This window comes from Kribbella sp. NPDC004138 (assembly GCF_053603655.1).
In genome coordinates this window covers 111834-169504 of record NZ_JBSGFZ010000015.1, presented here as the reverse complement: position 1 = coordinate 169504, position 57671 = coordinate 111834, and the positions used below count along the sequence as shown (strand labels likewise).

The 57671-nt window shown below is 67.1% G+C and carries 50 protein-coding genes (2 of these 50 cut by a window edge); 24 read left to right on the top strand and 26 right to left on the bottom strand.

Annotation, left to right across the window (positions count from 1 at the left end; genetic code table 11):
• From ACWEOO_RS22300 to ACWEOO_RS22290, 3 genes are all read left to right on the top strand, one after another.
• Positions 1-588 carry the final stretch of an FtsX-like permease family protein gene (locus tag ACWEOO_RS22300; RefSeq protein ID WP_452144621.1) on the top strand. It extends 735 nt beyond the left edge of the window, so 588 of the gene's 1323 nt are visible here — the last part of the coding sequence; its start codon lies off the left edge, out of view; the stop codon is at positions 586-588.
• Positions 588-1208 carry a CDP-alcohol phosphatidyltransferase family protein gene (locus ACWEOO_RS22295; RefSeq protein ID WP_452144620.1) on the top strand — a complete coding sequence of 207 codons (621 nt, stop codon included), beginning with the start codon at positions 588-590 and terminating at the stop codon, positions 1206-1208. The genes ACWEOO_RS22300 and ACWEOO_RS22295 overlap by 1 nt, the downstream gene beginning before the upstream one ends.
• Positions 1209-1290: 82 nt before the next feature.
• Positions 1291-1779 (top strand): hypothetical protein, encoded by a 489-nt coding sequence (locus tag ACWEOO_RS22290; RefSeq protein WP_363717588.1) that lies wholly within the window; start codon positions 1291-1293, stop codon positions 1777-1779.
• On the opposite strand, the gene ACWEOO_RS22285 is transcribed toward ACWEOO_RS22290, so the two are convergent.
• Positions 1776-2651 carry a phosphoribosylaminoimidazolesuccinocarboxamide synthase gene (locus tag ACWEOO_RS22285; protein ID WP_452144619.1) on the bottom strand — a complete coding sequence of 292 codons (876 nt, stop codon included), beginning with the start codon at positions 2649-2651 and terminating at the stop codon, positions 1776-1778. The genes ACWEOO_RS22290 and ACWEOO_RS22285 overlap by 4 nt on opposite strands.
• 21 nt (positions 2652-2672) lie before the next feature.
• On the bottom strand, positions 2673-3731 hold the full coding sequence (locus ACWEOO_RS22280; protein WP_452144618.1) for an FAD-dependent monooxygenase: 1059 nt from the start codon (positions 3729-3731) through the stop codon (positions 2673-2675).
• Positions 3732-3784: 53 nt separating this feature from the next.
• Between ACWEOO_RS22280 and ACWEOO_RS22275 the strand changes: the two genes are divergently transcribed.
• On the top strand, positions 3785-4363 hold the full coding sequence (locus ACWEOO_RS22275; RefSeq protein ID WP_452144617.1) for a TetR/AcrR family transcriptional regulator: 579 nt from the start codon (positions 3785-3787) through the stop codon (positions 4361-4363).
• Here the strand turns inward: ACWEOO_RS22275 and ACWEOO_RS22270 are convergent.
• The 10 genes from ACWEOO_RS22270 to ACWEOO_RS22225 form a co-directional block, all read right to left on the bottom strand.
• Positions 4347-4769 carry a hypothetical protein gene (locus tag ACWEOO_RS22270; protein ID WP_359931283.1) on the bottom strand — a complete coding sequence of 141 codons (423 nt, stop codon included), beginning with the start codon at positions 4767-4769 and terminating at the stop codon, positions 4347-4349. The two genes, ACWEOO_RS22275 and ACWEOO_RS22270, sit on opposite strands and share 17 nt — an antisense overlap.
• 197 nt (positions 4770-4966) lie before the next feature.
• The gene (locus ACWEOO_RS22265) at positions 4967-5449 is read right to left on the bottom strand and encodes a hypothetical protein (protein ID WP_452144616.1); all 483 of its coding nucleotides are present in this window, start codon (positions 5447-5449) and stop codon (positions 4967-4969) included.
• Between the two features lie 3 nt (positions 5450-5452).
• Positions 5453-7450, bottom strand: a complete 1998-nt coding sequence (locus ACWEOO_RS22260) for a glycosyltransferase family 39 protein (RefSeq protein WP_452144615.1) — start codon at positions 7448-7450, stop codon at positions 5453-5455.
• Position 7451: 1 nt separating this feature from the next.
• Positions 7452-8669, bottom strand: a complete 1218-nt coding sequence (locus tag ACWEOO_RS22255) for a glycosyltransferase (protein ID WP_452144614.1) — start codon at positions 8667-8669, stop codon at positions 7452-7454.
• Between the two features lie 63 nt (positions 8670-8732).
• Complete coding sequence (locus ACWEOO_RS22250; protein ID WP_359931272.1) at positions 8733-9125, bottom strand: hypothetical protein; 393 nt, start codon at positions 9123-9125, stop codon at positions 8733-8735.
• Position 9126: 1 nt separating this feature from the next.
• Positions 9127-9483, bottom strand: coding sequence for a hypothetical protein (locus tag ACWEOO_RS22245; RefSeq protein WP_355695178.1), 357 nt, complete (start codon positions 9481-9483; stop codon positions 9127-9129).
• 3 nt (positions 9484-9486) lie between these two features.
• Entirely contained in the window at positions 9487-9870 is a 384-nt protein-coding gene (locus ACWEOO_RS22240; protein ID WP_452144613.1) for an LLM class flavin-dependent oxidoreductase, read from the bottom strand.
• Positions 9871-10028: 158 nt separating this feature from the next.
• Positions 10029-11465, bottom strand: coding sequence for an adenylosuccinate lyase (purB, locus tag ACWEOO_RS22235; protein ID WP_452144612.1), 1437 nt, complete (start codon positions 11463-11465; stop codon positions 10029-10031).
• Between the two features lie 15 nt (positions 11466-11480).
• Positions 11481-12092 carry a hypothetical protein gene (locus ACWEOO_RS22230; RefSeq protein ID WP_359931263.1) on the bottom strand — a complete coding sequence of 204 codons (612 nt, stop codon included), beginning with the start codon at positions 12090-12092 and terminating at the stop codon, positions 11481-11483.
• A complete protein-coding gene (locus tag ACWEOO_RS22225) occupies positions 12085-12573 on the bottom strand; it encodes a SigE family RNA polymerase sigma factor (RefSeq protein WP_452144611.1) in 489 nt (162 codons plus the stop codon). Before ACWEOO_RS22225 ends, ACWEOO_RS22230 begins: the two co-directional genes overlap by 8 nt.
• A gap of 263 nt (positions 12574-12836) precedes the next feature.
• On the opposite strand from ACWEOO_RS22225, the gene ACWEOO_RS22220 reads away from it, so the two are divergent.
• Complete coding sequence (locus ACWEOO_RS22220; protein WP_452144610.1) at positions 12837-13421, top strand: hypothetical protein; 585 nt, start codon at positions 12837-12839, stop codon at positions 13419-13421.
• Between the two features lie 61 nt (positions 13422-13482).
• On the opposite strand, the gene purD is transcribed toward ACWEOO_RS22220, so the two are convergent.
• Positions 13483-14760, bottom strand: coding sequence for a phosphoribosylamine--glycine ligase (gene purD, locus ACWEOO_RS22215; RefSeq protein WP_452144609.1), 1278 nt, complete (start codon positions 14758-14760; stop codon positions 13483-13485).
• Positions 14761-14944: 184 nt separating this feature from the next.
• Between purD and ACWEOO_RS22210 the strand changes: the two genes are divergently transcribed.
• From ACWEOO_RS22210 to ACWEOO_RS22190, 5 genes are all read left to right on the top strand, one after another.
• Positions 14945-15793, top strand: coding sequence for a carbohydrate ABC transporter permease (locus ACWEOO_RS22210; RefSeq protein ID WP_359931252.1), 849 nt, complete (start codon positions 14945-14947; stop codon positions 15791-15793).
• Complete coding sequence (locus ACWEOO_RS22205) at positions 15790-16632, top strand: carbohydrate ABC transporter permease (RefSeq protein ID WP_359931249.1); 843 nt, start codon at positions 15790-15792, stop codon at positions 16630-16632. The genes ACWEOO_RS22210 and ACWEOO_RS22205 overlap by 4 nt, the downstream gene beginning before the upstream one ends.
• A 15-nt stretch (positions 16633-16647) precedes the next feature.
• The gene (locus ACWEOO_RS22200) at positions 16648-18057 is read left to right on the top strand and encodes an ABC transporter substrate-binding protein (protein WP_452144608.1); all 1410 of its coding nucleotides are present in this window, start codon (positions 16648-16650) and stop codon (positions 18055-18057) included.
• Between the two features lie 660 nt (positions 18058-18717).
• Complete coding sequence (locus ACWEOO_RS22195) at positions 18718-19407, top strand: RibD family protein (protein WP_452144607.1); 690 nt, start codon at positions 18718-18720, stop codon at positions 19405-19407.
• Positions 19400-19864 (top strand): deaminase, encoded by a 465-nt coding sequence (locus ACWEOO_RS22190; RefSeq protein ID WP_452144606.1) that lies wholly within the window; start codon positions 19400-19402, stop codon positions 19862-19864. The genes ACWEOO_RS22195 and ACWEOO_RS22190 overlap by 8 nt, the downstream gene beginning before the upstream one ends.
• Here ACWEOO_RS22190 and ACWEOO_RS22185 read toward each other — a convergent pair.
• Together ACWEOO_RS22185 and ACWEOO_RS22180 are read right to left on the bottom strand one after the other, a co-directional pair.
• Complete coding sequence (locus ACWEOO_RS22185) at positions 19861-20568, bottom strand: creatininase family protein (protein ID WP_452144605.1); 708 nt, start codon at positions 20566-20568, stop codon at positions 19861-19863. The genes ACWEOO_RS22190 and ACWEOO_RS22185 overlap by 4 nt on opposite strands.
• Before the next feature lie 40 nt (positions 20569-20608).
• Positions 20609-21964 (bottom strand): helix-turn-helix domain-containing protein, encoded by a 1356-nt coding sequence (locus ACWEOO_RS22180; RefSeq protein ID WP_452144604.1) that lies wholly within the window; start codon positions 21962-21964, stop codon positions 20609-20611.
• A gap of 267 nt (positions 21965-22231) precedes the next feature.
• Between ACWEOO_RS22180 and ACWEOO_RS22175 the strand changes: the two genes are divergently transcribed.
• The 7 genes from ACWEOO_RS22175 (at position 22232) to ACWEOO_RS22145 (ending at position 29531) form a co-directional block, all read left to right on the top strand.
• Positions 22232-22432: a hypothetical protein gene (locus ACWEOO_RS22175; protein ID WP_452144603.1), complete on the top strand. Its 201-nt coding sequence runs from the start codon at positions 22232-22234 to the stop codon at positions 22430-22432.
• A gap of 82 nt (positions 22433-22514) precedes the next feature.
• Positions 22515-22841 (top strand): hypothetical protein, encoded by a 327-nt coding sequence (locus ACWEOO_RS22170; RefSeq protein WP_452144602.1) that lies wholly within the window; start codon positions 22515-22517, stop codon positions 22839-22841.
• A 213-nt stretch (positions 22842-23054) separates the two neighbouring features.
• On the top strand, positions 23055-23198 hold the full coding sequence (gene fxlA / locus ACWEOO_RS22165) for an FxLD family lanthipeptide (protein ID WP_355695205.1): 144 nt from the start codon (positions 23055-23057) through the stop codon (positions 23196-23198).
• A 66-nt stretch (positions 23199-23264) separates the two neighbouring features.
• Positions 23265-26324 carry a lantibiotic dehydratase gene (locus ACWEOO_RS22160; protein WP_452144601.1) on the top strand — a complete coding sequence of 1020 codons (3060 nt, stop codon included), beginning with the start codon at positions 23265-23267 and terminating at the stop codon, positions 26322-26324.
• On the top strand, positions 26321-27496 hold the full coding sequence (locus ACWEOO_RS22155) for a lanthionine synthetase C family protein (protein WP_452144600.1): 1176 nt from the start codon (positions 26321-26323) through the stop codon (positions 27494-27496). Before ACWEOO_RS22160 ends, ACWEOO_RS22155 begins: the two co-directional genes overlap by 4 nt.
• Before the next feature lie 80 nt (positions 27497-27576).
• Complete coding sequence (gene fxlM / locus ACWEOO_RS22150; protein ID WP_452144599.1) at positions 27577-28788, top strand: methyltransferase, FxLD system; 1212 nt, start codon at positions 27577-27579, stop codon at positions 28786-28788.
• 329 nt (positions 28789-29117) lie between these two features.
• Positions 29118-29531, top strand: a complete 414-nt coding sequence (locus ACWEOO_RS22145; RefSeq protein WP_452144598.1) for an immunity protein YezG family protein — start codon at positions 29118-29120, stop codon at positions 29529-29531.
• A gap of 52 nt (positions 29532-29583) precedes the next feature.
• Here the strand turns inward: ACWEOO_RS22145 and ACWEOO_RS22140 are convergent, their stop codons facing one another.
• From ACWEOO_RS22140 to ACWEOO_RS22120, 5 genes are all read right to left on the bottom strand, one after another.
• Positions 29584-30834, bottom strand: a complete 1251-nt coding sequence (locus ACWEOO_RS22140; protein ID WP_452144597.1) for a hypothetical protein — start codon at positions 30832-30834, stop codon at positions 29584-29586.
• Positions 30835-30969: 135 nt separating this feature from the next.
• Positions 30970-34137: a type I restriction endonuclease subunit R gene (locus ACWEOO_RS22135; RefSeq protein ID WP_452144596.1), complete on the bottom strand. Its 3168-nt coding sequence runs from the start codon at positions 34135-34137 to the stop codon at positions 30970-30972.
• Positions 34137-35228, bottom strand: a complete 1092-nt coding sequence (locus ACWEOO_RS22130) for a restriction endonuclease subunit S (protein WP_452144595.1) — start codon at positions 35226-35228, stop codon at positions 34137-34139. Before ACWEOO_RS22130 ends, ACWEOO_RS22135 begins: the two co-directional genes overlap by 1 nt.
• Entirely contained in the window at positions 35221-36804 is a 1584-nt protein-coding gene (locus ACWEOO_RS22125) for a class I SAM-dependent DNA methyltransferase (RefSeq protein ID WP_452144594.1), read from the bottom strand. The genes ACWEOO_RS22130 and ACWEOO_RS22125 overlap by 8 nt, the downstream gene beginning before the upstream one ends.
• A gap of 40 nt (positions 36805-36844) precedes the next feature.
• A complete protein-coding gene (locus ACWEOO_RS22120; protein ID WP_452144593.1) occupies positions 36845-38722 on the bottom strand; it encodes a helix-turn-helix transcriptional regulator in 1878 nt (625 codons plus the stop codon).
• 176 nt (positions 38723-38898) lie between these two features.
• Here ACWEOO_RS22120 and ACWEOO_RS22115 point away from each other — a divergent pair, with 176 nt between their 5' ends.
• Complete coding sequence (locus tag ACWEOO_RS22115) at positions 38899-40317, top strand: hypothetical protein (protein WP_452144592.1); 1419 nt, start codon at positions 38899-38901, stop codon at positions 40315-40317.
• A 419-nt stretch (positions 40318-40736) separates the two neighbouring features.
• Entirely contained in the window at positions 40737-41102 is a 366-nt protein-coding gene (locus tag ACWEOO_RS22110) for a DUF4352 domain-containing protein (protein WP_452144591.1), read from the top strand.
• A 157-nt stretch (positions 41103-41259) separates the two neighbouring features.
• On the opposite strand, the gene ACWEOO_RS22105 is transcribed toward ACWEOO_RS22110, so the two are convergent.
• The 3 genes from ACWEOO_RS22105 to ACWEOO_RS22095 form a co-directional block, all read right to left on the bottom strand.
• On the bottom strand, positions 41260-42249 hold the full coding sequence (locus ACWEOO_RS22105; protein ID WP_452144590.1) for an SEC-C metal-binding domain-containing protein: 990 nt from the start codon (positions 42247-42249) through the stop codon (positions 41260-41262).
• Between the two features lie 69 nt (positions 42250-42318).
• Entirely contained in the window at positions 42319-43044 is a 726-nt protein-coding gene (locus ACWEOO_RS22100; protein ID WP_452144589.1) for a hypothetical protein, read from the bottom strand.
• A 209-nt stretch (positions 43045-43253) separates the two neighbouring features.
• Positions 43254-44114: an alpha/beta fold hydrolase gene (locus ACWEOO_RS22095; protein ID WP_452144588.1), complete on the bottom strand. Its 861-nt coding sequence runs from the start codon at positions 44112-44114 to the stop codon at positions 43254-43256.
• Positions 44115-44266: 152 nt separating this feature from the next.
• Here ACWEOO_RS22095 and ACWEOO_RS22090 point away from each other — a divergent pair, with 152 nt between their 5' ends.
• Positions 44267-44722: a hypothetical protein gene (locus tag ACWEOO_RS22090; protein WP_452144587.1), complete on the top strand. Its 456-nt coding sequence runs from the start codon at positions 44267-44269 to the stop codon at positions 44720-44722.
• Positions 44723-44804: 82 nt separating this feature from the next.
• Positions 44805-45176, top strand: a complete 372-nt coding sequence (locus tag ACWEOO_RS22085) for an FKBP-type peptidyl-prolyl cis-trans isomerase (RefSeq protein WP_355484881.1) — start codon at positions 44805-44807, stop codon at positions 45174-45176.
• 57 nt (positions 45177-45233) lie between these two features.
• Here the strand turns inward: ACWEOO_RS22085 and ACWEOO_RS22080 are convergent, their stop codons facing one another.
• A complete protein-coding gene (locus tag ACWEOO_RS22080) occupies positions 45234-48929 on the bottom strand; it encodes a S8 family serine peptidase (protein WP_452144586.1) in 3696 nt (1231 codons plus the stop codon).
• A 142-nt stretch (positions 48930-49071) separates the two neighbouring features.
• Between ACWEOO_RS22080 and ACWEOO_RS22075 the strand changes: the two genes are divergently transcribed.
• From ACWEOO_RS22075 to ACWEOO_RS22065, 3 genes are all read left to right on the top strand, one after another.
• Positions 49072-50055, top strand: a complete 984-nt coding sequence (locus tag ACWEOO_RS22075; RefSeq protein ID WP_452144585.1) for a hypothetical protein — start codon at positions 49072-49074, stop codon at positions 50053-50055.
• 54 nt (positions 50056-50109) lie between these two features.
• Positions 50110-50724, top strand: a complete 615-nt coding sequence (locus ACWEOO_RS22070; protein ID WP_452144584.1) for a hypothetical protein — start codon at positions 50110-50112, stop codon at positions 50722-50724.
• Positions 50725-50797: 73 nt separating this feature from the next.
• On the top strand, positions 50798-51937 hold the full coding sequence (locus tag ACWEOO_RS22065) for a glycosyltransferase (protein ID WP_452144583.1): 1140 nt from the start codon (positions 50798-50800) through the stop codon (positions 51935-51937).
• A 118-nt stretch (positions 51938-52055) separates the two neighbouring features.
• Here the strand turns inward: ACWEOO_RS22065 and ACWEOO_RS22060 are convergent, their stop codons facing one another.
• Both ACWEOO_RS22060 and ACWEOO_RS22055 read right to left on the bottom strand, forming a co-directional pair.
• Complete coding sequence (locus ACWEOO_RS22060) at positions 52056-57134, bottom strand: AAA domain-containing protein (protein WP_452144582.1); 5079 nt, start codon at positions 57132-57134, stop codon at positions 52056-52058.
• Positions 57131-57671 carry the final stretch of a M48 family metalloprotease gene (locus ACWEOO_RS22055; RefSeq protein ID WP_452144581.1) on the bottom strand. The gene runs 623 nt beyond the window's last position, so 541 of the gene's 1164 nt are visible here — the last part of the coding sequence; its start codon lies off the right edge, out of view; its stop codon occupies positions 57131-57133. The genes ACWEOO_RS22060 and ACWEOO_RS22055 overlap by 4 nt, the downstream gene beginning before the upstream one ends.

The window sequence follows — 57671 nt, the reverse complement described above, 5'->3', positions numbered from 1 at the left end:
CGACTGCAGCGGTCCGGCGATCCCGCCAACCTGCTCACCGGCGTCCGCCTGATGACCGACTCACGGCCCAGCTCCCGGATCTGCATGCTGCTGGGCAGTTGCGGTTTCCTCGTCGGCTCGATGGCGAACGGGATCGCGAGCGTCGTCGCCGACGAGACGACGACCTCAGCGACCTTCTACACCACCGGATTCGGCCTGACGATCGCCGGCCTCGTCCTGATCGTGCTGACCGCGATCGCCGCCCTGATCGTCGGCGTCGCCGACCAACTGGTCGACCAGCGTCGTCAGCTCGCCAGCCTGACCGCGCTGGGCGTGGACCTGCCGTTTCTCCGTCGTGTCATCCGTCGGCAGCTGACCGTGGTCGCCGCTCCCGCGCTTGCCGCCGGGCTGCTGTTCGGCACGGTGATCGGCATCAACCGCGTTTCCGGCGGTGCGGTCGGGCCGTTCGATCCGGGCACGCTGCTGCTCGCGGCGATCCTGACGGCCGCGGGCTGGCTGTTCGGTCACCTCGGCGCCGCCGCCGCGGGACTCCTGCTTCGCAACCAACTGCGGGACGCACTCGATCCCGAGAATCTGAGGGCAGCTTGATGACGTCAGTTCCGTTGGTGGTCCGGCCCGCGCTGCTGCTCGGCGTGCCGAACCGGATCACACTGGCCCGGACGGTGATCGCGATGGTGGTCGCGACCTACGCGTTCCGGACCGGCGAGCTGACCTGGCTCGTGGTCGGGTACTTCACCTACTGGTTCGGCGACAGTCTCGACGGCTGGGTGGCTCGCCGGCGCGACGAGGAGTCACTGTCCGGCGCGGTGTTCGACATCGTCTGTGACCGGGCCTGCTCGTTCCTGCTGGCGGCCGCGTTCATGGCGACGTACCCGGGCACGATCGGTCCGCTGGCGATCTACCTGATCCAGTTCGGCGTGCTGGACACGATGCTGACGTTCTCGTTCCTGCTCTGGCCGTGGATGCTCAGCCCGAACTACTTCTACAAGGTCGACCGGCCGATCTACGTCTGGAACTGGTCCAAGCCGGCCAAGGCGCTGAACACCGGCGCCGTGGTCGTCTCGCTGGTCGTCGCCGGGCAGACCGGGGCCCAGTGGCTGCCGTACGCCGTCGCGGTCGCGGCCTGCGTCGTGAAGGTCGTCTCCTCGTACCGGCTGGTCATGATCCTCGTCGGCCGGCAGGCCGCCGCTCCGGGCGAAGCCGCATGAGGCTCAGGTGTGACCCTGGTCGCTCCCCGAAGTGGTGCTAACCCCCGTGGCAACGGCCTTCATCGCGCATAGCCTCGAGGTCATGTGGGTTTGGCAACTGGTGCTCGCGGTGGGCTTCGGTATCGGGTCCGCCGTCGTACCGTTCCTGAACGCCGAGGCGTACGTGCTCGGCGTCGGTGTCACCCATGCCCTGAACCCGGTGGTCGCCGCGGTCGGCGTCGCGGTCGGGCAGACCATCGGCAAGGTCGCGATGTTCCTCGCCGTGCGGTACCGGCCGGGCTACGCGGCCCGCCAGACCAAGGAGCCCAAGGCGGTCGACCTGGACACCCGCTGGGGCCGCTTCGTCCAGCGCAACCGTGACCTCAGCAAGCGTCTCCTGGACGCGATGAGCGACAGCCGCTGGGGCATGCCAGTCACCCTGCTGAGCGCGTTCGTCGGCATCCCGCCGCTGTACGGCGTGGCGCTGATCGGCGGCGCCTCGCGGATGCGGACCGCCGTCTTCACCCTCGCGGTCCTGCTCGGCCGCGGCGGCCGCTTCGTCCTGCTCGCGCTCGGCGTAGGCCTGTTCTAGCCGTCGAACTTCCGGCCGGTCAGCTGCTCGTAGGCCGCGATGTACGACGCGCGGGTCCGCTCGACGACCTCGTCGGTCAGCGGCGGCGGCGCCTCGCCGGACGTCCGGTCCCAGCCCGACTCGAACTGCAGCCAGTCGCGCACGATCTGCTTGTCGTACGACGGCTGCTGCTTGCCCGGGGACCACTGGTCAGCCGGCCAGAAACGGCTCGAGTCCGGGGTCAGCACCTCGTCGGCCAGCACCAGCGTCCCGTCCGCGCGGGCGCCGAACTCGAACTTGGTGTCCGCCAGGATGATCCCGCGCTCCTCGGCCATCGCCCGCGCGGTCGTGTAGATCTCGAGCGTCGTGTCGCGCAGCACGGCCGCGGTGTCCGCGCCGACGGTCGCGACCACCGCGTCGTACGACACGTTCTCGTCGTGCTCGCCGAGCTCGGCCTTCGAGGCGGGCGTGAAGATCGGGGTTTCGAGGCGTGACCCCTCGACCAGACCGGCCGGCAGCGGGATCCCGCAGACCGCGCCGGACGCGTTGTAATCGAGCAGACCGGTGCCGCTCAGGTACCCCCGTGCCACGCACTCGACCGGGTAGATCGCGAGCTTCTCGCACACCACGGCCCGGCCCGCGACCTCGGCCGGGACATCGGTGGAGATGATGTGGTTCGGCACGTCGAGCTGCTCGAACCACCACAGGCTCATCGCGGTGAGCACCTTCCCCTTGTCGGGGATCACCGACTCCAGGATCCAGTCGAACGCGCTCATCCGGTCGCTCGCGACCATCAGCAGGTCACCGGACTCCAGCTCGTACAGGTCCCGGACCTTGCCGGAGTGGAGGTGCTTCGCACCGGGAATCTCGGGCGCCTGCGGAAGTGTGGTCACGGCGCCGATTCTTCCATCCGCCTACTTGCGGGCGCGCAGGGCCACCAGTTTGCCGCCGACCGCGAACAAGCCGTCGCGGATCGTGCACACGATCGGGTTCTCGGTCTGGGCGAGCCGGCCGAGGCTCCGCGATCGCTTCACCAGCTTGGTCGTCGCGGGCCGCCGTTCCGCGTCGTACGCCGCCAGCGCCGTCTGCAGGTTGGCGCTGGTGAGGTGACGACCCAGCGCACCGGCGTCTTCGATCGCCGAGCACGCGCCGCGGCCCAGGTTGGGCGTCATCGCGTGCGCGGCGTCCCCGAGCAGCACCACCCGGCCCTGCACGAACGGCACCAGCGGCAACGTCAGGTCGTAGATGTCGTTCTGCAGGATCTTCTCGCTGCCCGCGATCAGCCGCGGGATCGGGTCGTGCCAGCTCTCGAACACGCTCGGCTCGCTCGTCGTACCGGCCGGCTGGTTCGCGGTCCCGTACCAGTAGAACCGCCCGTCGATGAGCCGCGCGAACCCGAACAGTTGCCCACGGCCCCATGTTTCGCCACCGCCGTCGTCGAGGTCGACGTCCGCGATCCCGCGGTACGCCGTGAAACCCGAGTACCGCGGCCCTTTGTACTGCGGATACAGGGCGCCTCGCACCGCGCTGCGGATCCCGTCCGCCGCGACCAGGAGATCGGCGCGCAGGTCGCCGTTGACCGTGACGCCGCCAGCGTCCTGGGTGATCGTGCGGACGTCGTACCCGGTCCGGACCGTCACCGCCGGGCCGAACTCAGCCGTGATCAGGTCGTGCAACTGAGCCCGGTGGATCATCACCGGGAGCTCCATTCCGAGGTCCGGCGCGCCGACGACCCAGCGGCCGTCGGGTCTCCGCATCCCGGCGGGCCTGGACTGCACCGAGGCCTTCTCGACGCCCTTCACCCCGAGCTCCTCGAGCACCGCGACCGCCGACGGCCACACGGAGATGCCGGCCCCCACTTCGCCGAGCTCCGCAGCGCGCTCCAGAACCGTGACCTGCCAGCCGCACCGCTGCAGCGCGACAGCCGCCGTGACCCCGCCGATCCCCGCTCCCACCACGATCGCCGTACTCATGACCTTGACTCTACATCTGTAGAGTTCCGTTGGGAAGTGCGAGACTGTGCCGCGTGACGAAGGAGCGTTTGCGCGGCGCGGACCGGCAGGACGCAATCGCGGACGCCGCCATCCGGCTGGTCGCGACCCGCGGGTTGCGCGGTCTGACCCACCGCGCGGTCGACGCCGAGGCCGGCCTGCCCGCGGGCTCCACGTCGTACTACCTCCGCACGCGGAACGCCCTGCTCACCGCGTGTGTGAACCGGATGCTCACCCGCGACGTGACCGGGATGCCGCCAGCCGGGACGGATGCGATCGAACTGATGGTGGCCATGACGACCGGACTCGCCCGGGACCGGCCGGAGGACCTGGTCGCCCGGTACGAGCTGTCGCTGGAGGCGAGTCGTCAGCCGGAGCTGCGCGCCGCGATCAATGCAGGCGGGCAGCAGTTGCGGGCGATGCTCGCGCAACTGCTCGCCGGTCTCGGCGTCCCCGACCCGGACGCCGCGGCGTGGCCGGTCGCCGCGATGATGGACGGGTTGATGTACGACCGGGTCGCCGGGGCCGGGGGCACGCTCTCACCAGAAGCGTTCGAGGCCGCCGTACGACGCTCCGTCACGGCGCTGATCGCCGGGCTCAGAGACGGTCCGTGACCGCGACGAAGGTGAAATAGCAGACGCCGAGCAACATGCCGACGTGGCCGAGCACCGACAGGCCGGCGCCGGAACCCCAGGAATCACTCTGCGCATCCTCGGAGTGCTTGCCGCCGCTCGGCAACCAGCGGGCGAGAAGCAACAAACCGACCGCGGTCAGCAACCACCAGCCGGCCAGGATCACCAGCGCGATCCCCTGCCGACCGGTGACCAGGGCAACAACCCAGCCGAGCAGCGTGATCACACCGACCAGCGTGTGCATCCGCAGGAGGGTCGCGGAGTACCCATGCCGGCCCGCGCCGTGACCGGTGCCGTCGACAACAGTCCCCCCGAGCCGGACACGCGTGATCAGCACGACGACCGCCCCGAGCGCGGTCAGGAACCAGGTGACGTTCGACCATTCCACGTCCCGATCATTACCCCACCCCACACCCCCGCGAACCCTCCCGCGTGTCATCCCATCCCTTGACGCTCGTCAAGCCAGCCGCTTCCACGCCCACTTTGTGCACCCACCGACCGTTTTCGCGCGGCCGAAATGAGCGGTGGAGGCACAAGGACGCCCGGCGGGCCGAGTGTCCGCTCGAGGCCCGCCGGGCTGCTTGGTCAGCTGGTCCGGGTTTGGCCGGGGACCTGCTGTGTACCGGTGCCTTGGCCTTGCTGAGTTCCTTGGCCTTGCTGGGTGCCCTGGCCTTGACCTTGGCCCGGGACTGTGCCTTGGCCGAACCCGTTGCCCTGGCCCGTTCCCTGACCGTTGCCTTGGCCCGTGCCCTGGCCGTTGCCTTGGGGGAAACCGCCGCGGAAACCGCCGCCGGGGCCGCCGAGCTGGCCCTGCTGGTTGCTCGTGCCGTCCCACGAGTGCCCGACCGCCATGCCGCCGAGGAAGGCGAGCACCGCGAGGATCGAGCCGGCACCCGCCAGCATCAGGTTGCTCGGCCGTCCGCCCTTCGTCCCTTCGGGCTTCACCCCTTCGGACGGCGGGGAGTACTGCGCGGACGGCTGCTGCCCTGCAGGCTGCTGGAGCGCCGCGGCTGGGTTGTTCTGGGCGGCCTGTGCCGCCTGGAACTGGGCTTCTGTGGACTGACTCATTTCTCAGGCTCCTGTTCCGGTAGAGAGGTCGTAGACGGTGGTGTTGCCGACGGTTTGGGACTGGAAGTTCTCGCTGACCCAGGTGGCGATCTCGCTGGAGGTGCCGTCGCGGCCGCCCATCATTCCGCCGCCGCTGCCGATGAAGTAATGGATCTTGCCCTGGGCAACCAGTTCCTTGAACTCCGCGAGCGACGGCGCCGGGTCGGTGCCGTTGAATCCGCCGATCGCCATGATCGGCTCGCCGGACGCGATCTGCAGCGGCGCAGCGCCGTTCGCGGTCACCGACGCGGCGGCCCAGGTGTAGCCCTTCGCCCCCTGCTGCAGCAGCGTCACCAGCTCGCTCGAGACACTGCTGATCCCGCCGCCACCAAGGAATCCGCCGACACCACCAGCCCCACCCTGCTGCTGCGTAGTACCAGTACCAGTCCCAGGCTGCTGCGCAGTGCCGCCCGGCGGCGTACCCATTCGCCCGCCGCCGAACCCACCACGCCCGCCGCCCATCATCCCGCCGGAACCCGACGGCCCAGCGGACGGCAGTGCGCCGGCATGCGCCGCACTGATCGTCTCGACCGAGTAAGCCGTCGGCCCGGCCAGTGCGCTCACCGCGAGCAGCGTGGCAGCGAACAGCCCCGCCCGCCGAGCCGCCGTACGACGCAGCTTCAACTCCGGAAGCAGCATCAACAACCCGGCCGCCACCACACCGGCGGCAAGAACCACCCAGCGCAGCCACGGCTGCCACGAAGGCGTCTGGTTCAAGAGCGCGAAGCTCCACCCGGCCGTCAGCACGATCCCACCGGCCAACGTTGTCCGCGGCAACCATTCCGCCCGGCGCCGCCACAGCACCGCCATCGCCGCGCCGATCAACGCCCCGATCGCCGGCGCCAGCGCGATCATGTAATAGCTGTGGATGATGCCCTGCATGTAGCTGAACACCAGCCCGGTGACGACCAGCCAACCACCCCACAGCAGCGCGAACGCGCGCTTCCGGTCGGTCCGTGGCGCCTTGCCCGCGGCAACGACGAGCACGACGGTCGCGATCAGGGCCGCCGGCAGCAGCCAGGCGATCTGCGAGGCGAACTCACCGCCGAACAACCGCTGTACGCCGGCCGCGCCGCCCCAACCGGGGTTACCTGCACCGCCGCCGACCGAGCCGGTCTCGTTGCCGTTCAACCGGCCGAGTCCGTTGTAGCCGAGCGTCAACTCGAGAATGCTGTTGGTCGACGACCCACCGATGTACGGCCGAGCCGAGGCCGGCAGCAACTCGACGATCGCGACCCACCAGCCGGCGCTGACGATCAGCGACACCGTCGCCAGCACGAGATGCACCAGGCGCTTCCCGAGCGCCGGCTTGCCGGCCACCAGATAAGCGATCCCGAACGCCGGCAGGATCAGGAACGCCTGCAGCATCTTCGTCAGGAACCCGAAGCCGACCAGCGCACCGGCCAGCATCATCCACCGCGCCGCGTGCTTGGTCGAGTCGATCGCCCGCGTCACGGCCCACGCGCCGGCGCACAGCAGCAGGATCAGCAGCGCGTCCGGGTTGTTGAAGCGGAACATCAGGACCGCGACCGGTGTCAGCGCGAGAATCGCCCCGGCCAGCAGACCGGCGTTCGCGGAGAACCAGCGCCGTACGGAGACGTACACGAAGCCGACGCTCGCGACACCCATCAGCGCTTCGGGGACGAGCATGCTCCAGGTGTTGAACCCGAAGATCCGCCCCGACAGTCCCATCACCCACAGCGAAGCGGGGGTCTTGTCGACAGTGATGAAGCTCGAGGAGTCGAAGGACCCGAAGAACCAGGCCTTCCAGCTCGACGACCCGGCCTGTACTGCGGCGGCGTAGTACTCGTTGGCGTACCCGTTCTTGGACAGGCCCCACAGATAGGCGATCGCGGTCAGCGCGAGCAGACCGCCGTACAGCACCTTGTCGCGACTCAACGTGTACGGCGTACTGATCGCGCGAGGCGTGGTGGCCTCGACGGGATCGGACAAAGTGGTCATGTCAGTTGCTCCGGGTGTTCTCGAGAACCGGCGGTTCGAAGGTGGGCAAGGTAGGCGCGTCGTCGTCGAACACCCACGTCTGGAAGAGGCTGAACCGGACCACGGTGGCGGCCAGGTTCGCGATGGTGAGGACGGTGATCTCCACCGCCTGGTGCGGCGCGGAGACCGCGGTGTGCAACAGCCACAGCGACGCGGCGGTCAGGCTCCAGCCGATGCCGAAGGTGACCAGGCCGCGCAGCTGATGCCGCCAGCGGCCTTCCACCCCACGCACCCCGAACGTGATCCGCCGGTTGAGCGTGGTGTTGCCGACCGCGGTGATGAGCAGCGCCAGCAGGTTCGCGACCTGGGCCGGCATCCCCTGGCGCAGCACGAGATAGAGCAGCGCGTACGCCGCTGTGCTCAGCACCCCGACCGCACAGAACCGCAGCACCCGCGCGGCCATCGCCGTCCGCGGGTCGAGGATCCGGGGCCGCCCGTACTGCTGCCGGATCGGCTCCAGGTCGACGCGACTGCGCATCAGTCTGGCGATCCCCCGCAGATCCTCGCCGACCGTCTTCGCGATCGCGACCCGGGAGTCCAGGTCGTCCACCCAGTCCACCGGTACCTCGTGGATCCGCAGGCCTGCCTTCTCGGCCAGCACCAGCAGCTCGGTGTCGAAGAACCAGCTGGTGTCCTGCACGAGCGGCAGCAGTTCCTGTGCCACGTCGGCCCGGATCGCTTTGAAGCCGCACTGCGCGTCCGAGAAGTGTGCGCTCAACGTTGCCCGCAGCAACAGGTTGTACGAGCGTGAGATGAACTCCCGCTTCGGCCGCCGGACCACCCGGGAGCTCTTCGCGAGCCGGGTGCCGATGGCAACATCACTGTGCCCGGCGAGCAGCGGCGCGACCAGCGGCAGCAGGGCGTTCAGGTTGGTGGACAGGTCGACGTCCATGTAGGCGAGTACCTCGGCGGGACTCGCGGACCAGACCTGTTTCAGCGCCCGGCCACGCCCGGACTGCTCGAGCCGGACCACCCGGACCCCGGGCAGCTCGGCGGCGAGCAGCGCGCCGATCTCATAGGTCGCGTCGGTACTTCCGTTGTCCGCGATGCAGACCTCGGCCGGAAACGGGAAAGCGGTGTCGAGGAACTCCCGCAACCGTCTGATGTTCGGTCCGAGGTCGTTCTCCTCGTTCTTGACGGGTACGACGATCTCGACCCGAGGGTGACCTGGAATCTGCATGCCACCGATGCTGTCCGGCCAAGCTGAGCCAGCCCCTGTGTGTGGCTGGCAGTTTGCTGGGAGTTACCGGGTGCGACGGAGCCAGAGCAGGCCGAGTACGGGCAGGAGCAGCGGGACGAAGCCGTAGCCCTGGCCGAAGTGCGACCACACGGTCGCGTCCGGGAAGTCGTCCGGTACGGCGTAGCTGAACGCGCCGATCGCGATCACCCCGATCAGCTCGATCGCGATCGCGGCCGTGGCGACCTTGCGGGACACCGGTGTCGCCTTCGCCAGCGCGAACGTCGCGGCGCAGTAGATGACCGCGGCAACGGCCGACAGCAGGTATGCGATCGGCGCCTCGTCGAACTTGGTCGCGATCTGCACGCCGGCGCGCGCGGTCGCGGCCAGCGCGAACACGCCGTACACCGCGATCAGGATCCTCCCCGGCCCGTGCTTCGTGGCCGCCGGATCCGTCACCTCAGACCGCCCACAGGTCGTGCAGCCGCAGCTCGAGAATCGGGATCACCAGACAGGCGATCGCCAGCGCACCCGCGCCCCATCGGCTGCTCTCGGCCAGCGCCCAGAACGCACCGATCGGCAGGATCAGCAGCGACCCGATCAGGTACCCGACGAAGAACGGCCCGGACACGTCCCGGTCCGTGCCACTCAGCTGCACGATCCCGACGACCAACTGCGCGACCAGCAGGACCTCGACCACGCCGAGCACGCCCAGCACGGTCCAGTCGATCCGCTTGTTCCGCGCGGCCAGTACGAGGGCGTACACCATCGCAGCGAGCGACAACCCGACGAGAGCCCAGGTGAGCGGTGCGAACACGCGTTAGAGGATGTCACACCCCACTGGCGACTCCAGCCTCGGCAACACCTCGGCGGCTACCCGCTGGATCTGCTCGGACAGCCGGTCCGGTGGAAAGAGCCACAATCCAAGGGAATCCGCGCCCGCGTCCAGCAGTGCCCGCAAGCGGTCGGCGACCTGATCAGGTGTCCCCGCCGCGGCGAACTCGTTCACCCAGCGGTCCGGAACAACCAACGACTCTCCTGGCGCCAGCGCGTCGACCGCCGCGAGCACCTCGTCGGCGTACTGCGAGCGCGACACCAGCGCCGAGCGCGACTCCGCCACCAGGAAGAACCCGACCGCAGCGCGCACAGCCTCCCGCGCCACCGCAGGATCGTCGTCGACAGCCGCCAGAACGTACGCCGTCACCGGCACCGGTCCCGTCAGCTCGCGAGCCCACCGGAAAACTCCTCGGCCGGCGTCAAGCTGCCGAACACGACACCTACCCGCTGCATGCCACACCTCACTAACCGGACTATGGTCCACTCAACTTAGTGGACCACGGTCCGGTTATCAAGGGCGGTGCGTCAGAGGATGTCCCCCGGGGTGTAGGCAGCCGCCTCCGGGTAGCGCTTGGCGAGCTCGTCGATCTTGGCGACGACCGCGCCGACCTGGGCGACGGCCGCGCCGGTGAACGACAGCGGCTCGCCGACGATGCCGACGATCTGCTCCTCGGTGAGACCCAGGCGGCCGTCGGCGCCGAGGCGGTGGAACAGGTCGTTCGCGGCCAGGCCCTTGCGCAGGTCCAGCGCGGTGGCGACCGCGTGCTCCTTGATCACCTCGTGGGCGGTCTCCCGGCCGACGCCGTTCTTCACCGCGGCCATCAGCACCTTGGTCGTGGTCAGGAACGGCAGGTACCGCTCGAGCTCACGGCTGATGACGGCCGGGTACACCCCGAACTCGTCGAGCACGGTCAGGAACGTCTCGAACAGCCCGTCCAGCGCGAAGAACGCGTCCGGCAGCGCGACCCGCCGGACGACGGAGCAGAAGACGTCGCCCTCGTTCCACTGGTTGCCGGCCAGCTCGCCGGCCATCGACGCGTAGCCACGCAGGATCACTGCGAGCCCGTTCACCCGCTCGCAGGACCGGGTGTTCATCTTGTGCGGCATCGCCGAGGAGCCGACCTGTCCCTCCTTGAAGCCTTCGGTGACCAGCTCGTGCCCGGCCATCAGCCGGATCGTGGTCGCCAGGCTCGACGGCCCCGCGGCCAGCTGGACCAGCGCGGACACGACCTCGTAGTCGAGCGACCGCGGGTACACCTGGCCGACGCTCGTCAGGGTGTGGCTGAACCCGAGGTGCTGGGCGATGTCCTGCTCCAGCTCCTCCAGCTTGGCCGGGTCACCGCCGAACAGGTCCAGCATGTCCTGCGACGTACCCACCGGGCCCTTGACGCCGCGCAGCGGATACCGCTCGATCAGTTCCTCGAGCCGGGCGATCGCGACCAGCAACTCGTCGGCGGCCGAGGCGAACCGCTTGCCCAGCGTCGTCGCCTGCGCGGCCACGTTGTGCGAACGCCCGGTCATCACCAGCGCCGCGTGGTCGGCCGCCAGCTGACCCAGCCGTACGGCGGTCGCCACCGCGCGGTCCCGGACCAGCTCCAGGCCGGCGCGGATCTGGAGCTGCTCCACGTTCTCGGTCAGGTCACGACTCGTCATCCCCTTGTGGATGTGTTCGTGCCCGGCGAGCGCGCTGAACTCCTCGATCCGCGCCTTCACGTCGTGCCGCGTGACCCGCTCGCGGTCCGCGATCGACGCCAGGTCGACCTGGTCGATCACCCGCCCGTAGTCCTCGACGACCCCGTCCGGCACCGTCACCCCGAGCCGGCGCTGGGCCTTCAGGACGGCGACCCAGAGCTTCCGCTCGAGCACGATCTTGTGCTCCGGCGACCACAGCTCCGCCATCGACAGACTGGCGTAGCGCGCGGCGAGAACGTTCGGGATCCGGGGTTTGGTCACGAACCCCATTCTCCCAGATGAGCTCTAGCTGACGGTCACCAGACCGCAGAGCAGCGCACCGGACAGCGTGCAGACTCGGTACGAGCCGGCGGGCAGGTTCTTCGGCATGGCCAGCGTGTACGGGCCGGGGCCGTTGTACGACGGCATCGCGATGCCCATCTCGCCGCCCATCCGGATCGCGTACGGCGTGGTGGCGTCGCCCGGGATCTTCGCGACCAGCGTGTACAGCGCGACATCCGGCTTGGACGCCGACGACAGCGAGAACGTCGCGGCGCGGACCTGCTTGTCCGGGAACGTGGCGACGAACTGCCCGCCGGCCGCCGCGACCGTGGACTTCAGCCCGAGCGCGCCCGCCTTCGGGGACGGCTTGGTGGACGGGATCGTCTCGACCTTGGGCGGGGCGACGGCGTTCGTCGGCACCGGGCTCTCGGCCACGGGCACGTTGTTCGCCGCCGGACGGAGCGTGGGGACGATCGCGACGGCGCCGACCACGGCAGCCGCGCCGATCACGGTCAGACCGGCGGTCCGGCGGCGCTTGCGCGTCCGGGCCGTGGTCAGGACGGAGTCGAAGTCTCCGGTCGACTCGGCGGCGCGGCGGTCGGCCAGCGCCTGCAGGTCGTCCTGCAGATCAGGCATGGTCGTCACTCCTCAACAGCAATGAATCGGACAGGGTGTCCCGGGCGCGGGACAGGCGCGACTTGACCGTGCCTTCCGCGATCCCGAGGGCGTCGGCCACCTGAGCCACGCTCAGGTCACAGACGTAATGGAGGACGACGACCTGCCGGGTCGGCATCGGCAGGCCGGCGAGAGCCTGCTCGAGATCACCGGAATACCGGTCGGCGGGGTCCGGGACGTGCTCGGCCGGCAGCCGGTGGAACAGCTGCGTGAACCGGTTGCCGTCCCGGTGCCGATTGGCGGCCAGCCGCAGCGCGACCAGTCGCACCCAGGCTTCCGGAGCCTCGTACCGCGACACCTTCTCCCAGCGGGGCACGAGCCGGACGAACGCCTCCTGGACGATGTCCTCGGCCTCGGCACGTGACCCGGTCAGCAGCGAGATCACGCCCACCAGCCGCGGCTGATGAGCGCTGTAGAACTCCCGCAGCCCCTCCGTCTCCATACCCACCTACACCCCCGACCCACCGATCCGGTTCCCTGAATCCGCGACCCTATCCAAAATCACTCCGAGTACCTGATCCAGTGGACCACGGACGAGGCCGCTTGGCTCCTCGGCGGAGGCAGGGCCCGGTGGGATCGGGTCCATGGACCTGGCGATCAGGGCCGTTCGGTGCCTGTTCGGGGTGGGGTGCGCGGGCGAACACTCGGAGTGCAGATCAATCACACTCCGCGGCCCCGAGGACCGCGGCCCGAAAGGAACCCGCCATGCGCCGCAAGACTTTCGACGCGCTGCTCACCTCAGCCGGACTCGTCCTCGCCATCGTCCTGGGCGCTGCCGGCGGACTGTTGCTGTGGGCACACAACTTCGTCGACGACCAGGTCCACAGCCAGCTCGCCGCCCAGCAGATCTACTTCCCGAAGGCCGGCAGCGAGTCGCTCGAGGACCCGGCCGTCAAGCCGTACCTGTCCAAGTACGCCGGTCAGCAACTGGTGAACGGCGCGCAGGCCGAGGCCTACGCCAACCACTACATCAGGGTCCACATCAACGAGATGGCCGGCGGCAAGACCTACGCGCAGCTGTCCGAGGAGTCGCGGGCCAACCCGAACGACGAGAAGCTGGCCGGCCAGGTGCAGACCGCGTTCCGCGGCGAGACCCTGCGCGGCCTCCTGCTGAACGCCTACGCCTTCTGGAAGATGGGCCAGATCGCTCTGATCGCCGCGATCGCCGCCTTCGCCGCGGCCGGGATCCTGCTGATCCTGTCGATCCTCGGGTACGCCCACCTGCGGACAGTTCCCGCCGACGCCGAGGTCCTGCCGAAGCTGGCCGGCCCGACGCCGCACACCGCCTGACCTCCACGACAGACAGAGCCGCCGGCCGCGCCTGGGCCGGCGGTTCTGTCGCGTCCGGACCTCAGACGGTGATCTCGCCGCGCTCGGCCTTCAGCGCGATGTCGGTGCGGTACTGGGAGCCCTTGATCCGGATCTGACCGACCGCGGCGTACGCGCGCTGCCGGGCCTCGGCGAGATCCTTGCCGACGGCGCTGACCGCGAGCACACGTCCCCCGGCCGTCACCAGCTCGTCGTCGTCGAGCGCCGTCCCCGCGTGGAAGACGCGGACCGTGTCGCTCTCGGCCTGCTCGATCCCCGTGATGACGTCGCCGTTGCGCGGGCTCGACGGGTACTTCTTCGCAGCGACCACCACCGTGACCGCGGACGCGTTCCGCCAGCTCAGATCCCCGTGATCGGCGAGCTTCCCGGTGGCCGCGGCGTACAGCAGACCGCCGAGCGGGGTCTTCAGCATCGGCAGCAGCGCCTGCGTCTCCGGGTCCCCGAAGCGGCAGTTGAACTCGATCACCCGGACACCGCGGGACGTCAGCGCGAGCCCGGCGTACACCAGGCCGCTGAACGGCGTACCGCGGTGGCGGAGCTCGTCGACGGTCGGCTGCAGCACGTTCTCGAGGATGTCGGCGACCAGGTCGTCCGGCGCCCACGGCAGCGGCGTGTAGGCGCCCATGCCGCCGGTGTTCGGGCCCTCGTCGTTGTCGCCGAGGCGCTTGAAGTCCTGCGCCGGCTGCATCGGCAGCACGGTCGTACCGTCGGTGATCGCGAACAGCGACACCTCCGGCCCGTCCAGGAACTCCTCGATCAGCACCTGGTCGCACTCGGCCGCGTGCGCGAGCGCCGCCTCGCGGTCCGACGTGACCACCACGCCCTTGCCCGCGGCGAGCCCGTCGTCCTTCACGACGTACGGCGGGCCGAACGCGTCGATCGCCGTCGCCGCCTCCTCGGCCGTCGTGCAGACGTACGCCCGGCCGGTCGGCACACCGGCGGCGGCCATCACGTCCTTCGCGAACGCCTTCGAGCCCTCCAGCTGCGCGGCCTCGCGGGACGGACCGAAGACCGCGATCCCGGCCTCCCGGAGCGGGTCGGCCAGGCCGGCCACGAGCGGCGCCTCCGGGCCGACGACCGCCAGGTCGACGGCCAGCTCCCGCGCCAGCGCGACAACCGCGTCGTGGTCCGACATGTCCACCGGGCGGCAAACGATCGTTTGCCCTTCGTACGCCGGGCGCAACGCGGCGATGCCAGGGTTGCCCGGGGCCGCCACCACCTGCTCGACCTCGGAATCCTGGGCCAGCGCCCAGGCCAGTGCATGCTCGCGGCCACCCGAGCCGATCACCAAGACCTTCACGGGCGCTCAGCCTAGCGTGCCCTCGCGGTAAAGGCCCCCGGCGGTGTAAGACTGCGCTCTTACTGGAGGTAAACGATTGACTACAACAAGGTTACCGGTGGGTGCTCGCCGCCGTCCGGCCCCGGCTCCGCCAGGTCCGTCCACGCCAGGACGAGGCGCCCGTGCGTCCCTGCTGTCCTGGCTGATGCTCGTGCCCTGCCTGGTGGTGTTCGCGCTGTTCATCATCTGGCCGCTCGGCAAGTCGGTGTCGCTGTCGCTGCACGGCTCCGACCTGTTCGGCCGGCCGGACGCGTACGTCGGGCTGCAGCACTACAAGGACCTGCTCGGGTCCGCCGAGTTCCGGCACATCCTCTGGGTGACGTTCGCGTTCGTGCTGTTGACTGTCGTCCCGGGGGTCCTCGGCGCGCTCGTCGTCGTGCTGCTGCTCGAGCAGCACATCAAGGGCATCCGGATCTTCCGGACCGCGTTCGCGCTGCCGTTCGCGTTCTCGGTCGCCAGCGCGTCGGTCATCTTCGCCACCATCTACAACCCGGCGATCGGGCTCGCCAACGGCCTGCTCGGCCGGTTCGGCGTCGACCGGATCGGCTGGCTGACCGACCCCTCGTGGGCGCTGATCAGCGTCTCGATCACCACGGTGTGGATGAGCGTCGGGTACAACGTGCTCGTCCTGTCCGCCGGCATCGGCGCGATCCCGACCGAGATCAACGAGGCCGCCACGCTCGACGGCGCCGGCGGCTTCCGCGCGGCGCGGTACATCACGATCCCGCTGCTCGGCCCGCAGCTGTTCTTCCTGGTCGTGATCTCCACGATCCAGTCCCTGCAGGGCTTCGGGCAGATCAAGATCCTGACGCCCGAGGGCGGCCCGGAGCAGTCGACGAAGACGCTCGTCTACTCGATCTACCACACCGCGTTCGCGAACAACGCCAGCGACTTCGGCGCCGCGTCCGCGCAGGCGATCGTGCTGCTGGTGATCCTGCTCGCCTGCACGGCGATCCAGTTCGGCGTCCTGGAGAGGCGGGTGCACTACAAGTGAGGCCGGGTCGTGTCGTCACCTACGTGGTCCTGATCGGGGCCGCACTGCTGGTGATCTTCCCCGTGTACTACGTGATCGCCGGGTCGGTCATGGCACCCGGGCAGATCTCGTCGTACCCGCCGGACCTGTTTCCGCACGGGATCTTCACCGGCAACTACCAGGGCGCGACGTCGTCGGGGACGCCGATCGGGCAGCAGTACGTGAACTCGATCCTGCAGACCTCGATCATCACGCTCGCGCAGCTGATCACCAGCGTGCTCGCGGCGTACGCGTTCGTCTTCATGAAGATGTGGGGGCGCAGCGTCCTGTTCGGGCTCTTCCTGGCCACGCTGATGGTGCCGTGGGAGTCGATCGTGCTGCCGAACTACCTGACCATCACCGGCTGGTCGATCGGCGGCGAGCGGCTGACCGCGTCGTACGCCGGGACGATGATCGCGCTGGTGCTGCCGTTCCTGGCGAACGCGTTCGGGGTGTTCCTGCTCCGGCAGTCGTTCCTGCAGTTCCCTGCCGAGCTGCGCGACGCGGCCACGATCGACGGCTGCGGGCACTGGCGGTTCCTGCGGCGGATCCTGCTGCCGCTGAACAAGCCCGCGCTGATGGCGGTCGGGCTGTACGTGTTCCTGTCCGCGTGGAACCAGTTCTTCTGGCCGTTGCTGATCGGCGACTCGGCGTCCCGCCGTACCTTGCAGATCGGCATCAGCCAGCTCAACGACGCGGAGGCCGCCGACCCGGGACTCATCCTGGCCGGCGTCACGCTGTCCATCCTGCCCACGCTGGCCATCGTGGTCTTCGGCCAGCGCTTCATCGTCCGCGGGCTGACCGCGGGTGCGATTCGCTGAGAAAGGTTGATGCTGATGCGATCCGTCCTCCAACGACGTACGGCGGCCGCTGGATCCCTGCTGGCGGTGCTGGCTCTGGTCGCCGCCGGTTGCGGTGGCGACTCCTCGAATGACGACTCCGGCAGCGGGGCGCTGGACGCCCCGGACGCGAGCGCGCTCGACAAGGCGAGCGGGGTCACGAAGGTCACCTTCTGGCACGGCATGAAGGGCGCGAACGGCGCCGCCGTCGACAAGCTGGTGAAGGCGTTCAACGCCGCGAACTCCGGGAAGATCGAGGTCACCGCGGTCTACCAGGGTGACTACGACGACACGATCACGAAGTACAAGACCTCGGTGCAGCAGGGGAACACGCCGTCGGTCGTGCAGATCTACGACATCGGGTCGCGGTTCATGATCGACTCCAAGCAGACCGTGCCGGTGCAGAAGTTCGCCGACAAGGACGGCTACACGCTGGACTCGATCGAGCCGAACATCGCGAACTACTACTCCATCGACTCACAACTGAACTCGATGCCGTTCAACACGTCGATGCCGTTGCTGTACATCAACAAGGAAGCCTTCGTGAAGGCCGGCCTCGACCCGAACAAGCCGCCGTCGAACCTCGACGAGATCATGACGGCCGCGAAGAAGCTGACGATCAAGCAGGGCGGGAAGACCGTCCAGTACGGCTTCAACGCGGCGATCTACGGGTGGTTCATGGAGCAGCTGATCGCCCAGTCCGGGACGACGTACTGCGACAACGACAACGGCCGCAAGGACCTCGCGAACAAGGTGAACTTCGCCGACGAGCAGGGCGTCAAGGTCGCGACCTGGTACCAGGAGATGGTCAAGCAGGGCCTGATGCCGAACACCGGCAAGAAGACCGACGACGCCCAGGCCGTCTTCAAGTCCGGTACGTCGGCGATGCACCTGGAATCGACCGGATCGCTGCGCGGCTACCTCGACGCCGCGAAGGGCAAGTTCACCGTGCTGACCGCGCCGTTCCCGCACCTCACCGCCTCCGACACCGGCGGCCCGATCATCGGCGGCGCGTCGCTGTGGATCGACGGCCCCGGCCACTCGGACGCCGAGAAGCGCGCCTCGTGGGAATTCGTGAAGTTCGCCTCGTCCGCCGCCCAGCAGGCGGCCTGGCACACCGGCACCGGCTACTTCCCGATCAACAAGAAGGCCCTCGACGAGCCCGAGGACAAGGCCTGGGTGGCGCAGTACCCGCAGTTCACCACCGCGATCACCCAACTCCACAACACCAAGCCCACCAACGCCTCCTCCGGCTGCATCCTCGGCGTCATGCCCCAGGCCCGCAAGGCCGCCGAAGACGGCCTGGAAAAAGCCGTCCTAGGCACCGACCCGACCACCGCCATGAAGGCCGCCGCCGACTCCATCAAGCCCCAAATCGACCAGTACAACAAGACAGTCAAGAAGTAGTTCTAATGACAACAGCCGCCCGGAGCCAGCTTCTCCTCCGGGCGGCTGTTGGTCAGCCCCACGCGTGCTACGCAGGCGCTTACTTCGTCGCTCCGCTCCTCACCGCACCCGCTCCGCGCGCTCCCACCCGCCCCCCGCTTGGCGCGGTGCATCTGTTCCCGGCTGACGCCGGGGCCTGTCGGCTGCCGCCGACGAGCTGCGAACTGGCGCTCGCGTGCGACTGACAGCTAGGCAGGCGCTCTGCGACAAACGACCGTCTCGGACGGGACTGGCGGCGCCTGCGGCGCAGCGGTCAGCGATCGCAGCCGGCAACCGGTCATGTGGAGCGGATGACGGATTGCTCCCGGGCGATGGATCACCTTGCCCGGCAAACCCGCAACAGGCGGCACCAAGCTGATGTTCCGCGAGATCCCGACATCAGGGGCGATCGCGCCGGTTGTGCAACCATCCACGCCGCGCAACCCGAACCGGAAGCGCAACGCCAACGCCTGCGACGCGTTCCGCCGTTGAGCCCGCCAGCACCGATGTTCCTCGTCGGCCGATACCGCCGGATCAACCATCGGGCTCGGCACCTTACAACTACCGACGAACTGCCGACTCAGGACACTAGAAGACGCAGCTCAGACACGGAGATGAATCTGCCTACGGCAGGATGGCTATATGCCGAACCGACCGTACGTAGTTCTCTCCGTCGCTGCCTCGATCGACGGTTATATCGACGACAACAACCCTGAACGTCTGTACCTGTCGAATGAGGCCGACTTCGATCGCGTAGACGAGGTTAGGGCGGGCGTCGACGCCGTCCTGATCGGTGCGAACACCATCCGCCGAGACAACCCCAAGCTGCGGATCAAGTCGCAGGAGCGTCGCGACCGCCGCCTGGCCGCTGGTCTGCCTGAGCTGCCGTTCAAGGTGACGATCAGCAGCAAGGCCGATCTCGATCCCGAGTCGAATTTCTTCACAGCCGAGGACGTCGAGAAGCTGGTGTACGTCCCGACGTCAGCTGCGGAAACCGCCCGTGAGCGGCTCGGTGAGGTAGCGACGATCGTCGGTGCCGGCGATCCTCTGGACCTCGAGGCAGTGCTCGCGGACCTCTCGAACCGCGGCGTGAGCCGTCTGATGGTCGAGGGTGGCGGCCACATCCACACCCTGTTCCTGACTGCTGCGCTGGTCGATGAGATCCACCTTGCCGTCGCACCATTCTTCGTCGGCGACTCCACAGCCCCGCGGCTGGTCGTCGATGGCGAGTTCCCGCAAGACTTCCGGCATCGAATGCATCTAGCAGAGGTGCAGCAGATCGGTGACATCGCCCTACTGCGCTACCTCCTCGCGGAGCCGACCGATGCCTGATACAGCTGTCGCCGACCGCCGTTGGCTCGAGGAGACGATCCAGCTCTCAAAGAAGTGTCCGCCTTCGAAGACCGCCTTCTCGGTCGGAGCGATCATCGTCTCGACCGATGGCGAAGTCATCGCGACTGGATACTCCCGCGAAGGTGATCCGCACGATCACGCCGAGGAGACTGCCCTCGCGAAGGTCGAAGATGATCCGCGACTCCTCTCCAGCACCATCTACACCAGCCTGGAACCGTGCAGCAAGCGCTCGTCGCACCCGCAGACCTGCACTCAACTGATCCTCGCGGCGGGGATCCCCCGGGTGGTTCTTGCCTGGCGTGAGCCGAACATCTTCGTCGACTGCGAGGGCGCTGAGCTGCTGCGCGCGGCAGGCTGCGAAGTCATCGAGATTCCCGACCTCGCGCCGGCCGTTCGAGCGGTCAACGCCCATCTTTTGGATGACTCGGCCAACTAGTGGTCGAGAACCTTCAAGTGGTCGGCGAACAACGCCGTCAGGCTCTCTAGCACCGCCCGGCCCTTGGCCGGCGTTGCCAAGGACGGGCTGCCGATGATGCCCGTCTCGGTGTAACCGCGGAGTCCAGTCACCAGCAGGTCCGGGCGGTCGCGAGCCTCATGATCCGCGGTGCGGTATGAATCGCGAACGAGGTCTGGATACGCGTGCAGCATGATCGAGGTCTCGATCTCGCCACCGTGCATGTCGCCACCCCACGTGCTCTCCAGGCCCGCACTCGTACGGGCCGCAACCCAGTCGTCGCCTTGGGGGTACAGCACCACTCGTGGCCCAGACACATTAGCTTCCTGCGTGACATTGGCAAGCACGTGATTGCCGCCGTGGCCGTTGACGATGACAAGACGTTCGACGCCGCTCCGCGCCAACGAAGTCCGGATGTCGTCGATGACCGTCATCACAGTCGACGCGCTGATACTGACCGTCCCAGCGAAGCCCTCGTGTTCGTGCGAACACGAGATCGTAATCGGCGGAAGGAGGCGGAGGTTGTATGTCTCGGCGACGCCCTTGGCGATCAGGCAAGCGACGATTGTGTCAGTGATCAACGGCAAGTGATCGCCGTGCTGCTCGAAACTGCCAACAGGTAGAACGGCGATGGTCGCCTTGCGAGCGGCCTCGTCGGTGGAGGTGGCGGTGGTCAGCAGGTGCACGAACATCTCCCTCTGTCTTGCGCGCGATCAGCAATGCTCATCACAGGGTGGCAAGTTGTCGCTGGAGCTGCTTCGCCTGGTCGCCGGCACCGATCGTGGTCAGAAGCCCTGGAACCCGGGCAAGCTGTCCGACGATGCGCTGAGACCGGGTATTGGCAGCGATCGACAACGATTGCTGAGCAACCGCGACAGCGTTGTCAGGCTCCTCGCTGATAGCGTATGCGACGGCGAGGCGCGACAGGCACAGCCCGAGGTCTCGGCGGAACTCAGGCTGCCACACCTTGAGTCCCTGGTGCAGTGTCTTTATCGCTTCGTTGGGCTTCTCAAGCTCCACCCAACAGTTGGCAGCTTCCATCTCGATATAGCTCGGTGTGCAGTACCGAGCGATGTCGTTCTCGTCCTCTACCGGCTGGTTGGCGAGCTCATAGGCCTGCTGCAGCATTCTGGCGCACCCCGTGGCGTCGCCGCTGATGGCGTACGCCTGGGCTGCCTGACGGTAGGCCACCGCCCGGACCTGGGGCGAAAGGGCTGAGCCGTTCTGGAGTGCTTCCTTCGCGAACCCAAGCGCGAGATTCGGTTTGTTTGCGTCGCTCGCGATGCTGCTCTTCCGCATCTGGATGTACGACGTCAGGTGTGAGTCTTCGGCTTCCTGGGCGTAGTCCAGGGCGATGTTCGACCAGCGCATCGCCTCCCGGAGGTCGCCTGCGTCCTGGTTCACCCAGCCGGCGAATTCGGCGAAGCGAGCTGCTACGTAGAGAAGCTGCGTCTGACCGTGTCCCCGGCTATTCCCGACCAAGTCCTCGATGAACTTGACCTGATGTGGCACCACTGGGACGAGCGAACGGGAACCCGCCAGATTGTCCGTCGCGGCGTACTGCTGCAGGGTCAAGAGCAGGGAGTCAGCAACACTCGGCCCCGCCGAAACGAGGTGTGCGGGTAGCCGCAGGTCCGAAGGGAGAGATGCGCTGGCGTTTGCCCGCGGAAGGCGCTCCGGAGTTCCGCTCGGCATGTCAAACCAAAGCACGTCGGCGGGGATGCCGAGGACCCGAGCGTAATGCTCCAGCTTGTCCAGCTCCCGCACACGATTGCGGCCCGACTCCAGTCGACTCAGCTGGCTCTGAGTGATACCCAGCCAGTTGCTGACGACTGTCTGCGGCAACGGTCTGTGTCCATGCGTCGGATGTGACCGGTAGGCGTAGAGCAGCGCTCCCATGTCTCGGCGTGAGGCGGCCTCATGAATCTCAGGCGATTGCCAGAACTCCGCGGGCATCTCCGGCGGCGCCGGGGCAGCGGCCTGGCGGACACGACGGCAGGGCGAACACAGCGACGCGGTGTTGTCGCGCGCCAGGACAGCGCCGCAACTGGCGCATCGTCCTGAGGCCATCTTGGCGGCCATCGGTCTCTCCCCGATCCCCGGTACTGAAGCACCACCACCCCAGGATATCGGGCGGACACGAACAGTATGCGCGGCACGCATAGGAGTGATGCGCGAAGAGGTTATACGGAGCGTGATCACTTCCCTACGGTGATGACTCATCAGCTAGTTCGGGCAGGAACAGAGCGAGGTGGGTTGCATGATTCCCGGCATGTGGATCCTGGCCATCGTGGCGGTGGTGGTCGCCGCGTTGATGGTTCGCAACATCGCGCGGGAGGTGCGCAGCGAATGACCACGTTCGTGGATGCCTCGCAGCCATCGGAGCGCAGGGTGCGTGTTTGGTTCGGCGAACACGTCATTGCGGAGTACACCACCGAGCCAGGCAAGGCGATCCGGTACCAGGCGGCCATGACTCGCCGCTTCTACAGCCTCCGCGTGACGATCGAGCCGGCCATTCCGGTGGTGAACCTAGATGCTGTCGATTCGTGAACGGCCAGCACCGCCGCGGCTGGTGGTCCCGGCTCTGGGAGCGCTTGGTGGCCACCTTCCGCCGCTGGATGGAAGAGGAGCGGTGACCGACTACACCAGGCCGCTGCTCCTCGGTTACGCCCGTCGAGATCTGTTTCTGTCGGCGCAGCACGTCACGGCCTTGAAGCGCGAGCTCGGCAGGTTCGCGCAGCTCGAAGGCTTCGCCATGGGATCCGTCTATCTCGAGGATCCAGAGACGACACCGGCCGCCTTCCAAGCGCTGGTGGAGTCGGTCAACCGCTACGAGATCACCACGGTAGTGCTACCGGAGTGCCGGCACCTCGCATTGGTGGGCGACCCGGAGGCGGTGAAACGACAGTTCGAGCGGGTCACGGGGGCTCGCTTCGTGCTGCACGAGCCCGCTCCCTGAGCTGGCGGGACCGGTGGGGAGTCGTCGTCCTCAACCTCTCTCACGTGCAGCTGATCGTCTGCACACCCATCGGTCCCGTCACTACTGATCTCTGTCCGAGCCTTCCCCTCCCCTGTGGAGGGCTCGGACAGAGATCCCACAAGCCGGCCGCCCCGGCGTTGAGAGCGAGTCAGCGCCGGGGCTGCCGTTCCATCACATCAGAGAGGAATCGAAATGGATCCGAAGCAGTCGCTCGACACCGAATTCGAACTGGACGTCCGCGTGGTCACCGACGTCGTGCCGCCGGCCAACGCCGGCTGCGCCACCGACGACGGCTGCGCGGCGTCGTGCGCGTCGAGCTGCGCCAGCGACGTCTGACGCAGCCAATCGAGGGGCCGGAGCACTGCTCCGGCCCCTCCTCAGACTCGAACGACAGGAGGACTGATGGGCAACGGCGACAGCAAGCTCCTGTACCGCCACAGCGGTGCAGCACTGCTACGAGCGACCGTGGCACCCACACACGATCGCCCTGATCGATGGCCTGACTTGAACGACATCGATGATTGTCGTGCTTGGCTGGACGATGTGTGGCTTGAGCCGCGCCTCACGGCCGCGATCCGACATGCCAGCTCCGGACTGGCAAAGCGGCTGGACGCCATCTGCTCCGGCGAAGCCTTGTCGAGCAAACAGGTCCGGCGAGCGACTCTGTCCATCGTCCGCTACCTCCTCCGATTGTCCGGTCGTCAGACGCCGTTCGGCCTTTTCTCCGGTGTCGCCCCGGTCGCTATCAACGCAAGAAGCTCCGCGTGCTGGGGAGCCGGGCATCGAGCGTTCATCCGAGCAAATGCACAATGGGTCGACGACGTGGTCGATCGGTTGGAGCGAGAACCTGGAGTGCTCGATCGGCTCAATGTTGTGTTCACGAACCTGACAGCCCAGCGGGGCGACGACCTCGACCTACCGCACGGCACGGCACGGCTACTCATTCGTCGCACGCGACCCGTTCAAGTGATCCAAGAGCTCTGCCAATCACCGATCCAGTTCGCTGCGTTGATCAGCAAGCTAGGCGAGCAATTCCTTAGCACTCCCGAGGCGAAGATCCGAAGCCTGGTCACCGACCTGGTGAAGCAACGGTTCCTGATTACGAGCCTTCGGCCTCCGATGACTGTCGCCGACCCGTTGGAGTGCATCATTCGGCAACTACACGAAGCCGACCTTGTACCAAGCAGCAGCGGGGCAACGATCCTGAGGCGCCTCGAGGTGATCGCTGCAGATATCGCCCGCCACAACCACCGAGACCTCAACGATGAGGACGGGACGGACATCCAAGCCGCGCTGGGCGCGCAGATGCGCCAGCTGTCCAAGGCGGGCAGAACACCACTTGCCGCCGACGTTCGCCTCGACTGCGAGGTGCAAGTTCCCAAGCACGTTGCCGAAGAGCTGAGCTATGCGGCGACGGCACTGATGCGACTCACACGCCAGCCAACCGGCTCCGCGGTTTGGCGCGACTACTACATAGCCTTCTGCGACAGGTACGGCATCAACGCGTTGGTGCCGCTCAGCGATGTCGTCAATCCGGAGACCGGGCTCGGCCTGCCTGCGACCTATCCCGGCAGCACGGCGACATCCAATCCGAGTGGTCTCTCAGAGCGCGACGAACGATTGCTCGCGCTGGCATGGGGCACCATGGCCGACAACAACCCGGAACTCGTTCTGACCGACCAGGTCATCCGAAGCCTCGCGGTCGGTGACCCGTCAGTCGAGCGGCCTATCCCGCCGCACGTCGAATTGGCCGCCCAGATTCTTGCAAAATCGACCGATGCACTCGATCGCGGCGACTACACACTCGTCGTCCACCCTGGGCGCTCGGCCGGGACCTTCACATCTCGCCTGGCGTACCTGGTGCCCGAGGGCGGACTTGAGGAGGTCTATCGAGGTGTCCCCACAGCTATTGACGGCGCTTTGCCAGTCCAGTTGTCTTATCCGCCGACGTTCACCCATGCAGAGAACATCAGCCGAGTGCCTGCTTACGTCCCGCACGTCCTGTCGCTCGGTGAGCACCGCAGCGACGACACCAACGCTATTCCGCTCGATGATCTGGCCGTGACCGCTACCCGAGACAACCTCTACCTCGTCAGCATCTCTCAGCGGCGTGTCGTCGAACCGCAGTCCTTTCACGCGCTCGCGATCGAGAAGCAGTCTCCGCCGATCGCCCGCCTTCTAGGTCACCTGTCTCAGAGCCTGGGCGCGGCCTGGCATCGGTTCGATTGGGGACCGGCCGCTCAGCAACTGCCTTACCTTCCACGAGTACGTTACCGGCGAGCAGTCCTGTCACCGGCTACCTGGCGGATCAGGGTCGACGACTTGTCGTCATCCACCAACGACGCCATCTGGCATGCATCTCTTGAAGACTGGCGGGCGCGGTGGGCCTGCCCAGCAACCGTGGAGCTGCAGGATGCCGACCGATCGCTGCCCGTCACCCTGACCGAACCAGCCCACGCCGCAATCGTGCGTTCTCAGCTCGCAATGCTCGGCTCCGTCGTCCTTGCCGAGACCGCGGGAACCGGCGATTTTGGCTGGATCGGTGGCTACGCGCACGACATCGCGATGCCGCTTGAAACGACCAGGCCGGCCACGCGACCTCCGGCGGCAGCAACGAGCGGCACAGTCACGCGGCGCGACCACGGGCAGCTTGCCGCATCCGCAAAGGCCCGGTGGCTGTACCTCAAACTCCACACCCACCCCGAACAGATGGACAACCTGATCGCCACCGAGATTCCGAGGCTGCTCAGTGAGATCGATCAGCCCGACTACTGGTTCGCGCGTTACCGCAGTCCGCGAGAGACGGACCATGTGCGATTGCGTCTTCGAGTGCAGAACGCAGAACAAAGTACGAGGTTGCTCGTAGCAACTAGCAGGTGGGCTGAACATCTTCGAGACGAGAGCAAGATCGGGCGGCTGGTTGTAGATACCTACTACCCAGAAAACGGCCGTTACGGTGGCGGCACGGCAATGCTCGCAGCTGAGGCGGTCTTCGTCGCCGACTCGCGTCTCGTCGCCGCGCAGCTGCAATACCTTGCACGAACCGTCGTCGATCCGAGCGTCCTCGCCGCGGTGAACGTGCTCGGCACCCTCGACGGCTTCTTTGGGAACCTCGCAGCGGCTTGCGCCTGGCTGACCAACAACCGACCGCCCCTCGACGCGCTTGCCGACCGCCGGCTTACCGAGTCGGTCATCAAGCTGACACGGGCCGGTCTCCCCGCCAGCATCCCAGGCTGGAACACCGAGTTGACGAGCACCTGGCAAGAGCGTGCCGATGCCCTGGCGAACTACCGAACGCTGCTGTCCGACACAGGGCGGATCAACGACGTTCTCGAATCACTCCTGCACATGCATCACAACCGCGCGATAGGGATCGACCGAGACGGTGAGGCTGTGTGTCGGCGTCTGGCCCGCCAATCCGCGATCGCCTGGAATGCGCGAGTCGCACGGGTATCCCAATGACAGCGACCGCGCGGCAATTCACATCAGACATCGCGAGACATTCCCTTGGGCGCGGCACAGCTGGTCAAGCCCTCCTCCATATCGAACGGGCTCGTATCGGCCGTGGCAGCTGGCGACGGGCGCACGAGCGCATCGTCAAGATGACCGATGTGCCTATCGCAGCTCATACCGAGAGCAGCCTGTTCGAGGGGGCGCCGGCGGTTGCCTACGTCTTGGCGACAGCCAACCAGGCTCCGTATGGACCAGCGCTCGCAACCCTCGACAGATACATCGACGAACTCACGCGAGAGCGGCTCCGACGTGCACACCGCCGCATTGAAAGCGGGCTGCTACCAGAACTGCGCGAGTTCGACCTGATCAGTGGATTGACTGGACTTGGCGTGTACCAACTCCGCCGGCACAGCGGCGGTGACATCCTCCACCAGGTGCTGGAATACCTCGTGCGGCTCTGCGAACCACTCGCCGTCGACGGCCGAGTCCTGCCTGGGTGGTGGACCGCCAACGACATTGCGGATCACCTCTCGGAGAATTGGCCGGGCGGCCACGGCAATCTGGGCATCGCACACGGCATCTCGGGCCCCCTCGCCCTGATGGCGATTGCCGCGCGACGCGGCGTCGATGTCCCGGGACAACTCGAGACGATCGAGAGCATCTGCTCTTGGCTTGACCACTGGCAACAGGGCGACGGAGAAACCGCATGGTGGCCTGGGACCGTCACCAAACGCGAGTTCGACAGCGATCAGCTCCAACAGGCGGGACCGCAGCGACCCTCGTGGTGTTATGGCACCGCTGGTCTTGCCCGCGCTCAGCAGCTGGCTGCACAGGCACTCAACGACCTGAGACGCCAGCGCCACGCAGAAGCAGCTTTGCTGGGTTGCATCACCGATGCCGCTCAGCTGAGTCAACTCAGCGATGCGACCCTCTGCCACGGGTGGGCGGGGCTGGTACAGGCCACCAAGCGAGTTGCCGCTGATGCCGGCGCACGGAGCCCGCTGACGGCGAAGCTACCTGAGTTGACTCAACGGCTCGAAGAGCTCGCGGCCCTTGATGCATCAATGCACCGCGCCGAACTGCTGGAAGGCAGCACCGGCGTTCGCCTGGTTCAAATCTCTGCCGCATCAACTGATGAGCCCATGTCGGACTGGGACGCCTGCCTGCTGCTCAACGGCTGACAGGCGTCCCTGACGAACTGTCCGTCCGCCCGACTACGATCAACCCGCCGCCATCCAAGGCCCGGCCACGAAAGGCAACGATGAACACCATCACCAACAAGCCGGAGGCCTTGCGTGCGGCCATGGTCGACCACATCAAGGCAGCCGGCCATGCCACGAGTCCAGCAGTCGAACAGGCGATGCGCACCGTTCCACGGCACGACTTTGTTCCCGGGGCCACCGTCGAAGACGCTTACGCCGACATTGCGGTCATCACCAAGCGCGCCAGCGATGGCTCCGCCCTGAGCTGCGCGTCCGTGCCCACGGTCGTTGCGATGATGCTCGACCAACTCCAGGTCCAGCCCGGCAACCGCATCCTGGAGATCGGCGCGGGCACCGGGTACAACGCCGCTCTGCTCGCTCAGCTAACCGGTCCTGGTGGCGCCGTGACCACCGTCGATATCGACTCCGAGGTCACCACGGGCGCCCGCAGCGGTCTGGACGCCACCGGCAACGAGCATATCGAGGTCATCACGCGCGACGGATCGCTTGGCGCGCCTGAAAACGCACCGTATGACCGGATCATCTTCACTGTCGGCGCGTGGGACCTGGCGCCGGCCTTTTGGGAGCAGTTGGCTCCGGGAGGCCGCCTGGTTGTGCCGCTGCGTTGGCGCGGCCAGACGCGCAGTGTGGCGTTCGTTCGGGACGGTGATGCCCTGGTCTCGGACTCGATGGAACTGTGCGGTTTCGTCCCCATGCTCGGGCAAGAAGGCGAGCGGAGCAGCTCCATCGATGCTGACGGGCTCGTGACGTTGTTCTGGGACATTGACCAAACGATCGACGCCACAAGACTGACCGGCGTCCTCGACCAGACCAAAGAGTCGATCTGGTCCGACGTCATGGTCGGATCAGAGGAACCCTTCGACGGCATTTGGCTGCGGATCACCGGCCACGACAGCCGCATCTGCCGCATCTCCGCCGACCACGCCGCTGTGGAAGCCGGCCTGTGCACCCCCGCCATCCCGATCCGCAGCCCAGCGCTGATCGAGGATGACAGCCTGGCGTACCTCGCTATCCGGAAAGTTGAGAGGGGCAGGTACGAGCTGGGCGCCATCGGGCACGGCACGTACGGCGCCCATCTCGCCGGACAGCTCTGCGACGAGATTGAAGCCTGGAACCACAACCGCAACGCCCAGCCCCGTGTTCGCGCGTATCCGGCCGGCACGCCCACATCAGCAATCCCGTTCGACCAATCGCTGAACCACGAGGTGATTCAGAAGTCCGCGTCGCGACTGGTTGTAAGCGTGGGCTGAGTCGCCCGGTGAGGAGTTGTCCACAGGTGTAGCTCGGGGCCGCACGTTTGTGCGGCCTGGAGGCCCACGCCTGTCTCGCTCTCGTCTACCGCGCAGATGACGAAGCCGCATGTGCGCTGCGCTCCAGGCCGCCCAAGCCGCCGGACATGACGGCATCTACGCCATTGCCTCGGCGAGCGACACCTAACTGAGACGACCTGCCAAGCGGTACTCGCGAACGAGTTGTCCACGGCATCATCCACCGCCGCTCCGGGGCTGCTCGAGCCAACTCCCCAGCGGTTAGTCATCTGCCGCTTCCTCCACCGCTCCCACTCACCGAATGGCAGACCATGACCGACCATGCGCAGGAGCTCCTCGCCACGATCGGCAAGGCGATGGCCCGGTCAGCCTTCCCAGGATGCGAAGAAGCCGAACTGAAGATCACGGGCGCAGGGCCTTTGTCGGGGACGACCTTCTCCGCAAACGCCGCGGACGGCTCTGTCAATCGCAAGATCGGTCTGGAGCGCGACGGCCAAGATGCTGCCGATCAACTGCGCAAGGAGATGTACCAGCCCGGCAAAGGAGCCTGGTACAACGCCACCATCACCTTGACCCGCAGCGGCCGGCTGACCGCCGACTTCGACTACGACACCCCACCCTTCGAAGGCGACGCCGACCCCGACCTCTTGATCGAAGATCATCGACTGTTCCCCCGCGATCCCGAACACCTGCCGACGTGGCATCCTGCGAAACAACAGTCATGACACCAGGAGCATGCAAGCTGACTCGCCTGCTTGGATGACGGTCGGCGTTCACTCAGTCTTCCTCGTCGCGATCCTCGTTCCTGCGACGACGGGACGCTTGCTCAGCAATCCTGTTGGAGAGCTTGCCCGTTGCCGACTTGGCTCGGCCGAAAGTGTCGTTGCCGAGGCGCCTGGCGGCGTCGATGCCGTCTGCCCCCGTATCGAGCGCCTTGTCTCTCACGTCAGTGGCCGCGTCCACCCATCGTCTCGCCTCCAACGACTGTCGATCGCGCTCGATCCCGAGCCGCCCCTGGAAGTTGACGATGGTCTTCGCGACGTGGTTGCTCGCCTGCACCACCTCCCGGGAGTTGGTCGGGTGCAGCAGGACCTTTGTATTGGCCCTGCCAGCCGCTGCATCCATTCGAGTCATGAGGCTCTCGGTGGTTCGTGAGATGAGCCCCAACCGGTTGTTGCGGGCTGCGCGAAGTGCGAGGCGATGCCGGTCCAGCTCGTCCGGGGACGCATCCAGCACTCGGTCCAGCTCGAGCACGGCAATCGCGTCCTGTAGTTGGAAGCAGCGTGCCAGAACGGCGAGCCATTCCTGAACCTTCAGCTCGGCTTCTTTGGCCGACTTCGCGAGCTCACCGAGCTTGGCAGCGCGCTCCACCTTCTCCGCGAGTGCATCGAGTTGACGCAACGCGTAGGCCTGGGTTCGTGCGATCGTCAGCGTGGTGGCCTGTACCTTCGACCAGGTGACCTCGGAGACACGTCCGACCTCTTGTCGGATGGTCATGGCCTCCTCGATCACGAAGTCCACGCCGATCATGTCCGCCAACACAGCGTCCTGCTGAGCGCGGAGTACGTCGTCGAGCTTCTTGTCGATCGTGGCGAGGTAGTCCGTGATCTCATCCATGGCCTGCTGCATCGCGAGCTGCGCCATGATCCCCGCTGCACCAGCCAGAACCGCCGGGTTGGTTAGAAGTGTCCCGGGGCCCTTCGCGAATTCGACGAATCCTTTGATCTGCCCATGGCTTCCCTTCAGGGTGCCTGTGCTGAGCCCTGTCTTCGAGCTTCGTCTCAGCCCGTGCTTCTGCACAAGCTGCGCGGACTCCTTCGTCAGTTTCACCCAACGCCCTGAGTTTGCCGCGATCTCGGAGCCTGCCTGTGCAACTCCAGCCCCCGCACTGAGAACCGACCCGAGCCGTTGCAACCCGAGGTCCTCCGATGGCAGCCCCTCGGAGACCAGAAAGCGTTCGACAGCCGCCGGGTCACCGACCACTGCCAGCCCATCGCCGTCACTGATCAGCTGAATCTCGTCATCCATTATCGGCTCCTGGGTGTGGGCGGGAAAAGGTAGCTCTTGTCAGTTGAGGGTGGCGCAGTCGGGGCGCTATTGAGTCTCTTGAGTCTCTGCAGGTGTCGGCGCCATCGTCGACCGGCGGACCGCCCTCGCCTCGCATCAGGCCGCATAGCGCGGTGCCATTGCTTCCATCTGCTCGATGACAAGCTTGATCGCGCCCGGCTGCCTATCCGGCGGGTACTTGTACTTGACCAATAGTCGCTTGATAGACGATCGGAGCTTGGCACGTACGTCGTCGCGAACCGTCCAGTCGGTCTTGATGTCGCGGCGCATGACCTCGACCAGCTCGCGGGCGATCTGCGCGAGGACTTCTTCTCCCTGGACTTCGACGGCGGACTCGTTCGTGCTCACTGCGTCATAGAAGGCCAGTTCGTCCTCAGACAGCGGCGGGCTGAAATGCCCGCCGCGGTCGGCCTCGGCCGCGACCTCCTTGGCCATCTCGATCAGCTCGGCGATGACCTCTGCTGAAGTGAGCTGCTGGTTGGTGTACTTGTTCATGAGCTCACGGATGCGCTCAGAAAACGCACGCTGCCGAATCAGGTTGTTGCGGGTCGCCTTGCCGGACTCCTCAGTCAGCAGATCGCGGAGCGCTTCGATCGCGAGGTGCGCGTTCTCGGCCTTCTGCGCCTTCAGCTGGAACTCCGGACCGAGGTCGGATAGCGACGGCTTGGGGAGGCCAGCCGCCTCGTAGATGTCGACAATCTCGCCGGTCGCAGTCGACGTCGCGACCAAGTTGGACAGCAGTCGCTGCACCTCCTCAGGCACCGGGCGCCCCGATGCCTGACGTTCCTGCGCGTCGAACTTGGCCATCCATACCCGCACTTCCTCATAGAACTTCGCATCCTGGCGAAGGTCCTCGAGTGTGTCGCGACCCGACGCGAGTGCCCATGCTCGTGCGAGCTGGTTGGCTAGCTTCCGGAACTGCTGAGCGAGCGTGCTCTCGCCCTCCCCAGGCTGATTGCCCGGAGTCGCCGGCGAACGGAGGTAGTTGGTCAAGCCGACCGCGGCTTTGATCCAGCTCGTCGCGTCCCTGTGTAACTTCGTACGCCAGTCGTATCCGGCGCAGAGACTGTCAAGACTCGCCAGCAAAGACCGCGCAAGGACAGCGGCTTCGTCGACATTCCGACCGACGGGTTGTTGCAGCTGATCCGTCGCTGTGTACTCCGCCAATGCCTTGCTGAGGTTGTCGGCCAAGGGTGCGTAGGCGACCAAGAGACCGCTGGGCTTACCACGGAAAGTGCGGTTGACCCGCGCAAGCGTCTGCATCAGCAGGGCGCCCTTGAGTGGGCGGTCGAGGTAGAGAGTATGCAGCGGTGGAGCGTCGAATCCGGTGAGCATCATGTTCTGGACGATGACGATCTGGAGCGGATCCTCGGCGTCCTTCAGGCGCTTCTGGATGCGCTTGTTCAGTCCATCGCGTCGAAGATGCTTCGCAATTAGGCCTGTATCCGTGGCATCCCCCGAGTAGACGACTTTGATGGCGCCGTCGTCGATGCCGTCTTGGTGCCACTCAGGGCGAAGTTTGACGATCTCCTCGTAGAGATTCGCGCAGATCTCGCGGGTTGCTCCGACGATGAACGCCTTGCCCGGCGAGGTGATGAACGGCGCCATTGCCTCGGATCGCTTGTCCCAGTGATCGAGAATGTCTGCCGCCAGCGCCCGCAGCCGAGCCGGGGCCCCGTAGACGGCGTTGATCACCGCGACCGACTGCTCGATCCGCTCACGTTCGACGTCGTCGAGTCCGGTGGTCATCTCGTCGGCAGCTTCGTCGAGCTGGTCCTCAGTCACCTCGCCGTCGAGCTTGACCTGGATGATGCGAGGCTCGAAGTAGACCGGAACCGTCGCGCCGTCATTGACTGCACGCGTCAGGTCATACGTGTCAATGACACTGCCGAAGACCTCTTGGGTGTTCCGGTCGGCGAACGAGATCGGCGTACCTGTGAACGCGATGAACGCGGCATTCGGGAGTGCATCGCGGATGTGCCGGGCGAAGCCATCAAGGTTGTCGTAGTGGCTGCGGTGCGCCTCGTCGACGATGACGATGATGTTCCGGCGATCGGTCAGCAACGGGTGGTCGAGGCCTGCCCGACGCTCTCTGTCTGTGCGGCCGAACTTCTGCAGGGTCGTGAAGTAGATCCCGCCGGTGGTGCGATTAGACAGCTCGGCTCTGAGCTGAGAACGGGTCGCCACCTTGACCGGAGTCTCAGCAAGGAGGCGTGACCTGTTGAACGTCTCAAAGAGCTGGCTGTCGAGCTCGGTACGGTCGGTGACAACGACGAGAGTCGGATTCTTCAGCTTGGGCTGGAGACTGACCATGTGGGCGTAGAGTTCCATCTCCATCGACTTGCCAGAGCCCTGCGTGTGCCAGACCACGCCAGCCTTGCCGTTGCTCTCGACCGCGGCCACCGTAGATCCAACCGCCTTGGTCACCGCGAAGTATTGATGCGGCTTGGCAATGCGCTTCGCGTATCCCTCGGCTCCTGCATCGAAGGCCACGAAGTTGCGCAGCAGTTGGAGAAACCTCTCCTGGTTACAGACTCCATTGAGCAGGAACTCCAGTTCGATGCCCAGGTCGGCCTCGGAGTCCGACGCGCCAGGTGTCAGCCGCTTCCCGTCATCATCGACGTTCCATGGCGAGTAGTGATTGAACGGGGTGAAGGGCGTGCCGTACCGGGCCGTGATGCCGTCACTGATGATCGACAGCACACAGAACCGGAACGCCATCGGGAATTCACGAAGGTACGTGGCCAACTGCGCATGCGCGGCGGCAACGTCCGCGTGCTCGGAACTCGCCTTCTTGAGCTCAACGACGACGACCGGCATACCGTTCACGTACAGAACGACATCGAACCGCCGCTCGTGCTCAGACGACCTGACGGTGACCTGGTTGACTGCTAGGAACTCATTGTCCTCGACAACATGACTGACGAGTCGGATCGTCGGGTTCTGCTCGATGCCGTCGGAGTCGATGTAGCTGATACCGCGATAGCCGTGAACCAGAATCTCGTGCAGCCGATAATTCTCAGCCAATGCATCCTGCGACTTGGGAGCCACAATTTCCGCGAGCGCCTGCTCGACGTACTCTCCTGGAACCAACGGATTCAGCCGCCGCATCGCCTCAAGTAACCGCCCCCGCAACACGATGTCATCCCAAGTTGTCCGCCCCCCTTCGCCCCCCGGCGCAACCTCTGCCCCATGAAGCGGTTCCCACCCATGCTCGAAGAGCTGCTCCAACGCAACCTTCTCCCATTCCGCCTCACTAATCATTACAAAACCCCCTCCACAACCTTCTCCGCGTCCTGCACCCGAACCCTGCCTGACATCAGCAGCGGCAGTAGCTCATCCCGCGTCTCCGCCAGCTTCAAGGATTCAATCTCGGCCGCAAGCGCGACCGTCCAAAGTCCAGTCATCAGCTGATCAACGCGCTGGACCTCGTCCGGCGCTGGCACGCTCACGGGCTCATCAAGATGACGACGCTGAATGTGGCCCATCGTCGTGGCCTTGTCCGCGGCGATTGCCTTGAACTCGTCGAGCTTCGCATGTACCGCCTGATTCACGAGCCACTTCGGCCACCCTGCGTTGGGTATGACCTTGAAGATGTGCTGGTTGACGATCGCCTCCGGCCTGAACCATCGGGTCGCGGTCAACGATCCCGACCAGGCAAACAACAGGTCGCCTGGTCGGGCGAGGTGGTCCTCCGGAACATCAATGTCGTTGTAGACCGTCGACGCCCCGATCCCCGAGTTGAGCTCGGCGATCCGCACGACGACCCGCCCCATCCCGGTCGCGTCTCTGGTGTACGCCTTGCCGTTGACGAAGCGTGCGAGCGATGAGAGCGGAACTTGTTTCCCGGCGGCGATCGCGCGGAAGTGAGCCTCCGCCAACTCATCGGCGCTGCGGACAACGCGCTCGTTGGCAGCGATCTTCTCGTCGAGCGCCTCCAGAACCTCCGCGATCGCCCGCTGCTCATCCAAAGACTCCGGCCATTTGACCGGCAATGGGTGGAAGTGATTCCGGTTTAGAGTTGGACTTGCGGATCCGACATTCAGATGCGCAGGATCGATTGTCAGGAGCGCATAGTACACGAATCGTGGAAGATTTCCTCTGAAATCTTTCACCCACAGCGTGGTGTCGTGCGGCCAGAAGGGCCCGTCGACATAATAAACCCGCCCCAGAGTTCCCTTTCGGCCAATTATCACGCCCGGCCCGTCGTTCATCGATCTATTATGATGCGAACTGATTCCACCCGAGGATACGACCGGGATGGCGCCGTCGAGCACTTGCTTATCCTTCGTGATGTCATATCCACGCTGAAGCGTCACCACCTGGCCCCAAGTAGTGATCCTCCAGTCAGCCATGGATCCGCTCCATCGCTTGGCGCACTGCGGTCTCGCGGCGTGCCGACTCGTCGAAGGCCGTCAGAAGTTCCTTGGCGAGGCGCTCGATCTTCGTGTCGATGGGCTCCCCATCGTCCTCGGTTTCGATTGCACCGACGTAGCGGCCAGGGGTTAGCGCGTATCCGGCATCCTTGATCTCGGCGAGAGTGGTCGACCTGCAGAAGCCTGGGATGTCTTCGTACTTCACGCTCTTGGCCGCGGCGGAGGTTGATCCTCGCCAAGCATGATAGGTGTCGCCGATTCGGACAATTTCTTCGGGGGTTAGGTCGCGCTCTGCTCGGTCGATCATGTAGCCGAGGTTTCGGGCGTCGATGAAGAGGACCTGGCCGGTTCGGTCGATGGAGCCTTGCTTGCCAATGGCCTTGTCCTTGGCGAAGAACCATAGGCACACGGGGATGCCGGTGCTGCGGAAAAGTTGCGTAGGTAGGGCGATCATGCAGGAGATCAGATCGGCTTCTACGATCTGGGCCCGGATGTCGCCTTCTCCGTTCGAATTCGAGGACATGGAGCCGTTGGCCATAACTACGCCGGCGCGGCCACCGGATGCCAGCTTCGACAAGATGTGTTGAATCCAGGCATAGTTGGCGTTGTTCGCGGGCGGCACGCCGTACACCCAACGCTTGTCTTCGACACTGCGACTCCAGACCTTCAGATTGAAAGGCGGATTCGCCATCACGAAGTCCATTTTCACATCTGCATGCTGATCGCGCGCAAACGTGTCGCCTGCGACCGCGCCCAGTCCATCGTTGCCGATGCCGTGGATCGCTAGGTTTAGCTTCGCCAGGCGCCAGGTTTCATCGATCGATTCCTGCCCGAAGACCGACACACTTTTTGGGTCGCCATTGTGTTCGTGAATGAACTTCTCGGTTTGCACGAACATTCCGCCTGAACCACAACAAGGATCGTACACGCGGCCAGATGCCGGTTCGAGCACCTCGACAATGACTCGAACGACGCTAGGCGGAGTAAAGAATTCCCCACCACGCTTTCCCTCAGCCCGAGCGAAGTTTCCTAGGAAGTACTCGTAGACCTCGCCCATCAAGTCACGGGCGCGATGTTCGCCAGAACGACTGAAGCGCGCGCTATTGAACAGGTCGATCAGCTCGCCGAGTCTTCGCTGATCAACACCTTCGCGGTTGTAGCGCCGCGTGAGTGTTCCACGCAGGCTTGGGTTTGCTTCCGCGATCGAATCCATCGCGTCATCTATCAACGACCCGATGGTACGCGCAGGCTGGTCGCCGATGGCTGGCCTTCCCTTCGCGTTCTCGGCGAGGTACGTCCACCGCGCCTCTGGCGGTACGACGAAGACTCCGTAGCCCTGGTATTCCTCTGGGTCGTCGATCAGATCGGCGATCTGGTCCTCGTCGTAGCCCTCAGCCGTCAGGTCGGCACGGATCGCCTCGCGGCGTTCGTCGTACGCGTCAGAGACGTACTTCAGGAAGACCAGACCGAGGATGACGTCCTTGTACTGGCTGGCTGACAGCGAGCCGCGGAGCTTGTCTGCCGCCTTCCAGAGCGTATCTTTCAGTTCCTTCATCGTCGAAGGAGCCTCTGGTTGTTTCTTACGTGGTGGCACGTCAGCCTGCTCTCTTGATGGTGATGGGATCGACCGTGACCGCACCACTGGCAACACCCTCGATGAGGCTGGTGGTGAGGTCGTGTGTGGCTTGAATATGACGCTGAAGATTCGCCAAGTACTCGGCCGCGCCAGCTAGTGCGGCATCGAGCGCCTCCGCCTCCGTCGCGTTGAAGTCCGGCACGCTCCAGGTCTCCCAGTCGGTCCCTGGATGGGTCATTCGATTGATGATCGCCGCAAGGGCGTGCGGACCGATGGATGCACCGGATCGGAGCCGCAGGATCCGGCTGGGGGATGCGACTAACGCGCCGCCTTCTTGGTCGACACGGGCGAGTGGCCGCGGCCGCTCGACGAAGATGACGTCACCCGGATCAGTTCGGGTCGCACGGGGGTACCGCTGTACGGCATCAAAGGGATCGAGCCGGAGATCTTCGCCGGCCGCGTCGGCGGTCAATACCCGGACAGTACCGGCAGGATCCGGACGCGACACGTCGATACGGCTCCCACGCCTCATGACAAGGTGCCCAGCCTCGACGAGTTGCCCGAGCGACCGCTGCCGCAAGAGGATTTGCGCCGGAGCCGGCGCGGCGATCACGTCGTACCCAGGAATGGATTCGTTTGTCGTCAGGGTAGCCGTGTGGATCTGATCGAGGTGACTCATCGCCCCTGTGCTTCCGAGGCGAATCGCCCGTACACCACGAGGTACAACAGGCCCGCCAGCGAGCACAGGCGCCAGATCTCCGCGCCGCGCGTATCGATACGCGCGGCTGTCGGTGAGAGCCAGAGCTGCCGACACATCGGACGCGAGGTCAGCTGAGTCGATCGTCTCCGAAGTCAGATCGGCCATCCTCAGCGATTGATCAGTTCGTCCGCCCTGGACGATCCAGATCCCGAGACTCTGTCGGTGCGCGGCCTTCCACAGGCCCCGCGGCAGCCTGATTGCCATCGCCAGGCTGCCACTACGGAGAGTCTGAGACCGCCGCTGCTCCGCATCGCCTATCAGCTGGTCACACAGCACCGCTGCCGAACCAAGGACCACACCGATGTCCGTCGGTCCTAGCGAAACAACCAACTCGTCCAGGCTCTCGAGCGCTACCGCCTCCGGCTCCCCCACCACTGACACCACACGAACCGTACTCCGCGCGTCATTGAGTAGATCGAAGCCCCAGATCACAGAGCGGCGCCGCAGCTCGCGTATCGAGCCGTCGGACGAGTCGACGCAGAAGCCGGCGAAGCCTGTGGCGAGCTGTGAAGCAAGACGGTGATCTGACGGCGGCACCAGAGCGATCGAATCGTCGCCGAGATACCCACGCGCAGTCGCGCAGAGAGCGCGCAGTAATCCGATTACCTCCTCGGAGAGCCCTCGGTCTCCTGCCTCCCGCTGAATCCGGCCCGACTCGAACCGCGTCAGCGCGTCGGATGCACCATAGGACGCCTCGACCAGGTCGTCGACGTACTTGAGGAGGCCGGCGTCTGCGACGAGCGCACGGACCTCCCTGAGCAGAATCCGGTCCATCGGATCGGCCAGCTCGGCCAGCGCATGCAGTCCCGCAGTGTCCAACTCCCCCAGTTCTGCACCAGTCATCGTGTGCAGGCACAGGAGTGTTACGGCGGCCTCCCCGTCGACCGCCTCAGGGATCGAGAGCGCCGGCGCGTCCTGCCGCGCCTCAAGGTTGTTGCCGCGCGCGGTCTTCTCCAGCCAGGCAACGATCTCATCCCGGTCGAACCGCTCCACCCCGCCGGTGGTCGCGACGGCTTTGGGGAACGGGAGCCACTGCCCACGAACACGAGGGCGCGCGCGCCACATCGAAACCACAGGCCGGCTGACGCGGGCGAGAAGTGCCACGTCCGGCAGAGTCAGCGTTGGCCGATGTTCCATCGTGCACCTCCGTCCATTCGATGCGCCCAAGACTATGCGTCATCGGTGCCGTCGTGAAGGCAGATCACTGATAAGCCGCCTTATCGGGGTTCTACGTGGCTGGCAGCGGCATCGCGGTTCATGCTCTTCTCAATCGCCGTCATCCGGACGGCAGTAAACCGAGGAGCACACTCTCAATGACCAGAGGTGAGACAGCGGCGCACTTCGACGCCGTGAGTACAGCGATCGTCGTCGAATCGCTGACGATCGCCGACACGGACGTCGTACGCGAGGCTCAACACTGGACCACCGGTCGCCGGGGTCCAGTCGTCGAAGACCCGAGCCAGCTGGCCGGCTGCGATCTGTCGGCGTTCGCCACGGAGGCGATCCTGCTCGGGGCGCGTGCGCTAGCGGCCACCGCACAAACGTCCGAGGTCCGCCTCCTGGAACACATGCTGAAGGAGGTCGGCGACAAGACCGCGGCCGCGAGTACGAACGCCGCCAAACTGACCGAACTCGCAGTCAAGGACGCCTCGACCGTCGTCGTCCGGGTCGCGAACGACGCGAAGAAGGCCATAACAGAGGCAGATGAGCAAAGCCGCAAGGAATTCACTACGGCAGTTCAGGGTGCGAAGAACGACCTGACCGCCGAGATCCGTCGCCTCGTCGGCGGAGAAGCCCCCGAGCTACTCGAACGTCTTCAGCCGGTGCTGGACAAGTTCGGCGCCGGCCTGGAGACGCAGGTTCGGACGAGTACGCGTGAGCTGCTCGACCGCGCAGCGAAGCAGTTCGATCCCACCGATCCTTCGTCGCCGATGGCGAAGCACGCCGCGGCTCTGACGGCTCAGCAGGAGAAGGTCACCCAGCAGATCGAGAAGAACCACGGTGAACTCGCAACCAAGGTCGACGAGCTGACGACGATCCTCAAGGTGCAGCAGGCCAAGAGCAAGCTTGCCAGCGTCACACCGATCAAGGGCGGCTCGTTCGAGGAGCAGATCCACGACCTGCTGCGCGGCATGGCGGCTGCCCTCGGTGACGAGTACGTCGACACCACTGCAAAGATCGGTTTCATCCCGCGCAGCAAGAAGGGCGACGGCGTCCTCACGGCAGCCGGCACCACTCACGTCGTACTCGAGATGACCGACTCGTCACGCAGCGGATGGGGTGACTACTTCGACGAGGCCGAGCGGAATCGTTCCGCGGTTGCTTCGATCGGCATCGTTCGTACGCCGGAACAGAACGGCCACCAGGCGATCCGGGTGCTCGGGCCGCGACGCGTTGTCCTGGCATTCAACCCGGAACGCGACGACCCTGAACTGCTTCGCACCGTTGTACTGCTCGTCCGCACAGTCGCGCTTGCCGCGACGTCTCGAACGGGGTCGAGTGAGGTCGCCACCGCCGAGGAGAAGATCGGCGAGGCGCTCGCCCAGCTGGACAAGATCGCGAAGGTCAAGAAGCTCGCAAGCAGTATCCAGAAGAGCGCCGGAACGATCGACGGCGAGTGCACCAGTCTCAGCGCGTCGATCCGCCGCCTGCTCGACGAGGCGCTTGTCGCCCTGGCCGGAACACCGACCGCACAAGCTCACCTGGCCGACCTGGGCACAGGCGCCGCCTGAGCTCAGCCTCCGGCGCGTCAATCACGCCGGATCTCGGGATTCGAGAATCCAACTTCACTGTGGGGGACCAAGAAATGTCTCAGCACCAGCAAGGACCGCAGTATCAGCCTGGTTTGCCGCCGGGGCCGCCGGTCAAGAAGCGGCATACGGTTCGGAACGTCGTGATCGTGGTGACGGCGGCGTTCGTCGTGTTCGCGGGCGGTTGTGCCGCCGTACTGGCAAACGGGCTCAACGAAGCGACGAGGGAGAGCACGGCAACCAAAGCCGAGGCGCCGGCCACCGCTTCGTCACCATCGGCATCGCAGACATCCGCGGCGGCGACCGAGCCTCCCGCGAGCGCGGAGCCTACGGCTACCCCGACCAATGAGGATCGGGTTGCGAAGGTCGGGGCGACGCAGTGGTTCGAGTACAGCGACGGGATGAAGGTTCAGGTCACCAGCCTGAAGCGGTACCGGATCGGCCAGTACGCCGCCGGCGGGAAGCCCGGTGACGTCGGAGTCATCGTCACGGTGACGCTTCAGAACGGCTCCACGAACACGTTCGACACCGGACTGGTCGACGTGAAGCTCGCCAGCGGGCCGAACGGAGATCAGGCCGAATCGGTCTTCGACACGGACCAGAACCTGGGCGGCGGGTTCGAGGGGTCGATCCTTCCGGGCAAGAAGAAGACCGCCCGGTACGGCTTCGCGATCCCGAAGGCGAACGCGTCCTCGACGCTGCAGATCGAGATCGCGCCCGGCTGGGACTACGAGGGCAGCCACTTCGAGGGCTCGTTGTCGAAGTGACTCAAGGCCAGAAGACCGGCTCTGCGGAGGGAGAGAGCCGGTCTTCTGTCCGCACGGAAGGGTCGGCTGTCGCGCAAGGAAACGTCACTCAGCCACTGACTACCGGCAAACCGAAGCCCATTAGTCAGGAACGGGCAATGCGTCGGGTGCGGGCTGGCTAGGAGCGTGGGAGGCAGCACTTCTTGTACTTGGTGGTCGAGCCGCACCAGCAGGGGTCGTTTCGGCCGGGTGGCCAGTTGACCTCGGCGGAGCCCGCCTGGACGAGAGAATCGCTGTAGGCCTGAAGCACATCTCCGTCTAGGTGCACGCTGTCGGTTGCCGTGGCGAATGCCGCGAGGCCATCGGCCGAACCGACCACGGCTGCCAAGCGGACCGCGCCGTGCTCCGCGAAGGATGTGAAGTCTCGCTCTGTCATTGCTCGATGCTCGTCCCACGTCGCACCACAGTCGGCGGCCAACTGCGGCCAGCGGCTGAGGGCTTCCTCGTACTCCGGCTTTGGCAAGAACATCAAGACCGGCCCGTCGTCCGGCTCCTCCAGCGCATCCAGCAACTCGTCCGCCAGGTCGTCGTGATCGTCGTGCGGCAGTTCAAGCTCGTGCCGAACAGCATGGCGAGCCTGGAGGAGTTCGAATGCCACCATCGCGACCTCGTCGGACGCCGAGGCCGAAAGTTCGGAGTCCAGTTCGTCGTGACGCCGGAGAGCAACGCCGAGTGCCTCCGTCAGCCATGCCTCGGCGGTTTCCGCTCGACCGTTCGACACGAGCACGTCGCTGAGAAGAGTCGCTGCCTCGGAGTCCTCAGTCAGCTGGTCACGCAGAAGCGAGAGTTGCGTCATCGCCTCGTCGTCGCGGCCGGCGAGAAACAGCACGTCCGCGCGAACCGCCATCGGGTAGCACGCCGACTCGTTGCCGGATTGCTCGTAGGCTTCGATACCGCGCTCTGCCAAGGCGATCGCGGCATCTGGCTCGCCGGCATCAGCGGTGATCTCGGCCGCGACGATCAGGGCATAGGAGACATCAGCATCGTCTTTCAACCGGCCATGCTCTACGGCATCGACGAGGGAAGCCGCGAGCAACTCGGGCGACTCGCTGTCGATCGCCTCCTCCGCGATGCGATCGATGTCTTCCGTCGACAACACGCCATTCATGCGCACACCCCACGGTATCAGCGCAGGACGATCCCGGCTGGACCTACTGCGAGGACCGCGAGCGGAAGATCAGTAGTGCCAGTAGTTGCGGCCGTCGGCGTTCCACTCCAGGGGGACTGTGGTGCGGTTGGTGAAGGCCATGCCCAGGCCCTTGGCGAGCTCGACGGTGCGGGTGAGCTGGAGGGAGAAGGCGTGCTGGTTGTCGTCCCACCACTGCTCGTACTGGGTGATGCAGGTTCGGCCGGCGTAGTACGGGTTGGAGCAGGGATGAGGCGGTAGCCACTTCTGGAGGTGGCGGAAGTTGACTGTCGTGGAGCTGTTGGGGGGCTTGATGGTGCCGGTGGCGTCGAGGCAGTAGCCCGAGGTCGGAATGGTCCATTTCACGTAGTGCTGGCGGCTGCCGTCGGACGGGAGGGGCTGCAGGTTGGTGCAGTTCGTGTCGCCGAGGGATTCGGTGCTGACGCGTTGGATTTGGGTGAGTGGGCGGCCGGGGCCGTCGTTGTAGCCCTCGAGGAAGACCCAGTCGCCGTCGTGGACGAAGTGCTCCGCGGAAGCAGGCGGCCAGGCTTTCGGGTCGCCCCAGGAGATGTCGGACTCGTTCGCGCTCAGCGGAGTCCAGGCCCACTGCCCGGCCGCGGTGCCGCCGGCGAAGTACTGGCCGGCGGCCTTCTCGAACATCAACGAATACTCCGCGTACGTCTCGGTCGCCGCATCCGAGGTCCGCGGACCGGCCGCCGCGCCAACGGTCGTAAGCACCGCCGAGAGACCGATCACGAGACCGAGCGTTCTGATCACAGACTGTGACTCTAGCCCACCCCTGCCCAAGTCCCCCCGCCACGCCGGTTCCATTTCAGGGGTTCACCTCGCAGATTGCCCCTTCACCCCTCGCACACAGCAGGTGAAGGGGCAACGGCGGAGGTGAACCCCTGAAATGGCTGGTGCGGGAGGGCCGGGCGGACGAACGCCGCACCGCCTTTGCGGATCTAGCCAAGGACCTCGCGGAGCTAGCCGAGGACCTCGCGGAGCTTGGCGGCGAACTCGTCGGGCTTGCCGGGCTGGCCGTATTCGTTGCCGAGGAAGCCGCCGTGGTTGCTCGGGAACACGACGGGCGTCAGACCGAGCCGCTCGGCCGCTGCCTTTCCGCCGCGGCCCGCGAGGGCGTTGTGCGACTCCTCGCCGACCCCGACCACGATGCGGTCCCGGACCTTGCCCAGGGCGTCGAAGTCGGGCTGGTACGACGTACAACCGCGCAGGTTCTGCCCGAGCAGCGCATCCGTCCGCGACCCGTCGTCCTCCGCGGGCAGGCCGAACATCGCGGGATCCGGCGCGGGCTGCTGGGTGTAGTCGACGGGGATCTCGCCGTCGTACATGACCAGCGCGATGAACTTCGCCATGCCCGGCCCGAGGCCGTCGAGCTGGTAGGTCTCGTACATGTCCGCGATCGCGGCCTGCGCGCTCTGGTGGTCCGGGATGATCCCGGCGAGCGGCGGCTCGTGCGCGACCAGCGTGTTGATCAGGTCGGGGCGACGGGCGGCCAGCGCCAGTGCGTTGACCGCACCGCCGCTGCTCGCGAAGATGTCGACCGGCCCGACGTCCAGGTGGTCGATCAGCGCGGCGAGGTCGGCCGCGTGATCCTCCGGCGACAGCTCGGTCAGCTCGCCGTCACGGACGCTCCGCTCGACGCCCCGCGGGTCGTAGGTCACCACTGCCCGGTCCTCGAAGTACGACGCCAGCGTCGGGAACCCGCTGGCCGCCATCGGCGACCCGATCGTCAGCAGCACCGGCCGCTGCGCCAGGTCCCCACGAACGTCGTACGTCAACGTCGCCCCAGGTACGTCGAGCGTCCGGGTCACAGGCTCCGTCATCACATCTCCCCAAAGGTCCGGCCCACCCCCATTGGTCGGCCTACCGGGAGCCTAAACCGTCCGGATCGCCCGGGACACAGGGCTGATCCGTGAAAGCGAACTGAAAGCCGGTGCGCCTTTACTGCGATGGACATCCAACTCGGGAGGGATCAATGCAGACCACGACGAAGCACCGCAGAACCGCACGCGCATTGGCCGCGGCAGGGGCCACCTTGGCCACCACAGCGGCTGTCGGCATCGCCACGGCACCTACGGCCAGCGCGGCCACCTGCAATGCCGGCAGCACCTGCGTCTACCAGACGCTGTCCAACGGTTCCAGCAGTCTCCGGTACCAGAACGCCGGCAACGCGACCATCTCGCTCACCACCGGTCCCTACGGCGGCTGGGTCTGGAACAACGGAGTCCGCTACCCCGGAGCCGACCACATCACGCTCACCACGACGTACGGGGGCTACCGCTGGAGGATCTGCTTGCATTACGGTCCCGCCGACCAGAACCAGGGCACCGGCAAGACCACCGCGGCCGCGCTCCAGCCCGGTGAGGTCGTGACCGGTTGGCGATGGCGAGGCGAGTGCGCCTCCGGTGAGGACATCTGGCGCAAGTACTGACGGACAAGCCCGGTGGTTCCGCCCACAGCGGAACCACCGGGGGTACGTCGGCGGCCGGCGGCCGGTCTGCTTAGCTGGGGGTATGACTGAGAAGCCAGAGATCGACTTTCCGGACGGTCCGCCGCCGGCGGATCTCGAGATCACCGACATCACCGTGGGCGACGGCGACGAGGCCAAGGCCGGTTCGCGGGTGAATGTGCACTACGTGGGCGTCGCCCACTCCACCGGCGAGGAGTTCGACGCCTCCTACAATCGCGGCGCCCCGCTGGCGTTCCAGCTCGGCGTCGGCCAGGTCATCCAGGGCTGGGACACCGGTGTCCAGGGCATGAAGGTCGGCGGCCGGCGCAAGCTCGTCATCCCGCCGCACCTCGGGTACGGCGACCGTGGCGCGGGCGGCGCGATCAAGCCGGGCGAGACCCTGATCTTCGTCGTGGACCTGATCAGCGTCAGCTGAGCACAAAGACAACAGCCGGCAGTGACCTCCTGGGTCGCTGCCGGCTGTCTCATGTCGTCACCGGATCGCGGCCGCCCGGATCACCTCCTGGCTGACCTTGTTCCCGGCGTCGTCGGTCGCGGTCGCCCGCAGCGAGAGGTACGACGCGCCCTTCGGCAGCCGTACGTCGGCGGACCAGTCGGCGCCGGTCCGCGACAGCGGCGCGGCCTGCCAGCTGGCGCCGTCGTCGTACGAGACCTCCAGCGTCGCGGCCTTGACCTTCCCCGCGCCCTCCACACCGGCGAGGTGGAACGCGGACAGCCCGATGTGCTGCTTGCTACCGCCCGCGAGCGCGCCGTTCAGGTCCGTCGCCAGGTGGTAGTCGAGCTGGATCAGCGGCAGGTACACCCAGTCGCTCGAGTCCGTCGTCTGCGCACGGAAGTCCCATGCGCTCGCCGTCCTCGTTCCTAGCTTCCAGCTCGCCGGCCGGGTGGTGTCCATCTCGAACCGGTAGTCGGCCCAGCCGGACGTCGCCGGTACGCCGGTCTGCACCGCCTGGAAGGAGCTCTTCCGCACCAGCGTCCCGTTCTGGAACAGGCGCGTCTCGACCGTCGAGTCGTCGTCCATCGCCCCGGTGACACCCTGGTCGCCGCTGCTCGCGGTCGGCACGTTCACCGCGAAGAAGTCGCCGCTGCGGCGCGGGTTCCAGTACCCCGAACCGACGCGCGGCCGGGCGGCCGGCGCGAACCAGGAGTTCGTCTGCACCGACAGCGGCTTGTAGGTGTGCCGCTCGCCGCGCTGCTCCCAGCCCTGCGGGTGGTTCGTCTGCTCGTACCAGTCCGTCCCCTCCTGCGTGGACACGAAGTCGACCCGCTGGGTCCCGAGATGGATCGGCTCGGTCACCTGCAGGCACGGCGGCCAGAACCCGATGCGGCAGTCGGCCCGGCTCTCGAACGCGAGCTCACCGGTCGGCCCGACGAACCGGTTGACGACCGTGGCCAGTTCCTCGGCCCGCGGCGCGTACCGCAGGTCGGCGGGGATCGCACCGGTGTAGGCCTTCACCAGGTCGTACAGGTACGGCGGCGCCTCAGTGCCCATCACCCGCAGCCGGACGTTGCCGCCGGCACCGATCCGCTGGATCAACGGGCCACCCTCGGCCGCCGTCAGCGAGTACACGGGCAGGTCGGTCCCGCCGGCGAGGTCGTAGTACTGACCAGCACCGCTGTTCACCACGACGAGCAACCGCGCTCCGGCGTCGCGCGCAGCCGTCGCCCGCACGCTCGGCGTCACCGCACTGCTCGCCGTCACGAACACGGCCTTGCCCCGAACGTCCTTGCCCACATAGTCCGCGGCCGCACCGGCCCCGGCGTACGCCGCCGTCAGCGTCGCCTTGCCGTCCCACCGCTTCGACCCGCGCTGGAGCAACGGGTGCAACTGCGTCAGGTCGACGCTCATCGACACCAGCGGCGACGTACGACGCCAGCGGGACGAGAAGTCGAACACGCCGCCGGCCACTGCGCCGGTCGGAGCGGCGTACACCTTCGTCACCACCGGCGTCGGCACGTACTGGCTGAGGAACGTCGCGTACTGCCCGCCGATCCCGGAGTCGTGGTACCAGCCCGACCGGCGGTAGACGTCCTCACCGGGCAGCGGTGTGCTGAGCGTGATCGGGTTCGCCTGCCGCGCGTCGAGAGCGAGGTCGGTGTTCCGCTCGACCACGAGGTGCGGGTTGCCGACCAGCGCGACGCCTTCCGCGCCGTCGACAGGCAGCCAGGAGTACGCGGCGTACACGCCGGGCTCGAGGCGCTGCTTCGAGACTGTCCCGGTGGCCGGGTCGATCTCGAGCGTGGTGACGAACTGATCGCCGTACTTGTACAGCGTCAGGAACCCACCCGCCGGCTTGCCGTCGCGACCGACTGCGTGCACGTTGAGGTCGTACCGCTCGCCTTCCATGACCAGGCCGATCGCGGTCTGCGCGATCTGCTTGCCGTCCTGCTTGGCGATGACAGTGCCCGAGTACGACAGGCCCGGCGTGGCAAGGTTCGGCGTCGCCGTCACGGTGACCGACGCGGTGCCGTTCGCGGGCACGGTGATCTGCTCCGAGCCGAGCGTGAACAGTCCGGCCGGCGCGGGCGTCGTACCGTCGCTGGTCACGTCGGTCGACAGGTCGAGCGTGGCGGCGGTGTCGCCGAGGTTCGTGTAGGTGACCGTGCGCTCGACCGGCGCGTCGTCACCGTGCGGCCAGGCATGGAACCCGAACTCGCGCGTCGCGGTCGCGGTGATCTTCCCGAACGCGGCCGCCGGTACGTCGAGCCGCCCGCCGCCGACCTGGTACGCCGTCTCGCCTGCCAGCGGCTTCGCGGTGCTGACCAGTGCGGACTTGACCTGCTCACCCGTCCAGTCGGGGTGCTTCTGGACGAGCAACGCCGCGGCGCCGGCCACGTGCGGCGTCGCCATCGACGTACCGCTGAGCGACTTGTAGAAGCCGGTGCCGGACGACTTGGACGCGCGGGCCGCGAGCACCGAGACGCCCGGTGCCACGATCTCGGGCTTCACGGTGGCGTCGCCGAGCCGCGGACCCATGTCCTGGAAGTACGCCCGCTGGTCGAACTTGTCGACGGCGCCGACGGTCAGCGCGGACGACGCCGCGCCCGGCGAGCCGATTCCGCTCACCCGACCGTAGTTGCCGGCGGCAATCACGAACAGGGCGCCGGTCTCGGCGCTCAGCTGGTCGACCGCGAGCGCCATCGGGTCGGTGCCGTCGCTGGCCTCGGTGCTGCCGAGGCTCATGCTGACCACCTTGGCGCGGTGCGCGGCCCACTCCATCCCGTCGATGATCCAGGACGCGGCGCCCGAGCCGCCGTCGCTGAGCACCTTGCCGATCGCGAGCTGCGCGGCCGGTGCGACGCCCTTCTCGACGCCGTTCGACGCGGCGCCGGTGCCTGCGACCGTGGACGCGACGTGCGTGCCGTGGCCGTTGACGTCCTCGGTGGTCTCGCCCGGGACGAAGCTCTTGGTCTCGACGATCCGGCTGGTCACATCGGGGTGGGTCTGGTCGATACCGGTGTCGAGGACGGCGACCGTCGTCCCCGCGCCGTCGAGGCCCTGGGCCCAGGCGCCCGGCGCGCCGATCTGCGCGACGCTCTCGGCCAGGCTGGCCTCGACCTTCTCGTCGAGGAAGACCTTCTGGATCCCGGCGCCGAACTGCCCCGGCGTCGCGGACCTAGCAGTGCTAGTGGTGATGCCGGACCAGAACTGCCTGGCCTCGGCCTTGCGCGCGGACAGCCCGACGCCGCTGATGCTCTCCAGCGTGGCGCCACGCTCGGCGTGCTGCAGAGTCGCCGCGGCGGCGCGCAGACCCGGGCGGTACTGGACGATCAGCGGGATCGACTTCACCGACGCATCGTCGTACCCCTGGTCGACGAGCGACGTGACGTTGAAGAGCTCGGGGTCGAGACGGCCCGAGGCGAGATACGGCAGCGCGACGTCCGGTACGACGTGCAGGTCGTCGCCGACCTGCTGGATCTGGACGCCGCCGGCGTTTCCGGCCGCCTGCTCGACGGAGGCGGTCGGCGGGCCGCCGGCGGTATCGGTCAGGGTCACCACGTCACCTGTCACGAGCGTGACGCGGTGGGTGGACCCGGTGGCGGCCTGGATCGGTGGAGCGGCATCAGGTACGGCAGCGCCGCCGGCCTGCGCGGGCGTCGTCGTCACCGCGGCCAGAGCCACGAGTGCGGCGAGCCCACCGGCGACGGCACGGGCGGATCGGGACATGGGCGGACCCTTCCTGGGGAGGACCTGGGGAACGGATGGCATGAACATGTCACGCCGCCGTAGACTGCTCAATGGCGGGATTACGGCATGACAGGTGTCCGCCATGCCGGACACCACCGGAGGGCCCTCGAAGGAGCGCACGATGCTCGACGTGCTGGGACTGGATGCGATCGAGGAGGGCGCCTATCGGCGGCTGATCGCGCTGCCGTCGGAGTCGCTGGAGACGCTGGCCGCCGCGATGCGGGTCGAGGTCGCCGACCTCGCCGCGGCGCTCGACGGGCTCGAGGAGAAGGGCCTGGTGGCGCGGTCGACCGCGATGCCGGGGCACTTCGTCGCGTCCCCGCCGGCGCTCGCCCTCGGGTCGCTGATCGTGCAGCGCCAGGAGGAGATCCGGCGCGCACAGCTCGAGCTCGGGCGGCTCGCCGAGCAGTACCGCGGAGTGATGGCGGACCGGTCCGACACCGACGTGATCGAGGTGGTCCGCGGCGCGCAGGCGGTGGCGCAGCGGTTCGGCCAGATGCAGCGCGGGGCGTCGGACGAAGTCCTGGCGCTGGTGAAGGCGTCGGTGGCGATCGTGTCCGCGGACGAGAACGTCGACGAGGACATCGCGCTGGCGCGGGGCGTGACCTATCGGGTGGTCGTCGAGCGGGCGGCGTTCAGCAAACCCGGGTTCGTCGACCTGGTGTCGGAGTCGCTCAAGGCCGGTGAGCTGATCCGGGTCACCGGCGACCTGCCGCTCCGCCTGGTGGTCGCCGACCGCTCGCTCGCCTTGTTGCCGCTGGCCCCTACCGCCACCGACTCCGCCGGCGGCGGGCTGCTCGTCCACCCGTCGGGACTGCTGGACGCGCTACTGCACCTGTTCGACCTGATCTGGGCGAGCGCCAACGAAGTGCTGCCCACCGACACGGGCACGACCGAGCTCGCCGCCGATCGCCTCGACGACGTCGACGCCCGGATCCTGACCTTGCTGCTGGCCGGTCTCACCGATCAGGCCATCGGCGGCCAGCTCGGGATGTCGCTGCGCACCGTGCAGCGCCGGGTCAGCCAGCTGATGGATCGCGCCCAGGTGGTCACCCGCTTCCAGCTGGGCCACGAAGCTTCCCGCCGCGGCTGGCTGGGTGTCTGATGTTCGGGTAGTTGTACTCATCCGCCGGACGCGGCGGCCGGATTGACTGATGGTATGACGACGATGGTTGCCACACCCGCGGTGCGAGCGGACTGGGTCCGGTACGCCGCCGTGCTCGCCAAGGTCCTGCTGTTCGGGTTGTTGCTGTCGGCACTGATCTGGCCGGATCTCAGCGGGATCAAGACAAAGGCGTCGACCGCCCGCCTGATCGTGTACCCGATCGGCGGGATGGTCCTGCCGCTGTGGTGGTGGGCGTACGGGCGGACGCGCAGCACACTGCACCGCAGCTTTCCCTGGGCTGCGGACCTGCTGATGACGCTGCCGTGGCTGATCGACCTGATCGGCAACCGGCTGAACCTGTTCGACACCGTCGACTGGTGGGACGACGCGATGCATTTCGTCCTGTGGGGATTCCTCACCGCCGGAGTGCTGCTGGCCTTCGCACCCCGCGATCTGTCCCGCCCCATCACCACCTTCGTCGCCCTCGGCTTCGGCGCCACCGCCGCGATCGTCTGGGAAGTCGGCGAGTACGTCACCTTCGTCCGCAACTCTCCCGAGCTCGCGACCGCCTACACCGATACCCTCGGCGACCTGACACTGGGCACCTCGGGCGCCTTGCTGGCCGGCCTCGTGCTGTATCAGTTCCGTAGGAAACCGACCGACAGGTAGGGGATCGCACGTGCGTGTTGTGTTGACGGCTTGGGGATCACGCGGAGATGTCGAACCACTCGTCGCTCTCGCGGTGGCACTCCGCCAGTTCGGCGCCGAGGCGCTCGTCTGCGCGCCGCCGGACGAGGACTTCGCCGTACTCCTGCGGCGTGCCGAGGTCCCGCTCGTGCCGCTCGGCCCGCCGGTGCGGTCGGTGGTGTCGCGCGCGAAGTCGGCGGCTCGGCCCGACCCGTTCCAACTGGCGTCCGAGCTGGTCGCCGCGCGATTCGAAACACTCAGCGCCGTGGCTGAGGGCAGTGACGCGCTGGTCGCGACCGGGCTGATGCCGGCCGGTGCGCGAGACGTGGCTGACCGGCTCGGCCTTCGCTACGTCCTCGCGTGCTATCACCTGCTCGGACTTCCCTCGCAGCATTACTCGCCCGGCGCCCGGCCAGGTACTCCGTCACCGCAGGACGAGACCGACAGACGCGCGCTGTGGGAGCAGGACGCTCAGCGCGTCAACGCCCTGTACGGCCCTGCGGTGAACAGCCACCGCGCAGCATTCGGCCTACCGCCCGTGGAGAACGTCCGGGACTACGTACTGACCGATCAGCCGTGGCTCGCGGCCGACCCGACCCTGTGCCCGTCGAGGGGACTGACCGAGCTCGACGTCGTACAGACGGGTGCCTGGTTCCTGCCGGACGACCGTGCGCTCCCTGCGGAGCTGGAGACGTTCCTGGACGCCGGAGAGCCGCCGGTGTACGTCGGGTTCGGCAGCATGTCCGCGCACGCGCCGCAGGACATCGCCCGCACGGCCGTCGAGGCGAGTCGCCGACACGGGCAGCGTGTGCTGCTCTCGCGGGGCTGGTCGGAGCTCGACCTGGCCGACTACGGCGACGACTGCCTTGTCATCGGCGAGGTCAACCAGCAAGCGCTCTTCCCTCGACTGGCAGCCGTCGTACACCACGGTGGCGCCGGCACCACGACAGCTGCCGCACGCGCCGGCGTACCTCAGGTTGTCGTGCCGCTCCTCGGAGACCAGTCGTACTGGGCGTCCCGGGTCGTCGCACTGGGCATCGGTACGTCGTACGAGGGCTCGACGCAGACCGTCGACTCGCTGTCCGAGACGCTCGGCGAAGTGTTTGGCCCGGAGATCCGCTCGCGAGCGACAGCCGTCGCCGCTGCGATCAAGCCCGACGGTGCGACGGTCGCCGCGCAACTCCTCCTCGACTGACCACACGCCCCGACCGCTTCGCCGAGTCGTGGCGAATGGTGCCGCCGGGGTTCGCGAGTCGTGGATCGTGGCGCTTCTGCAGAGCCGATTCTCACGACTCGGCGAACTGCTGCGGAGTTCAGGCGTCGGTCGGGCGGTGGAGGGCCTCGAGGAGGTGGGTGAGGACTGCGTCGGGGGAACGAGACCAGTCGGTGGTGAGGACGTGGTGGACTCGCCAGCCGGTGGTCTTCAGGGCGGTCGGGTGGGTGGTGAGACGCTCCAGGAGAGTGTCGGCGGCGACGCGCTCCGGTGTGTCGACGAGCACCGCGAGTCGGTGGCCGGCGTCGCCGGGGAGCTTCAGGGCCAGGTCGCAGCGGAAGACGGACTCGCCCACCGCGAGGTCGACCTCCACACCTCGCGCCTCGAGCGCAGCGGCGAGCTGTTCGACGACGGGTGTCGGGCGGGCGCCGGCCGCGGGCGTGGTCCGCAGGCTGTACGACGTGAGCGCGGACTTGGCGGCGGCCTGGTCACCCCGGGAGACGGCAGCGGCGTACCCCAGGAAGCGGCGCAACGTGTTCGCGCCGTCGTTGTAGGTGTTGGTGATCGAGTCGGGCTCGATGCTGCTGACGATGACCATGTGCTCGCGCGCCCGGCTGAAGATCACGTTCAGGCGCTTCTCGCCGCCCGACGTGTTGATCGGGCCGAAGTTCATCAGCATCCGGCCGTCAGGGCCGGCCGCGTAGCAGACGCTCATCAGGATGATGTCGCGCTCGTCGCCCTGCACGTTCTCCAGGTTCTTCACGAACAGCCCGGCGTCCTGTTCGCCATGGGTCCGCACCTGCTCGGCCTCGTACAGCGCGGCGAACGCCGGGTCGCGCTCGGCCAGCTCGTCCAGCGCCCGCTCGATCTCACCCTGCTGCGCCTCGGAGAACGCCACGATCCCGAGACTCTTGCCGGTCTCGCGCGCCAGCAACTCCCGCACCAGCGAGGCGATCCACCGCGCCTCGGCCGGATTGGTCCGCCGGACGTACACGCCGTCGACGAGTCGCACCGACGTGATGCTCCCGGCCAGCACGCTGTCGCACACGTCCGACACCGGGGCGTCAGCCTGCATCGTCCACGGCGGCGCGGCGTGCGGCGGCAGCCGGTCCGGAACGGTCGCGAGCTTGCCCTGGTAGAACGCCGCGTTGCTGAACGAGATCAGCGCCTCGGAGCGACTCCGGTAGTGCCACGTCAGCATCGTCGACGCCAGCCGCAGCGCACTGATCGAGAGGAAACTGTCCTCGGTCAGCGCGATCCCGACCTGCTCGGCGGCCTCGTCGTCCACCTGCAGGTCGTCGCTCTCGGTCCGGACCCGGAAGTACTGCGTCGGCGGGAGCTGCATCTGGTCGCCGACGACGATCACCTGCGGCGCCCGGTGCAGCGCCGGGATCGCTTCCTCCACGGGGATCTGACTCGCCTCGTCGTACACCACGACGTCGAACGACGCAGTCAGCGGCAACGTCTCGGAGACCGACGACGGGCTCATCAGCCACACGGGACGCAGGACGGACACGACCTCGCCGGGCGCACCGGATGCGAGGTCGCGGATCGACCGGTACCGCATGACCTTGCCGAACTCGTGCTCCAGCTCGCGCCGCCCGGTCGCGAAGGTCTTCTTGCGCTCGCGATCCTCCGTGGACATGCCGGTCACGCTGCGCTCGGAGTGGTCGACCTCGGCGAGGAAACGGCGCCGGACCTGCGCGACGACGACTTCGGCGTTGAGCGCGGTCAGCTCGTCGTACACCATGCTCAGCTCGCCGACGATCGCGTCGACCCGCTCCGAGGACAGCTGCAGCGGTGCGGCCGCACGAGCGCGTTCCCACTCGGCGGCGCACACGGCGTACTCCAGCTGGTCAGGCGTGGCGTCGAGGTGACGGAGAGCCGTCCGGACCGGGGACGGGACGCCGGCGAGGTCGCGGACCCGGGACGCGACCGCACGGGCGGTCGGGCTCTCGGATTCCAGCCGACCGAGCAGTTCGCGGAGGTCGTCGACCGTCAGCGCGTCCCACTGGTAGGCGAGCAGGTCGCGCGTCGGCGCCTCGGCCTGCTCGAAACGGTCGGCCAGGCGCGAGAGCCGAGCGGGTGCGCCGTCGCGGAGGACGAAGCGCCAGTCAGGGATGTTCTTGCGCGCGGCGGCGAGTTGGTCGATCAGGTCGCGCGGGTCGTCCACGCCCCAGTCGAGCCGGCTCTGTTCGGCGTGTTGTGCCACCGCTGCCGTGGCGGACTGGGCGGCGATCAGATCGGTGAGGGCGTCGGTGACCGACGGCGGTACGGCCCGGGTCGTCGCGTCGAAGCGGCTGCGGACCAGGCTCTGCACCCGGCGCCAATCCCCGCTGAGGAAGGAGAACAACCCGCCCTCCTTGCTCTGAGCAACTTTCAGCGCGGCCCGCGCATCCGTCGGCGCCAAGGGCTCCTTCCAACCGGCAGCTTCCTTCCATGTAGCCTGCTCGGCGCCCACAAGCTGCTTCCGCTCCGCGGCGGCCGCAGCCAGATCCTGCGCTGCCGGCGAGCGCGGAACAATCGCCTCGACCCGATCCAACGCAGCCAACGGCTCCAGCAACCGCCCAAGCCCCGCCAATTCACGCACGTCATGCACAGCCACCGCCCCGCCTCCGGTACCCCCGCCGACTTCGGCTTCGGCTTTGGGAGCGGGGTCGTTCGACAGGTCGATCGCCGCCAGGGCGGTCGCCGCCGCGTCCCACCGGGTGCGGAGCTCACGTGCCGCGGTCGGCAGCTCGGCGTCGTCCCAGCGATCGGCCACGACGAAGGCGAGCGAGCTCCGCGCCAGCACCCCGCCGGTCGACGGATCCGCCGCGGCCAGCCCCGTGGCAACCTCTCGGACGACGTCCCGCGCAGCCCACCAGTCCCCGATCGCCGGCAGCCCCACCCCGAACCGTGCGTTCTGCTCGGAGTCCGGCGTCCAGGCGTGCGCGTGCAGTTCGGCCAAGCGATTCACGAGGTCGCGAAGACGAGGGCTGCCGGAGGCCAACTGCTCCTCGTACGCATCGATGGTCGCCAGCAGCCGATCGACGCGCGCAACGAGCTCCGACCGGCGCGCGGTCAGCGCGTCCAGGTCGTCCTCCGCGGACAACCACGACTCGTACGTGTCCCGGAGCCCGTGGACGAACGCCTTCTTGTCGCCCTGCGAGTCGTGGATCAGTGCGCACAGACCGTCCAGCCGCCGGCTCGCCAGCCGCGCGTGCACGACGTCCAGCGCGGCCCGCTTCTGGCAGACGAACAGCACCCGCTTCCCGCGCGCGACGAAGTCCGCGATCAGGTTGGTGATCGTCTGCGACTTGCCCGTCCCGGGCGGTCCCTGGATCACGAAGCTCTCGCCGCGCCGCGCCCGCGCGATCGCCGCGACCTGCGACCCGTCCGCGGGCACCACCAGGTGGCGATCGGCCGACGGCAGCTCGGGCAGCACGGTGCCGACCGGCCGGGGCCGGTCCGAGAACAGGTGATCGAAGGAGGCCGCGGACTCCCCGGTCGTCAGCAGCTCGTCGTAGTCACGCACCAGCCCCAGCGTCCGGTAGTTGAAGTTCGCCAGCGAGACCGCGCACAGGTCGACGTCCCACGAGTACGGCCCGCCCTCGGTGTCGAGCGAGTACACATCGGTCTCGATCGCCCCCGGTCGCCGCGGCTCCTCGCCGAGCGCGATCCCGAGCGGCAGTATCTGCTGCGCGATCTGCGTCCGGAAGATCTGCACGCCGAGCGGTTGGTAGTCGGTCCGCCGATAGGAGTACGGATACTGCTTCCCGCCGAACCCGGTCGCGACGTTCCCGTGCCGGCGACGGTTGTACGTCCGCAGGCGCGTCATCGCGCGTTGCCGCACCAGGTCGATCCGCGGCTTCTCCCGCAGATGCAGCTGCAGCCCCGGCTCGGTCGCCTGAATCTCCTTCGCGAGCCGCTCGTGCAGCTCCTGCAACGCACCCGGTGCCGACAAGTCGACGGTTTCCGGCAACGTGATCCCGTACAGCTGGCGCAGACTGTGCCGCAGCGTCGGGTTCACCTCGGCGATCGGATCCGTGACGTGCAACGTGTACGAGTCCCGCACGCCGCGTTTCTTCGTCAGCTGCACCTTCGCCAGCACCAACGGCGACGCGAGGCGGGTGTCCCGATCGTTCTTCAGGTCGTGCCAGCGCAGGAACGCCGGCACCAGACGAAGCTGGTCCTGCCCGTAGTCGGCCCGGTCCCGGCGCGCGGTGGAGATCAGTTTGTCCAGCGTGTTCGCGGCGTACGGCGCCTCGTCGTACCGGATCCACTTGCCGAGCGGCTGGGGCTTCTTCAGCAGCGGACCCGCGAGGTCGTCGCGCCACGTGAACAGCTGCTCCGAGCGGATCGTCCGGACGTCGAGCATCAGCGGGACCGAGACCTCGGTGAGGTTCAGCGTCTGCGCGGTCGCCCGGAAGTTGATCAGCCGGTTCCGCCGGGAGAGGTCGAAGAGCCGGTCGCGGAGCGCGCCGAGCACCGCCGTCCGCCGGTCCGCCGCGCCCCGGACGATCGCCTCGACGTCGAAGTCGAGCGGCTGGTCGCGGTAGTTCTCCAGCTGCTCGATCAGCGAGTGCAGGTCCTGCGCGCGCCGGTGCCGGTCCGGCTCGGCCATCTGCGCCGCGACCGAGACGATCACCGGGTGCAGGTCGGGATCCAGCCGGTACAAGTTGCCTCGGGCATCGATCAGGGCGGCGACGTCCGTGGTCCTGGACAGGTCGAGCCCGCACCCGAGCGCGAGCAGCAGCTGGCCCAGGCTGAAGATGTCGGTGAGCTGGTCGTGGTGCCCGACGACGTGTTCCCAGCTCTGCCATCCGGCCACCAGCGTCGGCGCGGCGATCGCGTCCGGAACCGGCTCGGGCACGACGGTGGTCTCGCGGCCGCCGCTCTCCCCCAGGTCGAGGTCGGCCTGCCGCTGCGCGACCACCTCCACGGCCGACGGCCGCTTCCCCTGCCGTACGTCGATCTGCTGGGTGGCGAGCGTCGGCCGGCCCGCGTCCTCGGGCGCGAAACCGAGCCTGTTCTGCTCGTCGACCACGATCCGGTCGAGGCCGCGCAGCGGCGCGACCAGCCCGCGCTCGTGCACCGCGGCCGTCTCGTGGAACAGCGGCAGCACGGCCGCGAGCAACGCGTCGTTGCCCAGACCGCCCTGCGAAACGGCCAGCGCGACCAGGTCTTCGGCGCTCATCCGGTCACCTCCGCGGCCTGGACGAAGCGCGTCCGCTGCTTGTCGCTCCACCCGAGCTCGTCGTCCGCGATGTCGACGTACCCAGGCAGCCCGGACCGGCGGGCGACGACCAGCGAGGCGATCAGCCCGGCGTCTCCGGTCTCCGGATCGGCTGTGGCGAGATCGAGCAACAAGTACGACAGGTAGCGCTTGGTGGCCGCAGCCAGCGGGCGTGGTCGCGGCAGCGGCGCACCGTCCACCGGACGCACCGCCAACGGTTCGTCGAAGCGCACAGCTCCTCCTGGCACCCCGAGCGGACCGGGCGGATCCGCGAAGCCGGCGGCGGCCGCGGCGACCGCATCGGTCCGCAGCCCGTCGGCGTATGCGACCGACGCCGCGAAGTCCCGGCTCAGCTCGCGCAGCAACACAGCGTCGAGCAGATCAGGCGCGTCCACGTCGAGCGGCCCGGTCACCAGGACCTCGACATCCTCGCCGTCGAGCCAGTTCTTCAACGCCCACGCCCGTCCGACCGCCTCCGGGTGCGACGTCCCTCGACTG

Bases quoted from the DNA above. Each gene is read 5' to 3' on its own strand.
- ACWEOO_RS22095 (WP_452144588.1), bottom strand. From the start codon at position 44,114: ATGACGGAGCCTGTGACCCGGACGCTCGACGTACCTGGGGCGACGTTG.
- ACWEOO_RS22200 (WP_452144608.1), top strand. From the start codon at position 16,648: ATGCGATCCGTCCTCCAACGACGTACGGCGGCCGCTGGATCCCTGCTG.
- ACWEOO_RS22180 (WP_452144604.1), bottom strand. From the start codon at position 21,964: ATGGCCGCCAAGATGGCCTCAGGACGATGCGCCAGTTGCGGCGCTGTC.
- ACWEOO_RS22110 (WP_452144591.1), top strand. From the start codon at position 40,737: ATGAAGGTTCAGGTCACCAGCCTGAAGCGGTACCGGATCGGCCAGTAC.
- ACWEOO_RS22080 (WP_452144586.1), bottom strand. From the start codon at position 48,929: ATGTCCCGATCCGCCCGTGCCGTCGCCGGTGGGCTCGCCGCACTCGTG.
- ACWEOO_RS22090 (WP_452144587.1), top strand. From the start codon at position 44,267: ATGCAGACCACGACGAAGCACCGCAGAACCGCACGCGCATTGGCCGCG.
- ACWEOO_RS22105 (WP_452144590.1), bottom strand. From the start codon at position 42,249: ATGAATGGCGTGTTGTCGACGGAAGACATCGATCGCATCGCGGAGGAG.
- ACWEOO_RS22115 (WP_452144592.1), top strand. From the start codon at position 38,899: ATGACCAGAGGTGAGACAGCGGCGCACTTCGACGCCGTGAGTACAGCG.
- ACWEOO_RS22190 (WP_452144606.1), top strand. From the start codon at position 19,400: ATGCCTGATACAGCTGTCGCCGACCGCCGTTGGCTCGAGGAGACGATC.
- fxlA (WP_355695205.1), top strand. From the start codon at position 23,055: ATGGATCCGAAGCAGTCGCTCGACACCGAATTCGAACTGGACGTCCGC.
- ACWEOO_RS22255 (WP_452144614.1), bottom strand. From the start codon at position 8,669: ATGCAGATTCCAGGTCACCCTCGGGTCGAGATCGTCGTACCCGTCAAG.
- ACWEOO_RS22155 (WP_452144600.1), top strand. From the start codon at position 26,321: ATGACAGCGACCGCGCGGCAATTCACATCAGACATCGCGAGACATTCC.
- ACWEOO_RS22120 (WP_452144593.1), bottom strand. From the start codon at position 38,722: ATGGAACATCGGCCAACGCTGACTCTGCCGGACGTGGCACTTCTCGCC.
- ACWEOO_RS22265 (WP_452144616.1), bottom strand. From the start codon at position 5,449: ATGAGTCAGTCCACAGAAGCCCAGTTCCAGGCGGCACAGGCCGCCCAG.
- ACWEOO_RS22280 (WP_452144618.1), bottom strand. From the start codon at position 3,731: ATGAGTACGGCGATCGTGGTGGGAGCGGGGATCGGCGGGGTCACGGCG.
- ACWEOO_RS22130 (WP_452144595.1), bottom strand. From the start codon at position 35,228: ATGGCTGACTGGAGGATCACTACTTGGGGCCAGGTGGTGACGCTTCAG.
- fxlM (WP_452144599.1), top strand. From the start codon at position 27,577: ATGAACACCATCACCAACAAGCCGGAGGCCTTGCGTGCGGCCATGGTC.
- ACWEOO_RS22295 (WP_452144620.1), top strand. From the start codon at position 588: ATGACGTCAGTTCCGTTGGTGGTCCGGCCCGCGCTGCTGCTCGGCGTG.
- ACWEOO_RS22290 (WP_363717588.1), top strand. From the start codon at position 1,291: ATGTGGGTTTGGCAACTGGTGCTCGCGGTGGGCTTCGGTATCGGGTCC.
- ACWEOO_RS22070 (WP_452144584.1), top strand. From the start codon at position 50,110: ATGACGACGATGGTTGCCACACCCGCGGTGCGAGCGGACTGGGTCCGG.
- ACWEOO_RS22060 (WP_452144582.1), bottom strand. From the start codon at position 57,134: ATGAGCGCCGAAGACCTGGTCGCGCTGGCCGTTTCGCAGGGCGGTCTG.
- ACWEOO_RS22135 (WP_452144596.1), bottom strand. From the start codon at position 34,137: ATGATTAGTGAGGCGGAATGGGAGAAGGTTGCGTTGGAGCAGCTCTTC.
- ACWEOO_RS22220 (WP_452144610.1), top strand. From the start codon at position 12,837: ATGCGCCGCAAGACTTTCGACGCGCTGCTCACCTCAGCCGGACTCGTC.
- ACWEOO_RS22160 (WP_452144601.1), top strand. From the start codon at position 23,265: ATGGGCAACGGCGACAGCAAGCTCCTGTACCGCCACAGCGGTGCAGCA.
- ACWEOO_RS22210 (WP_359931252.1), top strand. From the start codon at position 14,945: ATGCTCGTGCCCTGCCTGGTGGTGTTCGCGCTGTTCATCATCTGGCCG.
- ACWEOO_RS22085 (WP_355484881.1), top strand. From the start codon at position 44,805: ATGACTGAGAAGCCAGAGATCGACTTTCCGGACGGTCCGCCGCCGGCG.
- ACWEOO_RS22140 (WP_452144597.1), bottom strand. From the start codon at position 30,834: ATGGATGACGAGATTCAGCTGATCAGTGACGGCGATGGGCTGGCAGTG.
- ACWEOO_RS22125 (WP_452144594.1), bottom strand. From the start codon at position 36,804: ATGAAGGAACTGAAAGATACGCTCTGGAAGGCGGCAGACAAGCTCCGC.
- purB (WP_452144612.1), bottom strand. From the start codon at position 11,465: ATGGGGTTCGTGACCAAACCCCGGATCCCGAACGTTCTCGCCGCGCGC.
- ACWEOO_RS22075 (WP_452144585.1), top strand. From the start codon at position 49,072: ATGCTCGACGTGCTGGGACTGGATGCGATCGAGGAGGGCGCCTATCGG.
- ACWEOO_RS22145 (WP_452144598.1), top strand. From the start codon at position 29,118: ATGACCGACCATGCGCAGGAGCTCCTCGCCACGATCGGCAAGGCGATG.
- ACWEOO_RS22260 (WP_452144615.1), bottom strand. From the start codon at position 7,450: ATGACCACTTTGTCCGATCCCGTCGAGGCCACCACGCCTCGCGCGATC.
- ACWEOO_RS22175 (WP_452144603.1), top strand. From the start codon at position 22,232: ATGACCACGTTCGTGGATGCCTCGCAGCCATCGGAGCGCAGGGTGCGT.
- ACWEOO_RS22225 (WP_452144611.1), bottom strand. From the start codon at position 12,573: ATGGAGACGGAGGGGCTGCGGGAGTTCTACAGCGCTCATCAGCCGCGG.
- ACWEOO_RS22195 (WP_452144607.1), top strand. From the start codon at position 18,718: ATGCCGAACCGACCGTACGTAGTTCTCTCCGTCGCTGCCTCGATCGAC.
- ACWEOO_RS22230 (WP_359931263.1), bottom strand. From the start codon at position 12,092: ATGCCTGATCTGCAGGACGACCTGCAGGCGCTGGCCGACCGCCGCGCC.